The organism is Lacticaseibacillus salsurivasis (assembly GCF_036246225.1).
Lineage (GTDB): Bacteria > Bacillota > Bacilli > Lactobacillales > Lactobacillaceae > Lacticaseibacillus > Lacticaseibacillus salsurivasis.
This window is the reverse complement of the sequence record NZ_BTTP01000004.1, coordinates 1-57,671: the sequence shown is the minus strand read 5'-3', so window position 1 is coordinate 57,671 and position 57,671 is coordinate 1. Positions and strand designations below refer to the sequence as shown.

Sequence of the window (57,671 nt, the reverse complement as noted above, 5' to 3'; positions counted from 1 at the left end):
CCAAAATCGTCGATTCCGTGGTCGTGGATCAGCGCAACAGCTTCATCGCTGGTCAGCTCCGGTTTCAGCTGCAAGGCGGGCCACTGACGGTGGTGACTGACGAAAAATGGCTGCGGTTCATTTTGACCCAGATTATCACCAATGCCATCAAATACACCAAACCAGGCGGCACCATCACGGCCACGCTAGCCGACACACCCACCGAAGCCACCCTCACGCTGACCGACACCGGCATCGGCATTCCTGCTGATGAGCAGCATCGGGTGTTTGAAAAAGGCTTCACCGGCACCAACGGCCGCAACGCCAACCAAAAATCTACGGGTCTGGGCCTTTATCTGGCGGCGCAGCTCAGCCAAAAACTCGGCCATCACCTGACCTTAACTAGCACCGTTGACCAAGGCACCAGCGTGGTGGTGCACTTCCCGCATTTATCCTATTATGGTGAATCAGGCAACACGTTGAGTAAACCGACCGTAGATGAATGAGCCGAAAAAAGGGCGTTAGCTGTTCGCAGCTAACGCCCTTTTGCCACCTCTAGCGGACCAAGTTGGCCCAAATTTTCACTTCGCCGCTCGCCAAACTAGCTGGCACATCAATGATACGCTGGTTGGCACTACCGCGAAACTGCAAGGTCAGATCTTTTTCGGCTTCCAAGAACCGGCCATCAACCAGAATATCCAGCAGGTCGAGCAATTCCAGTTTGTCCGGTGATTCCTGCATCAGCTCATCCCATTTGTAGCCGGTCCAGCTCCAGATATCCTTGGTGTGGCCGAATTCACGCCGCACGCGTCGGCACAGCTGAAGGCAAGTTTGCGTATTCAAAAACGGTTCCCCGCCCAGCAGGGTAAGCCCTTGCACATAGGACTGACTGAGATCTTCAATAATCCGGTCTTCCAGCTCCTGGGTGTACGGCGTGCCATAGTGGAAGTTCTGGGCCACTTTGTTATAACAGCCGGGACAATTGAACTTACAACCAGACACGTAAATACTGCAGCGGACGCCTTCACCGTCAACAAAAGTAAACGGCTTGTAGTCAGCGACATAGCCTTGCGACAAATCAGAAGCCAACCATTCCATCGGTTTAGGGTTATTAGGTAGGGTCTTTTTTGGCAACTTGCTCACTCCATTTCACGCTCCATCGTACCATATCTGGTAGTTCAAAACACCAAAAAAGCGACCACTGCCTGTATCTTGTGGTCGCCTGTTTGTTACAACCCTTTCGCGCCAATATCATCACGCACCGCCAGTGGCCCTTGCAGCGGCGCCATGCGGGCATAAGCCTCGTGCTGCGCTGCGGCTAAATCAGCCCCACTGCCAATCACGGTGAAAATCCGGCCGCCGTGACTCACTAACGTCTCACCTTGCTTGGCCACCCCCGCCGGAATCCAGTAGCCGCACTGGTCAGCGGTTGGTACCACCAGCGGCAAGGCTGGTCCACTTTGCGGATAAGCGGGATTCACTGCCACCACCCCGCAATAGGTTTGGCCATTGAGCGTCAAAGCTGGCGCCTCCCCGGCAAGCAAGTCCTGGGTCAGCTGGTAGAAATCATTGGTCACCTGCGGCAAAAGCACCTGGGTTTCCGGATCCCCAAAGCGCAGGTTGTACTCCAGAATTTTCGGCCCATGCGAGGTGAACATCAGCCCCACATACAATACCCCAGTGCTAGTCAGGCCGTCTGCGACCATCCCGGCCAAAGTTTGATCCACCAGTGCCGCCGCTTGGGCTTGCTGCGCAGTCGAGAACTGCGGGGCGGGACTAATGGCGCCCATGCCCCCAGTGTTCGGGCCAGTGTCGCCGGCAAAACGGCGCTTGTGATCCTGGGCCAGCGGAAACAGCACGCGCTTGGTGCCATTGAACATCGCCAGCACCGATGCTTCCTGACCGCTCAAATATTCTTCGAGCAGCACCGGCGCTTGGGCATCCGCTTCGTAAAGAGTGGCCAGAGTGGCCGTTACGGTTTCGGGACTGGTAGCGATGGTGACGCCTTTGCCGGCAGCGAGCCCATCGACCTTAATCACCAGCGGCAAGCTCATCATCGCAGCGGCAGCAATCGCCTCGCGCTGACTGTGGGCAACTTTCACCGCCGCCGTGGGCAAATGGTGCGCCGCCATGAAGGCTTTGGCGAACTGCTTGCTACTTTCCAACTGGGCTAATTTTTGCGTGGGTCCAAACACCGGGCGGCCCGCGGCCTGAAAGGCATCGACCAACCCAGCGGCAAGCGGCTGCTCAGGGCCGACAAACGTCAAATCCACGTCAGCGGCAAAAGCGACCAGCGCTGCCGTCTGATCTTCCGTAATCGCCACCGGCGTCAGCCCCAGCAGCGGCATCCCCGCGTTACCCGGCGCCACATACACTGCAGTGACTTGCGGCGAGGCCAAAAAGGCTTGCCCCAGCGCACTTTCTCTGGCGCCACTGCCAATAATTAAGACTTTTGCCATGATGCGCCTCCTCTGTCCTAGTGCCGGAAGTGCCGCACGCCGGTGGTGACCATCGCAATGCCGTACTTGTCAGCCATGGCTATTGAATCTTGATCACGAATCGAGCCGCCTGGCTGAATGATGGCCTTGATATCATGTTGCGCGGCATATTCCACACAGTCATCCATCGGGAAGAAGGCATCGGAAGCCATCACGGCACCGGCGAAATTAGCATTTTGCTGGGCCTGCTTCAGCGCAATTTCCACCGAGCCGATGCGGTTCATCTGGCCCGCGCCAATACCGAGGGTTTGGCCCTGCTTGGCAATTACAATGGCATTGCTCTTGACGTGTTTGACCACTTGCTGAGCAAACAGCATGGCGTCGATCTGCTCGCTGGTGGGCTTTGTCTGAGTGACCACCGTCAAATCAGCCGCCGTTTCAATCGCCGTGTCGGTGGTTTGCCGCAGCACCCCACCTAATACCGCGACGGTTTCGACCCGGGGCTTGGTTTGGGCCGGCGCCAAAGTCACCGTCAACAGCCGCAGATTTTTCTTCTTGGCGAGCACCGCATACGCATCGTCATCAAAGCTCGGCGCCATGATGATTTCTAGGAACAGTTTGTGCATTTTCTCGGCGGTGGCCAAATCCACTGGCCGATTCAGGGCGATGATGCCGCCAAAAATCGACATCGGATCGGCCGCATAGGCCTTATCCCACGCTTCCTCAATGGTGGCGCCTTGGCCAATGCCGCAGGGGTTCATGTGCTTCACTGCCACGACTGTTGGCTGCTGGTACTCATTCACCATGGCCAGCGTAGCATCGGCATCGCGAATATTGTTGAAGGACAAGGCCTTGCCATGGAGCTGCTGGGCGTGGGCTAACGATTCCGCTGGCGCATCTGGCGCCACATAAAACGCGGCGTCTTGGTGGCTGTTTTCGCCATAGCGTAGGCTTTGCTGCTTGGTGAAAGTCGGCGTGAAAGTGGCAGGGAAAGGCTCTGGATCAAGATAAGCGGCGATTTGCGCATCATAAGCCGCGGTAGTTTGGAATACCTTCGCCGCTAGCCGCTGGCGCAGCGCTGCATCGTCGTCATCTAAGCCGGTCAGCACCTGGGTATAATCGGCTGGGTCCACCACGGCCCACACGGCAGCAGCATTTTTCGCTGCGGCGCGCAAGGCACTGGGGCCACCAATATCGATTTGCTCGATGGCTTCGGCCCGGGTGGTGTCAGGTTTGGCAATGGTGGCCGCGAAAGGATATAAGTTCACCACCACCACATCAATCGGGGTGATGTCATGGTCTGCCAAAGCCGCCATGTGCGACGCCACCTCACGCTTGGCCAAGATGCCAGCATGGATTTTGGGATGCAGGGTCTTGACTCGCCCATCCAGCATTTCCGGAAAACCCGTTACTGTTTCCACCCCAGTCACCGGCAACCCAGCCGCCTCCAAGGCCCGCTTAGTGCCACCAGTCGACACCAGTTCAAAATCGCGGGCGATTAGCCCTTGCGCCAATTCCACCAAGCCAGTTTTATCGAACACACTAAGCAATGCACGTTTCACGTTAAATCGCTCCTTCTTTGATGAGAGTGTCAATGGTTTGCGGCAGCAGGCGGTGTTCCACCTCATGAATCGCAGTTTCCACTTGCGCTAACGGCTCACCAGGCGCAATGCGCACCGGCTCTTGGGCAATGATCTGCCCGGAATCAATGCCCGCGTCGACATAATGCACCGTGACGCCGGTGACTTTCACCCCATAGGCATAGGCATCTTCAATGCCAGTACGGCCAGGAAAACTCGGCAGCAGCGCGGGATGTAAGTTGATGATGCGATTGGGGAAAGCCGTCAGTAGCGTCTTGCCAATAATGCGCATGTACCCCGCCAGCACCAACAAATCTGCTGGCGGTAGTTGGGCAATCACCGCTTGTTCAACGGCTGCTTTCGGGCTCTGGCCGTATGCGGCCATGATGACCGGAATCTGCCAGCGCGCCGCCCGCGCGAGCACCGCGGCCTGGGGCTGGTCACACACCACTGCCACTATCTGAGCCAGCTCGGAATGGGCAAAATGCGCCGCTAAGGCTTCAAAGTTGGTCCCACTGCCAGAGGCAAAAACAATCAGGCGTTTCATAATGCCTCCCATTCCACGGCGCAGGTGGTGCGAGGCACCACTTGGCCGATCACTTTGGCATGCGGTACGGCTTCCAGCACTGCCGCGCGATGCTCAGGCGCCACGGCCAACACCATGCCAATGCCAAGGTTGAAGGTTTGCTGCATGACGGCATCGGTTAAGGCGCCTGCCTGCTGAATGCGGCTGAAGAGCTCCGGCCAAGGCCAAGGGGTCAGCCGCGCGGCCAAATCATTCGGTAGCATCCGCGGCACGTTATCCGTGAACCCGCCGCCGGTGATATGCGCGGCCCCATGGATCAAGTTGGCCTCAATTAACGGCCAGACGGTATCGACGTAAATGCGGGTCGGCGTTAATAGCGCCGTGCGCATCTCGGTGCCATCACTCAGCGGCATGGTGCCAAGATTAGTTTCGGCCAAGAGCTTACGCACTAGCGAAAAGCCGTTGCTGTGGACGCCGCTGCTCGGCAGGCCAATCAACACATCCCCGGCCGCCACGTGCTGGGGCAGCAGGCGCTGGCGGCTGGCCAGCCCCACCGCAAACCCGGCCAAGTCGTAATGGTGCTGCGGATACATGCCCGGCATCTCGGCGGTTTCGCCGCCAATCAGGGCCATGTGAGCGAGGCTGCAGCCATAGGCGATGCCTTTGATCACCGTTTCGGCACGGTCGACTTGCAACTCATCGGTCGCCATGTAATCGAGGAAAAACAACGGTTTGGCGCCATCGGCAATTAAGTCATTCGCCACCATGGCCACCAAGTCGATGCCAATGGTGTCATGTTGATCACACTGCAACGCCAGCAGCAATTTGGTGCCGACGCCATCCGTGGCAGCAACCAGCACGGGATCCGGCACTTGTGGCAAGGCGTAAGCAGCCGCAAAACTGCCAAGCCCGGTGAGCACATTGGCATTCTGAGTCGCCGCCACTACTGTTTTGATGTTGGTCACCAAGGCGTTGCCCGCCTCAATATCAACGCCGGCGGCTTTATAATCCATGCCCATTACGCATTCACCTCACTTAGATCCATTGACAAACACGCCAGCTCGTCATGCAGATTGGCCGCATAATCATCCAGCGGCGTTGGGTACTGGCCGGTGAAGTATGCCACGCACAAACCGCGATGAGGCGCTGTCGTTTGCAGACCCACGCTGTCTTCTAAGCCCTGCACCGACAAGAAACCCAAACTGTCCACGCCGAGAATACGTTTCATCTCCGCCACACTGTGATTGGCGGCGAATAATTCTTTGGTGGTCTGAATATCGATGCCGTAAAAGCATGGGAAGCGTAGCGGCGGGCTGGCAATCCGCAGGTGGACACTTTTCGCGCCAGCCTCCTTCAGCAGTTGCACGATTTGCTTCGCCGTGGTGCCACGGACAATGGAATCGTCCACCAGCACCACGCGCTTACCGGCCACCGTGGCTTTCAACACGCTGAGTTTCATGCGGACACTGCGCTCCCGCAGCGCCTGGGTGGGCTGAATGAACGTGCGCGCCACGTACTGGCTTTTGACTAACCCCAGCTCATAAGGAATGCCACTGGCTTGCGCATAGCCTAACGCCGCCGATAATGAAGAATTCGGCACACCCACCACAATATCAGCTTTCGCTGGCTGTTCCTTAGCCAGCTGCCGGCCCATGGCCACGCGGGCCTGGTGCACATTGACCCCGTGAATTTCGGAATCCGGCCGGGCGAAATATACAAACTCCATGGCGCACACCGCTAGCTGGGTCTGGTCCGTATAGGCCTGACTTTCGAGGCCTTGGTCGGTGATGCTGATGAGTTCCCCTGGCGCGATGTCTTTGATCAGCTCGGCGCCGACTGCGGTTAGCGCCGCCGTTTCGCTGCACACCACATAACCGCCACTAGGCAACTGTCCCACCACCAGCGGCCGAAAGCCTTGGGGATCGCAGGCCGCGTACAAACCTTGTTCCGTGAGCAAGGCAAAGGCAAAGCCGCCATGCACCTGGGTCAAAGCGTCTTTCAACTGCTCCACAAAGGTCGGCTTAGGGCTGCGGCGGAGCAGGTGCATCAAGACTTCGGTGTCACTCGTGGATTGAAAAATCGCCCCACTGGCTTCAAGCTTGGCCCGCAAACTCATGGCATTGGTCAGGTTGCCATTATGAGCCAAGGCGACGGCCCCATCGGCAAACCGAAACAGCAACGGCTGGATGTTTTCCAAAATCCGCCCTCCAGCTGTGGAATAACGCACATGCCCCAGCGCGGCTGGGCCACGCAAGGCTTGCAGGTCTTCAGGATGGGCAAAGACCTGTGACACCAACCCGAAGCCATAATGTCGCCGTAGCCCCGCTGGCGTGCGGCCGACAATGCCGGCACCTTCCTGCCCGCGATGTTGCAAGGTGTGCAAACCCAAATGGGTCAGCTCGACGGCATGGGGATCCCCCCAGACGCCAAACACACCGCATTCCTCATTGAGACTCTTTATTTCAGCTGCCATGCCAGGGCCTCCTTGTTAAGTTGCTTCAGACTCGCGACATTGGCGGCCATCGCCTGCCCGGCGGCCTGCACTGTCAGTTCGCCTGGCTGCGTGCGGCCGAGGCGCGTGGCTAAAGGCCCAGCCAAGGCTTCAAAGGCGGCGATGTTGGCTGCCGGCACGCTGACGATAAAGCGGCTCTGGCTTTCACTGAACCACAGCGCCGGCGCCCAGTCTGCGGCCACTGCTGCGCCAATATTGCGGCCAAAACTCATTTCCGCTAACGCCGTCAGCAAGCCCCCATCGCTCACATCATGCGCCGCGGACACGAGATGCTGACGAATCGCTTGCAACACCAAGGCCTGATTTTCTTGCTCCTGGTCCAGGTCCAGCGGCCGCAAACGCCCACTCACCTCGCCCTGCGTCATTTGCTGAAGCAGGCTGCCATTGAAATCGGCCTGGGTTTGGCCAATCACATAGACGGCCTCGCCGGCGGCTTTGAAGCTTGGACTCATGATGGCAGTTAAATCTTCAATCAAACCCACCATGCCAATCATCGGTGACGGCGCAATCGCTTCGCCGTCGGTTTCGTTGTACAGCGACACATTGCCTGAAATCACCGGCGTGTTCAGCGCCTTGGTCGCCGCGACAATACCTTTGGCGGATTCCGCCAAACTGTAGAATTGCTCCGGTTTGGTCGGATCGCCGTAATTCAGGCAATCGGTAATGCCCAGCGGCTCCGCGCCAGTGGCGACCAGATTACGCGCTGCTTCCGCCACGGTGATGGCTCCGCCGATTTCGGGGTCCAAGGCGAGGTAGCGACCATTGGAATCAGTGGTCAACGCCAGCGCCCGGTGCGTGCCCCGCACGCGAATCACGGCAGCGTCCCCACCAGGCCCAACGATGGTGTTGGTTTGCACCTGGGCATCATAGCGGCGGAAAATCGCGGTTTTATCGGCGACATTGGGATCTTGCAGCACCGCCTCGAGCGTTTTTTTCAGATCAAGCGCGCCAGGCTCAAAATTAGCCGCAGGTTGCGCCAACCTAGCCGGCTTAACCCCGATTTGGTGATACACCGGCGCATCATCCGTCAGCAGGCTGACCGGCACATCGCAAACCACTTGGCCATGCTGCAACAGCTTGTATTGATGGTCGGCGCTGACGCGGCCAATCACCACCGCGTCGAGGTCATACTGTTTGAACACCTTAATGATTTCGGCTTCATGCCCGGTGCGCACGCACAGCATCATTCGCTCTTGCGACTCCGAAAGCATAATTTCAAACGGGGTCATGTTTGGTTCGCGCTGAGGAATGAGATCCAAGTCCAGGGTCATGCCACTGTTGGCTTTGCCGGCCATTTCTACGGTGGATGACACCAACCCGGCGGCGCCCATGTCCTGCATCCCCACCAAAGCCGCTTGATGGTCGCGGGTCACTTCAAGGCAGGCATCGACCAACAGTTTTTCCATGAAGGGATCCCCGACTTGAACCGCCGAACGATTCGCATCTTCTGCCGTCGAGAAATCACCAGAGGCAAAACTGGCGCCGTTGATGCCATCGCGGCCAGTTTTGGCACCGACGTAAATCAGCGCATTGCCTGCCCCTGCGGCCTTGCCGCGCTGGATGGCGCTTTCGTCCATCACGCCGACACACATCGCATTGACCAGCGGATTATTCTGATAAGTCGGCGCAAAACGGGTTTCGCCGCCTACCGTGGGAATACCGATGGCGTTGCCATAGTCACCGATGCCGGCGACCACCTGATCAATCAGCTGCTTGGTGTGAGCGTCTTTGGGATAGCCAAAGGCCAAGGCATCCAAAATCGCCACCGGCTTGGCCCCAATCGAAAAAATATCGCGAATGATCCCGCCAACCCCAGTCGCAGCCCCTTGATACGGTTCCACCGCGCTGGGATGGTTATGGCTTTCGGCCTTGAACACCACGGCCTTGCCTTCCCCGATGGCAATCACGCCGGCGCCTTCGCCTGGCCCCATCAGTACGCGATCATTTTTGGTCCAAAAGGTTTTCAGCACCGGCTTGCTGTACTTATAGGCGCAGTGCTCGCTCCACATGCCACTGGCGAGGCCAATTTCCGTATAATTCGGCAGGCGCCCGAGTTTCTCAGCAAAGCGGTCATATTCCGATTCCGTCAAGCCCCATTCCAGATACGGCTTGGTCGTTTTGATGGTCGTTGGGGTGGGTTCAGTTTGCATGGATGGCGGCTCCTTTCGTGGCTTGGATCAGGGATTGAAAGACGCCCAACCCGTCGACGCTGCCTAACAGTGCTTCAGCGGCCCGCTCCGGGTGCGGCATCATGCCGAGCACATTGCCTGCTTCATTGGTCAACCCGGCAATGTCATTCAAGCTGCCATTGGGATTGTGTAGATAGCGAAAGACCACTTGGCCATTAGCTTCCAATTGGGCCAAGGTCGCCGGATCGGCATAGTAATTGCCTTCCCCATGCGCGATGGGCAGCGTAATCTGCTGATCTTGGACATAGGCTTGCGAAAAGGCAGTGTGAGGGTTCACCACCAGTAGCGGCTCTGGTTCACAAATGAATTGGAGACTCGTGTTCCACTGCAGCGTCCCTGGCAATAGCCCCGCCTCGGTCAAAATCTGAAACCCATTGCAGATGCCAAGCACATACCCGCCCGCCGCGGCGAACGCCTTGAGCGCTGTCATCACTGGGGCAAACTTGGCGATGGCACCGGAGCGCAGGTAATCGCCGTAAGAAAAGCCGCCTGGCACCAAGACCACATCATAACCGGTTAGGTCGGTGGCTTGATAGGACACTTTCACCGCGGTTTGCCCCAGCACCGTCCCGACGGCGTGCAGTAAATCGTCATCGCAGTTCGAACCGGGAAAACTCAGCACCGCCGCCTTCATTGCACCGCCTCCAGTGCCTTCACCGTGAAGTGGTAAGCTTCCGTGTTGACATTGGCAAGCATCTCGTCGCAGATCCGATCGACTTGCGCCTCGGCAGCCGCTTGATCTGGTGCGGTCAAGGTGAGCTCGAAGTATTTGCCTACCGATACCGTGGCGACATTGTCATCCCCGATGCGGGCCAAGGTGTTTTTGATCACTTCTGCTTTGGGATCCAGGACGGAGGGTTTGTAACTAACATAAATTTCGGCTTTAAACATGAGCGGCTCCTTTCAGGCGATCCAAGACCGTTTGATACACCGGGGTCAGTGGCCCTTGCTCCTTACGAAAGACATCTTTATCCAGCGATTCGCCGGTGGCTTCATCCACCAGCCGCATGTTATCTGGGGAAAGTTCATCGGCTAGCACCAAGGTACCATCAGCCAGCCACCCAAACTCCAACTTAAAGTCCACGAGCTTAATACCGATAGCGCTAAACTGCGCCTGCAGTACCCGGTTGACCTGATCGGAAAGCCCGTGGATGGCCTTTAGTGTGGCGGTCTTGGCCCACCCGAGCGCAATGATTTGCTCGTCATTGGCAAAGGGATCGTCTAAGGCATCGGATTTGTAGTAGAACTCGTGGACAGCCGGCTGCAGCGGCAGCAAGGGCGTCGTTTGGAACTTGCGCTGAAAGCTACCAGAAGCGAAATTACGCACCACTGCTTCTAGCGGGATCATTTCGCACCGTTTGCACAGCATGGTTTGGTCATCTGGGGTGCTCAGGTAATGCGTCGGTATGCCGGCCGCTGCCACGGCCTTGAATAATAGCGTCGAGATCTGCAAGTTCAGCGCCCCTTTGCCGCTGATTTGCACTTTCCTTTTACCATTCAAGGCGGTGGCTTGGTCCTTATACGTGACCCACAGCACGGCCGAGTCATCGGTGGCAAAGACGTCTTTGGCTTTACCGCTGTACAGCAATTCAGTTTTCTTCAAGATGCTCCTCCTCCAAAACGACAGATGCCAAACGTTCTTCCAAGGTGCCCCCTAACACGGTTAAGTGGCCCATTTTGCGGCCAGGGCGACCTTCGGCCTTACCGTAATCATGCAGATGCCACTCAGGATGCTGCGGCCACAACCGGCGCGCGGTGGCCAAGTCGTCACCCAGTAAATTCCGCATGACTGCTGGGGCAGTTAAGGTGATCGGTGGGATGGCCAAGCCGCAAATGCTCAGGATATGAGCCTGAAACTGAGAAAAATTCGTGGCCTCGATCGAGTAATGGCCAGAATTATGCGGCCTGGGCGCCAGTTCGTTGACGAGAATCTCGGTTTCACTTTCAAACATTTCGACCCCCAGCACCCCGCGTAAATCTAGGGCAGTCGCAATTTTAGTGGCCATTTCCACCACGCGGTGCTCCTCTAACCGACTCAAATGTGGCGCCGGGGCCAAGGTCGTATGCAGGATATGATCCTGATGGTGATTTTCTACAATCGGGAAACACCGCACCGCATCATTGCCGTCCCGCGTCACCATCACTGCCAGCTCACGCGAAAAGGCCACTCGCGCCTCTAAAATACAAGGCCCTTGCGCGACCAACGCGCGAGCGGCAGGTAAATCCTTTTCATTATTGATGTCTTGCTGACCGTGACCGTCGTAGCCGCCAGTGGTGGTTTTCAAAATCGCCGGCACCCCAATTTCGTGCACAGCCGGAATCAAGGCCGCCTCATCAGGCACCGCCGCAAAATTCGCCGTGGGCACGCCAGTGGTTTTAAGAAAAGTCTTCTCCGTGATGCGGTCGCGCGTGATCGCAAGCAGCCGCGTCCCTTGGGGCAAGGCGGCATATTGCTCAGCTGCTTCAAGCGCGGTTAAATCCACATTCTCGAATTCATAGGTCAACACGTCGCTGCGCTGGGCCAATTCGTCCAGCGCGGCAATATCATCGTAAGCCGCTTGCAGCTGAAAATCTGCCACTTGGCCGGCTGGTGCATGCGGGGTGGGATCCAGCACGCCCACCGTGTAGCCCATGGCTTTGGCCGCCAGCGCCATCATGCGCCCGAGCTGACCGCCACCGACAATACCAATCGTGGCAGGCGGTAAAATCACCTTAGTCATCGAGCCGAGCCTCGCTTTCTTGGGCCGCCAACGTTTGCGCCTGTCGAAAGGCGGTCAGACGTTTAGCCACACTTTGATCACGCACGCTTAAAATCGCCGCCGCGGTCAGCGCCGCATTTTTCGCCCCGGCTTCCCCAATCGCCATAGTAGCCACTGGTACGCCGGCTGGCATCTGCACAATCGACAGCAACGAGTCGACGCCATTCAATGTTCGGGTTTTGATGGGAACGCCAATCACGGGCAAGGTGGTATTTGCCGCCAACATGCCTGGCAAATGCGCTGCGCCACCAGCACCGGCAATGATGACATCAATCCCTGCCCCACGCGCACTTTTGGCAAACGCTCCTAAGGTGTCTGGCATGCGATGTGCTGATATCACGTGTTTTTCAAAGGAGATACCCAACTGGGATAACAACGCCGTGGCCTGCTTCATGGTCGGCCAATCCGAGGTTGATCCCATCACGACTGCAACGGTCAAGATGGTCACCTGCTTTCTTTGATTGGTTTGAGTTTATCATGGTTAATTGAGAATCTCAACGAAAATACAAATTATTTTAATTGTATTTCGATTTATTGTTCGTGTTTTAGTCGGACTGAAGGCACAAAAAAACAGGCATTCAGCGGCCGTTTTCCGCTAAAAGCCTGTCAAGACAGGGTTCTGTTTACTTTTCCGGGTACCGTTGTTCAAAATTGGCCACCGCACCGATCAAGTTCGCCGCTTCCGCGTAATGGCAAATCTTAATCACCGGATGTTGCGACGCAATTTCGATGGCCTTGAACACATTGACCATATGCCGTTCAATCCCTGGCAGGAGCTCCGGATTACGCGACACGCCGCCGCCCAACAGGAACAGTTCGGGATCATAGCTGTATTGCAGGTTAAAAATCACCTGCGCCAGCGACTCGTAGAAACCTTCAACTTCCTCGTGGGCCACGCGGTCGCCATTGGCTGCCCGCTGGAACATTTCCTCGCCGGTGATTTCCTCGCCGGTGCGCTTAGCATACGCTTCAGCGCGGTGAACGACGGTGGCTTGCTCTGACACAGAGCGACCATTTTGCAGCATAAAGCCGAATTCGCCGCCAAGCAAGTGGGCGCCATGTTCGACTTTCCCGTCGGCAATCAAAGCCCCGCCCACGCCAGTGCCTAGCACCAGCATGGCTACGCGGTTTTTGCCCACCGCGGCCCCACTTTTCACTTCGGCCAAGGCTGCACAATTGGCATCATTTTCAAAGGCCATCGGTAGGCCAAAGCGCTGTTCCAATTCGGGTTGAATCGGGAAATTGTGAATATAAGGCAATGCACTGGCGCCTTCAATCACGCCTGTGGCCTGATTGACCGCCCCTGGCGAGGAAATCGCCACCCCTTTGAGGTCGTGGCCTACTTTCATCTTGGCCACGGCTTCAGTCAAGCAATCATAAAAGCCGGCTAAGTCCTTCGGCGTCGGCTCCGCGAAGCGGTCCTGCAATTGTTCGCCATCCCACCGGGCAAACTTGATTGAGGTGCCACCAATATCGATTACAGCTAGTTCCATCTGCTCCATCTCCCGTTACACATTTGTATATACAAATACAGTCTAGCCGTTGGTGAGAGCGCTGTCAACGAAAGCTAGCCTTCGCCTCAAAAATACGACTCATCCTTGACGTTAAAGCCAAGGGTGAGTCGTATTCGCTGAATTAAGCTTTTTCCCCCACCCCAAAGGCCAGCCGCAGGGTTTGCATCGGATTGACGCCGCTGATCATGTAGTAAGCACTGAGCTCCCGCCATTTAACGGTGTTGCCGCGCCCCGCCGCCGTGGTGTCGATCACAATGGCCCCGCGCTGCGCTAGGGGTAGCGTGTTATTGTGAATAAAATTATCAATGTTTTGCGCCAGCACCTTGGCGTAATCAACCCCGTCAGCAGTTTTGACTGTGACGGCATAATTTCCCTGATGCCAGGTCAACTTGCTTAGGTCGGCTTGCTTCTGCAGATAGGCGGTGATATCATTCGCCAGCACCACCGCAGTCCCCACCAGCGGCTGATAAGCTAACGCCGCATCCGCCTGATCAGCTGCCGCGGTGCTGGTTGGGGTATGCTTTTGTAGAATCAATGGCGCCAGCGCCGCTTTTTGCTCCGTTGTCGTGAAGCTCAGCAGATAGTCACTGACATTGCCACTGGCCTTGACTTGAAGCGTCTCCTCATCAGAAAACGGCGTGAAATGAGGAAACTTCACGCCAGGTAGCTTCTTTTCGGTTTGCCGGGCCAAGGTCTTTACCTGGGTCGGTGAAGTGCCGGGAATCGGTTTTGGTTTGGCCGTTTGGCTGGTGGCAGCAGCTTGCGGCTTAGGCGTCGCGGCACTGGCCTGTTTGCCGCAACCAGCGGCAAACAAGAGCAAGACACAAGCGGCTAGTAATGGTTTTCTCCTCATATTCACACCTCTTTCTAATTGTAGTATAGCGGATGTGATAGCGCTTGCCTACGCTTAGTGAGAAATATTTGTGTTTTAAACGACCGCCTTTGTGCTTGGCACCAGGCGCCTACTCGGCATTAAAGGCTTGCTTTAATTGCCCATAATTCAGGTCAGACGTGTTCGGCACAATGATATCGGCTGCGCGCAGCACCCAATCATCACCAATTCCCACCGCAAACTGGCCGGCCGCCTTGATCGCCGCCACCCCTGCCGGTGCATCCTCAAAGCCAATCACCTCATCCGCGTCCAAACCCAGCAGCGCCTGCGCCGCCTGATAAATGTCCGGCGCCGGTTTGCCCTGCTGCACCTTGGCCGGGTCCGCCACGCCGGCGAAGAAATCGGCAATGCCCAGTTGGTCTAAAATCAATGGTGCATTTTGCGACGAAGAAGCGACTGCCATCATGACCCCATCGCCTTGGGCTGCTTCCAGCAAGTCAACAATCCCAGGGAGTAGCGCTTGTGGCGTCAGGCGTTTCACCAGCACTTGGTAATGGCGATTTTTTTCTGCCATCAAACTCGCTTTTTCTGCCGCACTGAATTGTTCCAACTCATGACCATACTGCAGCAGCAAGTTCAGCGAATCTAGCCGCGACCGGCCGCGCAAATCCGCATCGGCGGCGGCTGGCAAGTCGATGTTCAGCCGCTCGGCCAACTCGCGCCACGCCAGGAGATGATACTGCGCCGTATCCGCCAACACACCATCCAAATCAAACAGTAATCCTTTAAGCATCCGCTTCCTCCTTAACTAAATGTTGCATGACGCCACTCACCATCACGTCCAGCGGCGCCCCTGCCACCAAACGCACCTCGACCGTGGCACCCACTGCCACGGCCAACAGCCGATCGCGGTAATTCAGCTGGAACCGATAACCCTGCCAACCTGGCGGCAAAAACGGGTCGAACCGCAATTGGTCATGGTCATACCGCATTCCTGCGAAGCCTTGGACAATGGTCAGCCAGGCCCCTGTCATCGCCGTGATATGCAGGCCATCATCGGTGTCGGCATTGTAGTTGTCCAAATCCAAGCGCGCCGTGCGCTGGTAAAGTTCAATCGCCTTCGCTGGCCGTCCCAGTTCCGCCGCCAAAATTGCATGCACCGCCGGCGACAAGGAACTTTCATGGACCGTCAGGGGTTCGTAAAAGTCAAAATTGCGTTGCTTTTGAGCAAACGTGAATTGATCATTCAAAAAATACAACCCCTGCAGCACATCCGCCTGTTTGATAAAGGGGCTCCGTAAAATGCGGTCCCAGGACCAGTGTTGATTGATGGGCCGCTCTGCCGCCGGAATCGTACTGGCCGGCCGCAAATCTTTGTCGAGGAAAGTATCGTGTTGCACGAAAATCCCTAGCGCCTCATCTTCTGGATAGTACATCTGGTCAATGATGGCTTGCCACTGAGTTTGCTCGGCCGCCGCCACCTGCAAGCTGGCGGCCACCGCGTGGTCCGCTTGTGGTAGCCGCGCCAAGGTGTACGCGAGCGTCCACGCCGCCATCCGGTTGGTGTACCAATTGTTATTGACATTATTTTCGTATTCATTCGGCCCAGTGACCCCATGAATCATGTATTGCCCGTGGCGCTTGGAAAAATGCACCCGGTCTGCCCAGAAGCGACTAATCCCCACCAACACCGCAATGCCCTTTTGGTTCACATAACTTTCATCGCCGGTGTAGCGCGTATATTGCGCAATGGCAAAGGCAATGGCGGCGTTGCGGTGGATTTCCTCAAAGGTGATTTCCCACTCATTGTGACTCTCCAGGCCATTAAAGGTCACCATCGGATACAACGCGCCTTTTAACCCTTGCTGCTGCGCATTGTGGTATGCCCCAGATAATTGATCATATCGATACTGCAACAGCGCCCGCGCTGCTGCTGGTGGCGCGATGCCAAGGTACATTGGCACCACATAAGCTTCGGTATCCCAGTAAGTTGCCCCGCCATACTTTTCGCCGCTAAAGCCTTTCGGGCCAACATTGAGCCGCGGATCAGTGCCATCGTAGGTCATGAGAAGCTGAGCCAGGTTGAAGCGAATGCCTTGCTGAGCACCGACATCGCCGGTGATTTCAACGTCACATTGCGCCCAGCGGTGGGCCCATAGCTGGGTCTGTGTAGCGAGCGCCGCGGCAAAGCTTTGCTGCTGCAGCTGGGTCATCAACGCTTGCGCTGCCGTTGGTTGTTCGTTCGGGGCCACATCCCGGCTGGTCAGCACGATAACATCTTTTTCCAGTATCGCCTGCTGGCCCGCCGTTAAGCGCAAATGGCCAGTGGCAACCACCTGTCCTGGACTAGCGGCCACCTCAGCCGTCAGCGATTTGCCGTTAAGCCGCAGCGCCTGTTGCAAAAAAACGGTGAACTGCGGCACTTCATAGGGATTGGGTTTCGTCACCATCTGAAGCCAGTTGGCCACGGCGTTTTCCTGCACCGGGACCCAAAACCGTTCGTCATAGTTGCTGTCTTCATTGACCACATTGCCGTCCAGCTTAGCCGCGTAGTCGATTTGAGCTTGGCCCTGCAGCACCTGAATCGCCACTTCGATGAACGCCGCCTGCTTTATCTGGAGCGCTAGGAACCGGCGGCAGGTAAACTGCACCTGAGCCTGACCCACCTCATAGGTGAAGGAGCGCGTCAGCAAGCCTTGGTGCAAATCTAGGCGTAACGAAAAATCGCGATACCGTCCCTTCGCCAAATCCACCCGCTCCCCGTTCACTGTGAACTGCAGGTCAATGAAACTCGGCGCATTGATGGCCTTACCAAAATAAGGCGGGTACCCGTTTTTCCACCACCCGACCCGCGTCTGATCGGGAAACCAGACGCCACCTAGATAAGTGCCGAGCAGCGTGTCACCGGAATAGCCTTCCTCAAAGTTCCCCCGCATCCCCATGTAGCCATTGCCAATCGCCGTCAAACTCTCTTGCAGGCGCTTAGTCGCCGGCGCCAAGGTATGGGTGCTAATTACCCATGGATCAAGGTCAAACAGCCTGTTCATCGCTCCGCCCTCGCTTTCACATCGCTTAACCGTTGCCTTTATAGTTGACCGATGACAAAGCCCTTTGGCGCCAGGATGCCATCCTGGTACCCTTGGCTGAGTCCAGCAGCAGCCGCTACCGCCACTGGCCCGGATGTGGTATTGAAATAACCCACAATTTGCTCTGCGCCTGACCGAGTGACGCGGAGCAAGCCTGGCGCGGTCACCATCAAGCGAACCTCACCTGTACCCAAAGTCCCCGCGTGCTGCCGCCGATAACGCACCACAGCCTGCACCTTTTGCCACCAAGTGCTGCCTAACTGTGGCCAAGCCATTGGCCGCCGATTATCAGGATCTGGCCCACCAGTCATCCCCATTTCCGTGCCGTAATACAGCCCTGGCATACCCGGCTGCAGGAACATAAACACCAGCGCTTGCAGCGCCAAGGCTTGGTCGCCACCAGCCTGACTGAGCAGCCGCGGGGTATCATGCGAATCCAGCAAATTCAGCATGGCTTGATTGATTGGGGTGCGATACCACATACGCTGATCGGCCAGCTGCGCCACCAGCGCCGGCGCATCAAGTTCACCGGTCAAAAAATGGGCCAGGATGGTTTCGGTAGCAGGATAATTCATCACCCCATCAAACTGATCGCCATTGAGCCACGGCTGGCTGGAATGCCAGACCTCCCCCAGAATCAAGCAGTCGGGTTTAACGGCACGCACTGCTGCTCGGAATCGCCGCCAGAAATGATGATCCACCTCATTGGCCACATCCAGCCGCCAGGCATCGATGTCAAACTGTTTGAGCCAATAGGTCGCGACCCCAAGTAGATACGCCTGCACCTCAGGATTGGCGGTGTTCAATTTAGGCATGCTGGCTTCAAAGGCAAAGGTGTCATAGGTCAGCGGATCGGTCTGGTTCGGTGCCAGCGTAGGGCCATGAAGATGAAACCACCCCGCAAACCGCGATTCGCGTCCGTGTTTGACCACATCCTGCCACTGCGGGCTTTGGGCCCCGAGATGATTAAACACCCCATCCAGCATCACCTTCATCCCCCGCTGATGCGCTACGCTCACCACCTGTGCGAACAAGGCCTTATCGCCAAATGCCGGGTCAATCGCATAATGGTCAACCGTGTCGTATTTATGATTAGACGGCGCAGTAAACAAGGGGCAGAAGTAAAGGCCATTGATGCCAAGCGCCTCCAGATCCCCCAGGTGATCAAGCACCCCTTGCAAATCGCCGCCGAAATAGTCCGTGCGCGATGGATGCGTGTCAGGCTCCCAAGCGCGCGCCCCAGCGGGATCATTACTCATATCCCCGTTGGCAAACCGTTCCGGGAAAAGCTCATACCAGACGGTGCCCGCCGCCCAGGCCGGAGGCCGGGCGGCATCGATGGCATGCAAGTAAGGCAGGGGAAAGCGATCACGCTGGCGATTAGCTGGTGTATCAGCCCGCAAACCGCGGTCCGTGGCCAGCAAGATTGTGCCATCTACCCCCACCACTTGAAACAGATACTGCAACCGCCGATAGGGCACCGTGACAGCCACGGTCCAGTGATCATCAGTCGTCCCCGTGGCTGAGCGCACCAGCGCCTGGCTTTGGTAAACCCAACCAGGTCTGCCGCCAGCATCAGCCTCCGTCAGGTACGGGTCGCCATACAACAAGTTCACCTGGGCGACATCGCCTTTGGCCGTGTGAAAACGTACCTCCACCTGGTTAGGCCCTAGCAAATAGCAATCCTCTGAATCTGGTCGATGTTTCAGCGCTGCTGTGTTCATCGCTTCGCCTCCTTGTATGCGCTTTCAGATTACGCAATATTGACGCAAGCGACAAGTAAAACCACTTGGAATCAAAAAAACCACCGCGACTGCTCGCGGTGGTTCTGCAGAACTGATTTACTTATCTTCCGCAGTGAATTCGGCAACGAGCTTTTCGTTGTCTTCATTCGTCGTGGATTCGGTAACGGCACGTTCTGCCAACGTCTGCATGTATTCAGCAGACAGGTGCTTCATCTGGCTGCGCACGCGCAGAACAGACGTTGCTGACATGGAGAACTCGTCGAGCCCCATGCCCATCAAGATTGGCACCATGATTGGGTCGCCAGCGGCTTCCCCACACATGCCAGCCCACTTGCCTTCTTTATGTGCCGAGTCGATGATGTGCTTGACTAAGCGCAAAATGGAAGGGTTGTATGGCTGATACAGGTAGGAAACGCGTTCGTTGCCCCGGTCAGCGGCCATCGTGTACTGGATTAAGTCGTTGGTCCCGATTGAGAAGAAGTCGGCGACCTTGGCAAATTGATCGGCCAAAACCGCTGCAGCAGGAATTTCCATCATCATCCCGGTTTGGATGCTGTCGGAAACCTTGACGCCTTCTTGAACCAACTTGTCCTTTTCTTCCAAGAAAATCTTCTTGGCCGCTTTGAACTCGTTGATGGTCCCAATCATTGGGAACATGATCCGCAGATTACCAAAGGCAGACGCCCGAATGAGCGCGCGCAACTGGGTGCGGAAGATATCCTGCCGGTCCAAACTGATGCGAATCGCACGATAACCCAAGAATGGGTTGTCTTCAGCTGGCAGTGGCAGGTATGGCAGCTTCTTGTCGCCACCAATGTCCATGGTCCGCACAACGACTGGTTTTGGATTCATGGCTTCCAAGACTTGTTTGTAAGCCTGGAATTGGTCTTCTTCGCTAGGCAGCTCAGAAGAATCCATGTACAAGAACTCAGTCCGGTACAAACCGATGGCTTCAGCCCCATTAGCCAGCACGCCATCCAAATCCTTAGGCGTCCCGATGTTGGCCCCAAGTTCAAAGTGCTTACCATCAGCAGTGATGGTCTTAGCTGTCTTCAGCTGAGCCCATTCTGCCTTCTGGGCGGCATAATCCTTAGCGGCTTTTTCGGAAGCAGCGATTTGATCGGCGCTTGGGTCGATGGTGACTTCACCAGTCAAGCCATTAACGGTCAAGGTTTGGCCGTTGGTGACATCCTTGGTCACTTCGTCTGTCCCAACGACAGCTGGAATTTCCAAAGAACGAGCCATGATCGCGCTGTGCGCAGTCCGGCCACCAATATCGGTTACGAACGCCTTGACGAATTTCTTATTCAGCTGAGCGGTATCAGATGGGGTCAAATCATGGGCAACCACAATGACTTCTGAATCAATCAGCGCTGGGTTCGGCAACGAACGACCAAGCAAATGTGCCAACACACGCGTGGACACGTCGCGGATATCCGCTGCGCGTTCTTGCATGTATGGGTTGTCGGTCATAGCCTCGAAGGTCGTGATAAAACCGTCGGAAACGGACTTCAACGCTGATTCAGCGTTAACGCTGTCGTCTTTGATCTGAGTTTCAATGGCCCCGGTGAACTCTGGGTCAGCCAAAATCATCATGTGGGCATCGAAGACTTGCGCCTCTTCTTCCCCTAATGACTCAGCCGCTTTAGCCCGGATGGTCTCCAGTTCCGAATTACTTTGATCGAGGGCGGTGTGCAACCGGTCGATTTCCTTTTGTGCATCATCAATCGTGGACTTTGAAAATGACAAATCGGGTTGCACTAAGAGGTATGCCTTCGCCGTAGCGACGCCATCACTTGCCGCGATCCCTTTAAGTTCTTTTGTCATTAGTTGGACAGGCCTTCCTTTTTCATCGTCTCTTCGATTGCAGCGATGGCTTCTTTTTCATCAGCGCCTTCTGCGGAAATCGTAACGTCGGCACCCTGGCCAACACCCAGGCTCATAACGCCCATGATGGACTTCAAGTTAACGCTCTTGCCCTTGTATTCAAGGTTGATATCTGAGTTGAACTTGCTTGCAGCCTGAACCAGCAAGGTGGCTGGACGGGCGTGGATCCCTGTTTCTGCTACAACATTAAATTCGCGTTTTTCCATGACTAATCTGCTCCTTCGTATTTAAACTTTTGCCGAATAGAATGAGGCATTCTATTTCTTGTAAACCTTACCATTATTCCGTTTTCACGGCAAGTGGTGGCTGTGGTTTTATTCATCCGTTGCGGATTGGTAGTGATAAATAATGATGCCCTCACGCTTAGCTGAGCCAACGATTTCTTTGCGCGCTGGGTAATTGGTCCAGGCGCTACGAAAAGCCAGGAACGTTTCTGGCGTGATCTCGATCTCATCAAGCTTGCCAGCCCGTAAATCGTCCATCATTTGCACGTAATCAGGTGCCATTCGCTTGCCCCCTCTCCGGAGACTATTTTAGACTAGAGGGGGCAGGATGACTAGTCATTCAACCTGCAAAAATGTTGAAGGGCCGCGGGTGCGGTCGAGGCAGCGCCGGGTTGGGTGGTCCGGCTGCGGGGTCGGCTGGAGCCAAACAGCGGTCTCCAGCCTCAACGGGGAGCCGACCATCGCTTCGCTCCGCGTCGTCTCCCCGTTGCCCCCAGTTAGCCCAGGAGCTGCCTGCTCCGCAGTCACCTCGTGGGCTAACTGTTTCGCGGCTGGACCACCCATCCATCTGCCGCCACGACCACAACCGCTAGCAAACGGTAACGACTACGCTTTTGGTTCTCCATGGCTCTATAGATTCCTCCCTATCATTTATATTCGTCAGATGTCGATTGTCGCAAGATAGGATGCGGCCCAGCACAGTCAGCATGTAACTTCTACTGTTCGCGAGCGGGTGGCGCTGGTGGTGGGCGGAGCTTGGTGAGGGTCTGGCAGTGAATCGATTAGCGACAGAAAGACCGGCGCGCTTTTTGCGCTGGGCTTTCCAGAGCTAATCGCGGCAGTTTTGAAGACGCACCGGAGCGAAGCGACTGCGGCTTCAAAACTAGGTCCGAGACCGCACTATGGCTCGGACCGGCCGCACTGCCAGCACCCCCGCCAAGCGGAGCCCACCGCCGGCGCCACCCGCGTCAGCCACCCTCCTCCGAACAAAAAGTAAGAAAGATTAGCACTCTATGGTCGAGAGTGCTTGCATTTTGGTTTGAAGGGTGTAAACTAAAGCCAAGGTCAAAGAAGGTCAAAATTCTTGACCACTCTGCAAAGCGGCAGAGGAAGCGAAGAAGAAAGGTTGTGAACAACGGTGCTCTGTGAAAACTGCCATCAAAACCCGGCCACCATTCACCTGTATACCAGCGTCAATGGTCAGCGCCAGGAAATCAACCTATGCCAAAACTGCTATCAGCAGCTTAAACAACAAGCAGGAGGCAATATGAACCCAACGAATGCAAGTAACGATCCGTTCGGCTTCAACAGCCTTGATGACATCTTCCGCGCCATGGCTAATGGCGCCCAAGGCCAGCCAGACCAAACCCCACCCACCCAAAGCGGGCGCGGCGGCAATGGTAATGGCAACGGCCGCGGGGGCAATGGTCGCGGCGGCCAAGGCGGCAACTCCGTCTTAGGTCAATTCGGCGTGAACCTCACGGCGAAAGCGAAGAATGGCGAAATCGATCCGGTCATCGGCCGTGATGGTGAAATCGCCCGGGTTATCGAGATTTTGAACCGCCGCACGAAGAATAACCCCGTGCTTATCGGGGAAGCTGGGGTGGGTAAAACCGCCGTGGTTGAAGGACTCGCCCTGAAGATTGCCAACGGTGAAGTCCCAACCAAACTACAAGACCGCCAAGTCGTCCAACTCGACGTGGTCTCCCTGGTGCAAGGCACCGGGATCCGCGGTCAGTTCGAGCAGCGGATGCAACAGCTGATTGATGAACTGAAAAAGAACCCGAATATCATCTTATTTATCGACGAAATTCACGAAATTGTTGGCGCTGGTAACGCTGAAGGCGGCATGGACGCCGGCAACGTGCTCAAGCCTGCCCTCGCCCGCGGCGAACTGCAGCTGGTGGGTGCAACGACTTCCAATGAATATCGCCAAATCGAAAAAGACTCTGCCCTCGCCCGGCGGCTGCAGCCGGTCACCGTGGAAGAACCGAGTCCTGAAGAGACCATTGAAATTCTCAAAGGCATCCAGCCGCGCTACGAAGCGTATCACCATGTGAAATACACCGATGATGCCATTGAAGCCGCAGTGAACTTGTCCAATCGCTACATCCAGGATCGCTATTTGCCGGACAAGGCCATCGACCTGCTCGATGAAGCCGGCTCCCGCAAGAATTTGACCATCACGGTGGCTGATCCCAAAGCCATTCAGGCCAAAATCGACGAAGCCGAAAAGCAAAAGCAAGACGCCTTGAAGCAGGAAGACTACGAAAAGGCCGCTTTCTACCGCGATCAAGTGTCTAAGCTGGAGAAAATGCAACAAACAGACACCAAGCAAGCCGCCAGCGATACCCCTTCCGTCACCGAGAAAGACATGGAACAAATCGTTGAACAGATGACGAATATCCCAGTCGGCGAGCTCAAGGAGCAAGAACAGCAGCAGCTGAAGAATTTGGTGCCAGATCTGGAAAGCCACGTCATTGGTCAAAACCAGGCCGTGGAAAAAGTGGCTCGCGCCATTCGCCGCAACCGGATTGGCTTCAACAAGACCGGTCGGCCGATTGGTTCCTTCCTGTTCGTTGGCCCAACTGGCGTGGGTAAAACCGAGCTGGCCAAGCAGCTGGCCAAAGAACTATTTGGTTCCGAGAACGCGATGATCCGGTTTGACATGTCGGAGTACATGGAAAAATTCAGCGTGTCTAAGCTCATCGGTTCGCCTCCTGGCTATGTCGGCTATGAAGAAGCCGGCCAGCTGACCGAGCAAGTGCGGCGCAATCCGTACAGTTTGATCTTGCTGGATGAAATCGAAAAGGCCCACCCTGATGTGATGAACATGTTCTTGCAGATTCTGGACGACGGCCGCCTGACGGATAGCCAAGGCCGCACGGTTTCCTTCAAAGACACCATCATCATCATGACTTCCAACGCCGGCTCCACCGACGCCGAAGCCAATGTCGGGTTTGGTGCTTCGATTAACGGTACTTCCAAGTCCGTGCTCAATCAGCTGGGCAACTACTTCAAACCTGAATTCCTGAACCGCTTCGATGATATTGTCGAATTCAAGGCTTTGGATAAGGCAGATTTGATGAAGATTGTCAGCTTGATGATTGCCGACACCAACGCCAATATCAAAGACCAAGGCTTGACGATTAAAGTCACCGAACCGGTCAAAGAGAAGTTGGTTGAACTGGGCTACGACCCGGCGATGGGTGCCCGCCCGCTGCGCCGCGTCATTCAGGAACAAATTGAAGACCGCGTGGCTGACTACTATCTCGATCACCCACAAGCCAAAGCGCTTGAAGCGCGGATTGAAAAAGGTGATATTGCCATCACCGATAGTGCTACGGCCTAGCGCCTTTGCCGCCAGTTTCGATGCGAAACTGGCGGCTTTTTTGTTATTTTAAATGCTCGTGACTGATTAAAATGATGAGTTATAACAGAATAGTGAGAAAGTTTTGGTTTTTGGTCACCGTTCCCTTATAATGAAGACAGATAATTCGAGACTGGGGGCATACATTATGCGGTTGATCGATAACACCAATAGCTACCCGCATCTGGTGGCACAACAGCTCGCCCATACGGACACGAACTATATCAAGGTCTATTCCCTAGGGAGTACCACAGTGATTTTCACCAGGGCGCAGGGCCACGATGAGTTACTGTTCACCAATGAGCGGCGCAATATCAAAGATCCAGAAATTGCATTTGCGTTGGATAAGCTCTCCAATGTCGCCTTTAAGGATGTCAACGTCATTCGCGGCGATAAGCTCGCCGAAGTGTCCTTGACCACGGAAGAAATCTGATTAAAGGCAAGGCGCCAGCACATGGCGCCTTTTTTGTCTGCTAGGAGGTCACCATGAGTTTTCTTTCAACGCTAAAAGCCCTCTTCACGCGCCCGGCCCGGCGGCAAACCCCAGCTTCAGTGACACGGCCCAAGGGCCAGCCACGGGCCAATCAACAAACCCCGCCAGTCGCACCCAGTCCAACCCCGCGGGTGGCCAACAGCTTGCCGCCTGCCACCGGCCCAACCAGCCGCAATGTGCGCGTCGCTGTCTATTACCGCCAGCGCGGCATGCAAAAAGCACTCTATCCAGCCCAGTATTTTCACGGTCCCACTGGCGCCAAGCTGACCTTCCCGTGGCCAGTGTTACCAGGGTATGAGCTTGTCGAAATCACTGGCTATATTGACCGTTTTCCGCAGACCAACCAGGTCATCTACCTGCTATACGAACCCCATCTGGCCGCCCCGGTCACTGTCTATCACCGCGACGAGCAAGGCCATCTGTTAACGGCGCCCCAGCTACATATTGGCCCCCTCAATGCCAGCTTCACTGCGCACGCGCTGGCAGATTATCCGCTCGCTGCTGGCGAAGCCGCAACGCAGCAAGGGCACTTCACCAAAACCGCCCAAACCTTGCGTTTTCGGTATCGACTCCGCCCAGAGCTCACCCGCGAGGCCGCCCCGGCCACCTATGTGGAACTGCTGGCTGCCAAATCAGCCTATGCGACGCCAAACGCGCCTAGTGCCTACCGCCGCACCTTACCGCTACATTCTTTCTGGCGGGTCTTCAGTATTGCGCAAAGTGCCACTGGCGAGATTTGGCTCGATTTAGGTGGCAGTCTGTGGATCACCGCTGATCTCACCATGCCGCAGGACACCAATCCTTACCTGCCCGCGCCTGCCACCTTACGCCTCCCTGACCCGGCCCGGGCCGTGACCTTCACGCCGATTCAACAGGTCGCCGTCGTCGATACTTTCAGCGCTGTTTCCTTATGGACCGCGCCATACGAAACGGTTAAACCAGACCGCTTGGCTGCTGGTAGCACGGTACAACTGATCCGGCTGGCGGTGGTCAGCGATGGCAGCCAGTGGTATCAGCTCAGCACTGGCGCTTATGTCCAAGGGCTGTATCTTGATTTAACAGAGGCATAATCATTAATGGCCATTGGTGGCGAATCCCCAGATTCCCCACCAATGGCCTTTTTGACTCGTGCATTTTCGCTCCGGCCCCTTGCTCCACTTAGGCACAAAGCAAAACCCCCACTGCCAAAGCAGTGAGGGCAACAAGTGATTAACGGGTGAACAGTGGGTCAACGCCAGCGACAATGGGCGCAGTGTCGTCATCATAACCAACGGCGCTCATCCCCAGCTCAACGTCCGCGAGATATTTCTCGCCGGTTTGACCTAGGGCTTCGGTCAGCGCCGTCATGGCGGCTTCATCGGCCTCCGGGGCATCGACGATCAAAATCAGATGTTCGGTGCCATCGTAGTGCATTAGCCGCAGCCAAGCCCGCTTGACGGATTCGGCCTTGGTTAGCTTAGCTTTCAGTGCCGGCCACAGGTCCTTCGGCAAATCAGTCGGGTCGCTGACGGCCACTTGCACCTCGTCCTTGTCAGCATGGTGCGCACGCGCCTGTTTGGCCAAATCAGCCACCATCGGCCGGTCGAGGAAGATGTTATCAGCGAAAGGATTGATGGCAATGCCATTGACCGAATCGTTATTTTTAATCAGTTCAGACAAATCATAAAAGTTGATTGGCAAAATTGAGGCCCGGTCAACATTCTCATCCAAGCCGGCATTGTGCCAGTTGTCGAACATCATGTTGACTTCCTGCCAGTCGGTGAACAGCGGCTGGATTTGGCGATTGTCCTGCGTGGTCATCAGCGGGAACTTCATGTCAACGTCAGCGTCCATTTGCGCCTTGCCGGCTTCGTCGGTTTTGATTTCCTGATCAGCCAGCACCACCATCAAAAGCGTTGAGTGTTCAATCAGTTCTTCAAGAAAGGCACTCATGTTTTCATCGTTGTCTTCCAGCCGGTAGCTATTCCACTTGGCCAGCAGGCCATCATTCGTGACGCCTTGAACGGCCAAATTGTGCTCGTTTTCTGTCATTTCAAACTCCTCCTCCGCTCGCAGCGGTGCTTACAGTTTCGCAGTTAATTTCACGTCAGGATACTTATCAGCAAACCAGCGCTCGGCGTACTGGTTTTCAAACAGAAACAGCGGCTGGCCTTGCATATCCTTGACCAGTAAATTCCGCGTACTGCTCATCTTTTCATCCAATTGCTCAGGGTCGATCCAGCGTGCCACGCGGCTACCAATCGGGCTCATCACGACTTCCGAATTGTATTCATTTTGCATCCGGAATTTGAAGACTTCAAACTGCAACTGCCCCACCGCCCCGAGAATGTAATCGTTGGTGGTGTACGTGCGATACAGCTGCACAGCGCCTTCTTGCACCAGCTGCTGCATCCCCTTGTGGAAACTCTTTTGCTTCATGACGTTTTTCGGCGTCACGCGCATGAACAACTCAGGCGTAAACTGTGGCAGTTTCTCGTATTCCACCGGCGTCTTGCCGGCATAAATCGTATCGCCGATTTGAAAATTCCCGGTGTCATACAAGCCGACAATATCGCCAGCCACTGCAGTTTGGACTTGTTCCCGGCTATCGGCCATGAATTCGGTCGAATTGTTCAGGCGCAGCTTCTTATCGGTGCGGGTCAAAGTGACATCCATGCCGCGCTCGAACTCGCCGGCGCCGATGCGGACAAAAGCAATCCGGTCGCGATGATTCGGATTCATGTTAGCCTGAATTTTGAATACAAAGCCAGAAAAATCTGGGGCCGTTGGGGACAATTCCGTGCCATCAAGCAGGCGATGCGGACCAGGTTCCGGCGCCATGTTGACGAAATGGTCCAAGAAGGTCTGAACCCCGAAGTTCGTCAGCGCGGAGCCAAAGAATACCGGTGTCTGCTCGCCGCGCATGATTTTTTTCAAATCATACTGATTGCCAGCGTCATTGAGCAGCTCGATATCACCCAACGTGTCGCGATAAATCGACTCATTCGTCAGCGGCTCGCTTGGATCCAGCTCACCGTCTGCGTTCAACGGCAGATACTTGTCCCCAGCTTCATTGTCACGGTATAGCTCAATGCGGTTCGCCACGCGGTCGTACAAGCCAACCAGGCCTTTACCCATGCCAATCGGCCAGTTCATCGCATACCCTTCGATGCCCAGCAAGTCTTCTAGCTCGGCAATCAGATCCAGCGGTTCGCGACCATCGCGGTCCAGCTTGTTCATGAACGTGAAAATCGGAATGCCGCGCTGTTTGACGACCTTGAACAGCTTTTTGGTCTGGGCTTCAATCCCTTTGGCCGAGTCAATGACCATCACTGCGGCGTCCACCGCCATCAAAGTGCGGTAAGTATCTTCGGAGAAATCTTCGTGCCCTGGGGTATCCAAAATGTTGATTTGCTTGCCTTGGTAGCCAAACTGAAGCACCGAACTCGTGACCGAAATCCCGCGCTGCTTTTCAATGGCCATCCAGTCAGACTTAGCAAAGTGGCCAGACTTACGCCCCTTCACCGTTCCGGCTTCGCGAATCACGCCTCCGTACAACAGCAACTGCTCGGTAATCGTCGTTTTCCCGGCATCGGGGTGAGAAATGATCGCAAACGTCCGCCGTTTGGCCACCTCATCCTTTAATTCTTGTGGTTTCATAACTTAAATTCCTTTCAAAATCCCGCCAGCGATCGACAACCGCGCACTCACATTGGCCCAACCTCGCTTCATAAAATAAGCCCCGGCAACAGTCCACCGAGACTAGGTCTTTTTAATATTATAGTGAATACAGGGAACCACCGCAACTAAAGGCGCAAAGCAGGCTGTGAAAGTGGCTGATTTTAGCCTGATGGGTAGCTTAGTTCAGCGCCTTGAAGCCTGCTTTTGGCTTCGAGGTGATGAACGTAGCTAGCCACTCAGGCGTTAGCCACCTGGAGCGCAATTACAGTCTACGAACCAAGGCTTTTCTACGCTTCCCCATCTTCCCGTTTCGGTCCGGCCGCTTGCGGCTGCTTCGGCAAATGCAAATGCACATTAATCAGCCGCGACTTTTCAATCTTGCCGGACGTCAACGTGCCACCGGGAATCGGAATGGTTTCCTTTTTGTGATTGGTCGGAATGGCGCCAAGTTGATTAATCATATAACCAGCGATGGTATCGACATCAGGGGCGGTTAAATGCAGGTCGAATTCGGCATTGAAGTCATTCAACGTCATCCGGCCGTTGACCAGAAAATCATCCTCGTCGAGCTTGGTGTAGTTCACCGTGGCCAAATCCGATTCGTCATCGATATCGCCGACGATTTCCTCAATCAAATCTTCAATCGTGACGATGCCAACCACCCCGCCGTACTCGTCAAGCAGGATGCCCATTTGCTGCTGGCGAATGCGCATTTCTGTCAGCAAATCATCAATGCTGATGGTTTCAGGGACAAATAAAGGATCCGTCATAATGTCTTCCAGCCGCACCTGTTCAAAGCCAACTTTGCGGGCGGCGCGCAGCAAGTTTCGCACATGCACAATGCCCACCACCTGATCCTTGTCACCTTGATAAACTGGGATGCGCGAGTAGATATTGCCAAGAATTTCGTCAATCGCTTCGGAATCTGGCTCGTCGGCATTAACCATGAAGGCATCAATGCGCGGCACCATCACTTCGCGGGCTAACTTGTTGGACAAACTGATGATGCCTTCCAGCATTTCATATTCGTCCTTATCGATCGCGCCGGATTGCTTGCCGCTTTCAATCATGGACACCATTTCCTCACGGGTGACGTGATCGCCTTGCGCCGCAAACTTCAGCGGCGTTAACTTCATCAGCAAGTTCGTGGAAGCCGATAGCAACCACACGAAGGGCCGCAGCGCCACGCTCAGCCAGGAAATCGGCGTCACCGCCGCTTTTGCCACCCGCTCCGTCATTTGGAGCGCCACTTGTTTGGGATAAAGCTCACCGAACACCAGCGAGAAATAGGACAAAATCAGCGTGACCACAATCACAGCCAGCTCATGGCCAAAACTCAAACCACCAAACACCGGCTCCAGGCGGGACGCTATCGTGGTCGCCGCGGAAGCCGAAGCGAAGAAGCCGGCGAAGGTAATGCCGACTTGAATTGTAGCCAAAAAATTGGTCGAGTTGTTCATAATGGTGACCAACTTGGCTGCCTTTTTATCGCCGGCCTTAGCCTGGCCTTCCATTTTCGATCGGGACAACGACACCACTGCGATTTCTGCCGCGGCAAAGCAGGCATTAATCACAGTCAAAATCACAATCAGTAATAATTGGCTCCATAAAGGACCCGCAGAATCACCACTCATCAGAACTTTCCTTTCTTAACTCGCCGGGATGGCGTTAACGTGTTTTCGGTTTTTGCAGCAGGGTTTGCTCGCTTTGCCGCTGCTGCTTGTGGAAGCGATACAGCTCGGCCGCATAGGTGACGATGGTTTTACCTACCGCGTAAGCTGGCACTGCCAAAATCGTGCCGAGAATGCCCCAGAGATTGCCCGCCACCAGCAGCAACACAATGATGGTCAGCGGATAAATATCCAGGCTGCGGCCAATAACATTCGGATAAATCAGGTTGCCGTCGGTTTGCTGGACAATCAGCACCACCACAATGACCAGCACCACCTTACCCCAGCCTTGGGTCAGCGCCACCATCAGCGCCGGCGCAATACCGATATACGGCCCAAGATAAGGAATGATGGTGACCACGCCGGCAATAAAGCCCAGCAAGAATGCGTAAGGCATGCCGATAATCAAATAGCCGATAAAAGTGAACGTCCCCACGAACAAACACTCAATCGCCTGCCCAGCAATGTAATGCGACAGGGTCGAACTCATCCGGGTGAACACCGTGCTGATTTCCGTTTGGTACTTATCTGGGAACACCCGCTGCACCGCCGGCACCAACCGTTCGCCATCTTTCAGCATGTAAAACAGCAAGACGGGGATGGTGATGACGCTGATGACAGTGCCGGCCACCGAGCCAATCAAGCTGGGCACGCCACTGGTGAAGCCACCAAGGATTTTCGGCAAAATGGTCGCCGGTTCGACTTTCAGTTTGGCAATCAGCTTGGCCACGCCGAACTGTTGATACCAGCGATACCGGGATAACTCCGACAGTTCCGTACGCAGGTTTTTCAGTAGTGCCGGCAGGCCGGTGACTAATTGCGTGATCTGGTCAATCAAGTTCGGAATAATCGTGGCAATCAACAGCCCAATCAGGCCGATGACGACGAGAAACACGAAGGTGATGGCGCCGGCGCGAGGAATATGCGCTTTGGTCATGAGATTAATTAACGGATTGAACAGATAGAACAAAAATCCCGCTACCAGAAAAGGAATGAGCAAGGTGGAAAAGAACGTCGCGATCGGCGCAAACAAAAAGCTCAAGTTGGACAGGCAGATGATCAAGATCACAATGATCAGCGCCTCCAGCGACCAATACATCAGCCGCGATTCGCGTAACCGTTCAAACAAAGCCATCCCTCCTCACGAAATGATTACTAACTTTAGTATATCGGATTATACCACCTTTGTAATGTAGATAACCGGTTGCCGCCGCTGCTCTTTTCATTTTAGATGGTGATGCTATAATAAGTCATCTCAAAAACAGGGAGCCACGGCGTTATGGAATTTAAAATTACTACTGATCTTGCTTCACAAACTTATCAAGATGCCTTAAAGATTCGCACCACCGTCTTTGTGGACGAACAACACGTCCCTGCCGACCTCGAAGTCGACGCAGACGAGGCCAAGGCCATATATTTTGTCGCCTATGATAGCGGCCTGCCGGTGGCCACCGCTCGCCTGCTACCAGAAGACGGCGGCTACCACGTGCAGCGCGTGGCGGTGATGAAAGCTTACCGCCACCATGGGGTTGGCCAAGTGTTGCTTGAAGAGCTCACAGCATACGCCAAAGCGCACGCCATCAAAACGATGCGCCTCGGCGCGCAAGTGCAGGCGGTGGGCTTCTATAAAGCCCTCGGTTACCAGCTCACAGACCGGCCAGAATTTCTGGACGCCGGCATCCGGCACCGCGAAATGCAATTAACCCTTTAGAATCAGAAACGGTCGGCAAACGCCGACCGTTTTCTGATTCTAGCTACGGTGAACATGGTGCTCAATCCGCTTTTCCGGCTGGGCCCACAGTGCTAACAACGCCACGTCCACAATGATGGTCAAAGGCGGCCAGAGAAACGCCAGCAAAATCGCGATCACATTGCCACTGATAGTCACCAGCGGCTTGTAATAGCCTTCACCCAGCAACCCGACCAGCGCCGTGTTGTGGCGGTCGGCGTGAATCAGCAACCTGATCAATAACCAAAAAGTCACATCCATCAGCAGCATCACGACGCCGTAAGTCATCTCCGGCACATAGCTGTCTAAGTGCTGAGCGCCGACCCAGGACGTGGCAAACGGCATCAAGGACGCCGCAAACAAAAACGCCAAATTGGCCCACAGGACGCGACCGTTTATTTTTTTAATCAGCAAAAATAAATGATGATGATTGTTCCAATACACCGCCATGGTGAAAAAGGAAATCAGATAAATCAAAAAGACGCTGCGCATCCCCCACAACGCCGCGAAGCTACCCGCTTCTGGGGCGTGCAGGTCCAAAACCATAATGGTAATGATAATGGCGATCACGCCATCAGTGAACGCTTCAAGGCGACTTTTGGGCATGGCTACTCCTCCTATTTGACGGCGGCGTCGTACTCGGCTTTGGCCTGCACCCAGCGGTCGTGATCCGCGGCAGTCAGCGCCCGCAGCACATGGGCCGGATTGCCCACTGCAATCACTGCATCAGGTAAATCCTTCGTCACCACACTCCCCGCGCCAACAATCGTGTTATCACCAATCGTCACGCCAGGCAGGACGGTCACGTCGCCGCCGAGCCAGACATTGTTGCCAATCGTGATGGGCTGCGCGTATTCAACTCCAGAGTTGCGAATGTCCGCATCCAGCGGGTGCCCTGGTGTCAGCAAGCTGACCCGCGGACCAAACAGCACGTTATCGCCAATCGTGATAGGCGCCACGTCCAGCATGATGGGATCGTAGTTGGCGTAGAAATTCTGGCCAATGTGGGTGTTGATACCGTAATCCACCCGCAGATTTGGTTCAATGTAGCCGCCTGTCCCAATCGCGCCAAATAGCTGGTGAAGCAGGTCCGTCCGCTTCGTTTCTTCGGTGGTGGCGAGGGCGTTAAACTGCGCCATCAGCTGCCGCGCCTTGCGCCTTTGTGAGGCAAGGTCCGCGGCATCGGCGCGGTAGAGCTGTCCTGCCACCATGCGGTCATGATCAATCGAACTCATCATAGCCCTCCAGTTGATTTTCATTGATGTACAGCAGATAGTCAACGCTGGCCACTTCACCAGCCTTGACCGGATATGATTCGATGTAATATGGATTGTCGGTTTGGCCAATATGCGCCGGAATCGGGAAGCCGGCTTTTTCGAGCACTTCCAGACCCTTAGCGAAAGTGGTTTGCACCGGCAGTTGATTCAAAATCCCATTCGCCGGCTTGCTGGCCTTACCCACCGTGGCGGCTGGCAGCTTCACGCCTTCCAGCCCTGCTGGCACCGGCGTATCAGCTTCGGCCAAGCTGCCGATCCAGTACTGGAAATTATCGTAAGGCGAGAAAATCACCAGGTACGCGCGATTTGGCGTCGGCACCACGGCATCCAACGCCTCAAAGTACCCGGCCGCCTCGAATTCCTGCCAGCAGGTAAAAAACGTCCCCATTTGATCCGAATCGGTGGCGGTATACACCTTGCCGATAAATTGACTCGCAGGCTGATTTAGTAATGCTGTCATTGATTTTCCTCTTTTCCATAAAATAAAAACGCGAGGTTCCCCTCGCGCCTAACCGCAACCGCGCGGCTTCGGGTCTACACCCGGTGAGACAACTGCAAGTACCGGTTGTACCACAGATCAACATAGGCCTGTGAAAATGGGCCTTTACCATGGTTAATCCAATCGACCAACACCCGCACGTTCGCTTTCAAAATGCGATCCGTGGTGGCCGGGTATTGCCATTTTCGACTGTGCGCTTCGTATTCATCCACATCAAGGAGCCGCTTTTCGCCATCAGGGAAAACCTTAACATCCAAGTCGTAGTCAATATACTTCAGCGCTTCCTGATCCAACGTCACAGGACTGGCCAAGTTGCAGTAATACGACACGCCGCCTTCGCGGATCATCGCGATTACATTGAACCAGTAATGTTTATGAAAATACACGATCGCCGGCTCGCGGGTCAGCCACCGTCTGCCATCGGATTCGGTCACAAGGGTGTGATCGTTACAACCAATAATTGCATCTTCGCTGGTTTTTAAAACCATCGTGTCTCGCCATGTGCGGTGCAGGCTCCCATCGTGCTTGTAGCTCTGAATGGCGATCGAGTCGCCTTCCTTAGGGATCCGCATAGTATGTCCAGCTTTCAGCAATTATCTTTTGTCAAAGCAAGTATACCAGAAAGCCCGAAAGCAAGAAAGGCAGGCTGTGGAGGACGGCCGCATTTAGCCGGATGGGTAGCCTAGCGACGAGCATTGAAGCGTTTTTGGCTTCGATGCTCGTCGCGTAGCTAGCCACTCCGGCGTTGGCCGTCCGCAACGCAACTAGGGGAAATGATGAAATCAGGCCGGGCTGGAACGCCTCCGCAGGCAGGGGCTGGAACGTGGTGGCCAGCGCTTTGAGCCTCTGCGAGTCTCAAAGTCGCGGCTTGTTCTAAGCCAACAAGTTGGCTAAGAACAATTTCACCACTGAGCCCCTGCCTGCTCCAGCGGTCCTGCCCTACGGTGGTGAGTCTACGGTTCAATCCAGCTGACGCAACAGTTTCTCCAGTTGTCATCTCCCAATCAGTCCGAGGATTTTGCAGTAAAGTGAAAAACGACCATTGCTGATTTTTCGTCACACTCTGGTCTTCCCCTTTGCCGTTCACGGCTAGCCGATTATCCTACCGCAATCCGCGCCAGCCCCCACTAAAAAACCGACACTGATAGCGCAGTGTCGGCAGGAAAACTTAGATTGTTTCGTCAATATGCGCCGCGACTTCATCGTGGACATGGACACCAGCGGATTCGAGCTCGGCGATTTTCTTGGCGAATTGGGGTAAGTGCTGCTTGTTGGCCACCAGCATTTCATCCAAGAGATCCTTGGCCTTTTGACCAGAGCGGATCATCGGGTTCATGGTGAACGCCTGGAGGGCCAGACCATAGTCGCCAGTGACCGCGGCTTCGTCGATCACCAGCTCCATGTTTTTCATCAACTGCAGCCAGCCGCGTTCCGCTGGTTCAAAATGGCCAAAGGTCAGCGGAATCGCGCCAGCTGCTCCTACTTGCGCCGAGACTTCCACCACATGGTCCGTTGGCAAGTCTGGCACGGCGCCGCGGTTGAGCGTGGAGACCACCATGTGGGTGCGTTTGTCAGCATAAATCGAGGCGATGGCTTCGCAGGCGGCATCGGAATAATGCGCCCCACCGCGTTCGGCCAGTTGCTTCGGCTTGTAATCCAGATTTGGATCCTTGTACAAGTCAAAGAGTTCCTTTTCAATTCGCATCACCTGCTGAGCGCGAGTGCCTTCGCCGTTGAATTCTTCCAAACTGTGGTCCAGCATTTCTTGTTCCCGGTAGTAGTAACGGTGGTAGCCGCAAGGAATCATTTTCATCTGTTCCAGCTGTTCCCGGAAGAACTGGACGTTGAAGATGTTCTTCGGCAGTCCGGCATCTCCTTCGTACATCTTCGCCACAATGTCCATGGTCACTTCACGGCCGGTATTATCAAAGACCCGGTGCCAGTGAAAATGATCAATGCCGGCAAACTTGTACGTCAGGTCCTTGAGCTGTTTGCCAATCAATTCCGGCTCGGTCATCATCGCCATCACCGGTACATTGCACAGCCCAATCACTTTGTCCCACTTGCCGTAGGTCTGAATGGCTTCGGTAATCATGCCGCTCGGGTTGGTGAAATTGATCAGCCAGGCATCGGGACAACACTCCTTCATATCTTTGACAATGTCCAAAATCACCGGCACCGTGCGAAAGGCTTTGAAAATGCCGCCGGCGCCATTAGTTTCTTGCCCCAAGAAGCCGTATGAGCCAGGAATGCGTTCATCTTTGATCCGGGCCTGCATCAGACCCACCCGGAACTGGGTCGAGACAAAATCAGCATCCTGCAACGCTTCACGGCGGTTCAAGGTGAGATGCACTTCCCAATCGAGACCAGCGGCTTTGACCATGCGTTTGGCCATATTGCCGACAATATTGAGTTTCTCTTCACCAGCTGGAATATCCACCAACCAAATTTCTTTGATTGGCAGTTGGTCTTTGCGTTTGATGTAGCCCTCAATCAACTCAGGGGTGTAACTCGAACCCCCACCAATGGTTACCATTTTCAATGCGTCACGACTCATGAGCAGGACCTCCATTTGTGAATGATTTTACTTACGCTTTCACCCTACCGCGTGGGATTGATCCCACGTCAAGCCATCGCCATCAAAAAAACCGAATCTTTTGCGATTCGGCTTGGCCTTAACAACTCTCTCGCCGCACGATAACTGGTGTGATGGGGGTAATGGGGAGCTGCTGCTTATGCAACTGATTGTACAGATAAGCAAAAGCGTTTTGCGCTTGCTGGCCCAGCTTGGGGTCAATGGTCGTCAGGCCCATGACACGACCAAAGGCGGAATTATCGAAGCCGAACACCTGGCAGTCGCGCGGGACAGTTTTGCCGGCTTGGCGCAAGGTCGCGATAAAATCGGCCGCGACATAATCCGAGTAGATGATTACCGCTGGCGGCCGCTGGTCATCGGCGAGCCACTGCTGAGCCGCTTTGATGCCAGCGCCGGCTTGAACTGGGCTAAACACCTGCCAGCTTTGATCAATGGTCGGTTGGGCTTGGGCAAAAGTCTGAATCGCCCGCAGCCGGGCCTTAGTATTCGTGCTGCTAGGCGCGCTCAACACATGACCAATGCGCGTGAAGTGCTTGGCCGCCAGATAGGCTAAAATTTCCAGATACACGGGGTAGTGATCCACGTATGACGAATAGATCACCGGTGAATCCAGGCGGCGCCAGGTCGCGATTGGTCCGAACTGGGCATATTGTTCGATCACCGGCCAGTCATTGAACTGCGTCATCAAATACACCGCATCCAGCAAATGCGTTTCCAGATTGGCCAGCACCGCCCGTTCTTCCTCGGCATTGCGGGTGACATACACGTTAACGTGATAGCCGTACTGCTGCGCAGATTGGGCGAATTCATTCAGAAAATCGCCCAGCGTGGGAAAGTAACCGGCCGTCAGCAGGCCAATGGTATGGGATTTTTGGGCCCGCATTTGTCGCGCCAAAGAATTCGGGACATAGCCGAGTTGCTTAATCGCGGCCAGCACCTTGGCTTTCGCAGCTGGACTAACATGCGGATTGCCACTGATGACCCGCGAAACGGTCGACCGGGAAGTACCCGCCAGTCGCGCCACGGCTTGAATGTTGGCCATCAGTCGTCCTCCTGCGCTAACCGGTGCAGCACTTCATCAATCGCATCATTCTGGAACCCTTTGCGCAGCAGCGCCAAGCGCACCCGCTGCGTCCGCTCATACCCCTCGTATTTGCGTTTAAGGCGCCACTGCTTGGCCGCTTCTCGCTCCAGCAGGCCTGCCTCAGCCTCGTCATCACGATCAAGGGCTAAGCTCGCCAGCGCGGCAGTCGTCTGGTCAGTGGTGAAACCTTTTTGCATCAAGGCCAAGCGGATTTTATTCTGCTGATCATTAAAGGCCCGGCGCGTGGTGCGGCGAGCGGTTTTTTGGGCCACCCGCAGCGCCACTTCGGCCCATTGCGCCGGGGTCACTTGGGCGACGGCCGCAGCCGCCAGCCGTTCATGAATGCCTTTGGTGCGCAGGCGTTGTTCGACTTGGCGCGGCCCCCGTTCTCCCATGGCGAGATTATCGCGCACAAGCGTATCGGCGTATAAACTATCGTCAAGTAGGTGTAGAGTTTTCAGCTGGTCGGTGGTTTGCGTAATCACATCCTCTGGCACTTCGTCTTCACGCAAACGCTGACGCACTTCATGCACGGTGCGCATTTGATGGCTTATATAATTCAGTGCCGTCGCCTTGGCCACCGCAGCCACTTCCTCGTTCTTGATGGCCGCCATCTGCGCCGGCTCCAGCTCCAGCCCTTTGGCTAAGCGGAATTTGATCAGCGTACTTTCGCTCACCGGGAAGGCATATTTGTCGTCTAAGAAGATGTTGTAGCGGCCGCGGCGTTTTTGGGCCGTAATTTTTGTGATCGTTTGCATGCGTTCAACCTCGTCTTGTTCACAAAATAATTAATTCGCTATGGTATACTGAGTAAAAGACTTAAATCTAATCGTGAGGGGGCGGACCGGATGTTTGAAGCTTATTTCTATGACAAACACACCCAGACGAATTACCATGTTTTTCGGCTGCTCAAGGCTCGCCAACACGAAAGCTTCACCATTAACCGCTTGAGTCTGGAAGCTAAGTTAAGCTACTCACAAGCCTACAATGCCTTCCAAGATATCATGACGGCGTTGCAAGCGAAAAACGCCCATGGCTCCGGTCCGCTGAACGAAACCGAATATGCCCGGCTCAGCGCCGATGTCACTGTGGATGACTATCGGTATTTTCTGCTGAGCGATTCGATGGCCTTTCGCTTCTTTGACTATGCCTTTCGCCAGAGCACCCCAGATGTCCATCAATTTTGCAACGATTGGGGTCTCAGTATTTCTACCTTACGCCGCCGGATTGCCCCTTTCAAGCGCTACTTAACCAGCAAAGGCCTGCGACTTAATACCAGCACCTGGGCGCTAGAAGGTGATGAGCTCAAAGCGCGGATGCTGATTCTGACGTTCTACAAGATGGCTTACCGCGGGGTTGGCTGGCCGTTTAGCGAACGCGCTTTTCAAGCTGCTAACCAGCGCTACCTCTACTTAACCCAAGGCCAAGACCAGCTATTTGGCCCGCCTACCACGTCAATGAAGCAAGATCTACTGCTCCTGGCAGTGCAGGCCATGCGCATTGAGCAAGGTCACATTCTGGCGGTGCCGGAACGCATTCCCGATTTATTCGCCGAGTTCCGGGCCCCAGGCACTGATTTCCCAGCTGAAGGCTTACCGCCACTAACAGCTATGCAGCGCCAATGTGAACGCAACTTCTACGACTTCACCCGCTGGCACTTCATTTCGCTCAGCCACACCGTCAGTGCACGCGATCAAGCCGTGATGCGCGTGTTGGATAAACCTGACACCTGCGCCCATCATTTCGCCCATGGCCTCATCAGCTATCTGCAGGCCCAATGCCCGCCGGCTGACCGGCAAGAAGAAAGCCAACTGGCGATGCTCAACGTCAATCTCCACCGCATGGCGGACACTTATCTGACGCTGCAAGGTGATTTTGCCAAGCGGCTGGACTTTATGGATCTCAATCGCGACCTCGCCGAAAGTGGTCGCCTGCCGTCTTTGATCAAAACCTACTTCGACCATCTCGACCGCAGCCAGGTTGGGGCTTTGGCAGACTATTACACCTCCATGTATCAAGTGCTGTATATTCTGCTCGCCCCGGCCTTTCCGGGCCTCAACGCCGATCATCAGCTTAAAGTGGCGGTGATCGTCGATGCCGGCACTTTCATGAGTCGGGATTTGCACAGTTTCTTGAACGCCCTCACCTTCATCGACCTGGTATCACCGGCGCACAATGTCTTGCCCGATGTGATCATCACCAGTTTGTCCGTGCCGCAAGTGCTCAAGGACTATTACAGCCCTGAGCGGCTCAAGCAGGTCACGGTGATTCATTGGCAGCCTGAAGTCGCGGATGACGACTTCTTCAACCTGCTCAGCCGCTTATCCCAAATCAAACCCCGCATCGTTCATCAGTAAAAAACAGACGCCGCGTTTTATCTGCGACGTCTGTTTTAGCGTGGTCTGGTCAGCACTTTAGCGATGATTAAGGCGACGACCGCCACAAATAATAGCAGAAGCACCACGACGTTTTTCAGCAGATAGCCGGCGATGCCAAAGGCCAGCAACACCAACAAAATCACCAAAAACGCATTGCCATTCAGCCACTTCATCGGCTAGCCTCGGTGCACAGGATGTGCTTGGTAACCGTTGAAGTAATTGAACGCTTCAAAAATCACCAGCCCAACAATCACCACGATGGTTAAAATGGTGTTGGAAATGTTCTTGAGGTACCACAGCCCCACCAAAATCACGACCAACGCCGCCAAATAGGCATACAGCAGCACCCGGTTTTGCGTAATTTCGAATTCCGCATCGGTGGATTGATAGTCAATCGTGTGCTCCGCCGACAAGCGGCCCACTTTGTAGGTCACTTGCTCACCGCGCTTCACCTTGAGTTCCAGCGTTTGGCCCGGTTCCAGTTCATGCAGCTCGCCGTTGTGGGTAATGAAGGCTTTGATTTTGCCTTGATTATTATTGTTAAAGTAGATTTTCACCGGTCATCCCCCCTGCAGGTGATTATACCCGACATGGAGAAAGCGTGCCAATTTCTGTATACTGAACGCAAAGGAAGTGCAGCATGGAAAATACGGTTCAAGTCGGTCAGCGGTTCCCGTTGACCATTAAGCGCCTCGACATCAACGGCCGCGGCATTGGCTATTACAAACGTAAAATCACCTTTGTCACCGGCGCCTTGCCGCAGGAAGTGGTGGTTGCCGAAGTCACTGCGGTGCATGAACGCTATCTGGAAGCCACCACGCATCGCATCAAACAAGCCTCCCCGGATCGGGTCACCCCCAGCGAGCCCTTGTTCGGCCAAATTGGCGGCGTCGAGCTCAATCACCTGGCCTACCCGGCGCAGCTGAATTTCAAGCGTGATGTGGTGGCCCAAAGCCTGGCGAAATACAAACCCAGCGACTGGCAGCACTACGACCTGCGCCCCACCATTGGCGCCGCGCACCCGCTGCATTATCGCAATAAGGCGCAATTTCCGGTGCGCATCATTGACGGTCACGTCCGCGCCGGTCTGTATGCCCCGAACTCCCACCGACTGATTCCGCTCACCACTTTTGCCACCCAGCGGCCGCTGACGATGCAAGTCATCACCGCCTTGTGCGGCATGCTTGAGGATTTGCAGGTGCCGATTTACGACGAAGCGCACCACAGCGGCATCGTCAAAACCTTGGTGGTCCGTGAATCCGTGGCTACCGGCGAGGTGCAAGTCACCTTCATCACCAACTCAGCCAAACTCCCACATCACTCGCAGCTGCTGGAGCGCATCGCTAAGGAACTGCCGATGGTGGTGTCTATTTCGCAGAACCTCAACCCCGGCACCACCTCTTTAATTTGGGGAGCCAAAACCACCTTGCTGGCGGGTCAGCCTTACATCACTGAACGGCTGCTAGGCCGCGACTTCGCGGTGTCGCCGCAGGCCTTTTTACAGCTGAATCCAGAGCAAACTGAAATTCTTTACCAAGAGGCGCTGAAAGCTCTCGCCTTAACGCCGCAAGCCACCTTGGTAGACGCTTACGCCGGCATTGGCACAATTGGGCTGAGTTTGGCGGATCAAGCCAAAACCGTGCGCGGCATGGAAATCATCCCTGAAGCAGTGACAGCGGCCAATTACAACGCCAAGCAAAATGGCATCACGAACGCGCACTACGAAGTCGGCACGGCTGAGGCCCTGTTCCCACAATGGCTGGCGCAAGGCTTCAAGCCCGATGCGTTGATTGTCGATCCGCCCCGGGGTGGGCTGGAGCCGGTCTTCATTCAGGCCTTGCTCAAAGCCGCCCCCAAGCAATTCGTCTACATCTCTTGTAACCCGTCGACGCTAGCGCGCGATTTGGTGGCCTTAACCAAGCGCTATCAGGTCGATTACATTCAATCCGTTGACATGTTCCCGCAAACCGCCCGCTGCGAAGCGGTGGTGAAGTTCACCCGCCGTTAGGAGGCCCCTTGATGAAGATCTATTTTGCCAATGCCCTGTTCAGTCAAGCCGACTTTGACTTCAACGCTCAGGTGGTGGCCCAGCTGCGCCAGGCCGCGCCGAGCTTGGACATTTATCTGCCGCAGGAAAACGCGGCCATCAATGACAAAAATGCCTATGCTGATGCCAAAATGATTGCCCAAGCCGACACGGAGCAGGTGCTCGCCGCCGATTTAATGATTGCCATTCTTGATGGCCCCACCATTGACGTGGGCGTTGCCTCGGAAATCGGCGTCGCCTACGCCAAGCACATTCCGATTCTGGGCCTGTACACCGACTCCCGGCGCCTTGGCGCGACCAATCAACAGAAATTGGCCGCGCTGCAAACCGTGGCCGAAAACCAGTTCCACTACCTCAACCTGTACACGGTTGGCCTCATCAAACTCAACGGCGGAATTTACACCACCGTTGAGGAACTGGTGAAGGCGACCCTCGCGTATCAAGCTTAATTGTTTGGCCCTCATCACAGCATGAGGGCCTTTTGCTTGGTTCAACGCAAAAAAGCACTGCCAACGGAGAAGTCGGCAGTGCTTGATCAAGCTTCAATTACTTTTCTTCGTCTTCCAGAATCTGACGGAACGGAATGAGGCTTTCGGCATGATACTTCTTAACGAAGGCGTCAACGGCCGCTGGATCCTGGGTCTTCTTGTCCAGTACCAGTTGTTCAACTGGCAGGGGCCGCAAGTCGGAAATCTTCACGTCGATGACCACTGGCCCTTTGGCGTCCTTGGCCTTGGCAAAGGCGTCCTTCAATTCGGCCAAGGTGTGCACCTCAAAGCCGGTAGCGCCAAGCGCTGCTGAAGCGGACGCATAGTCGGCGTCGATCAAATCAACCCCTGAGTGTGGCTGCTGGGTGTCGTCTTGCTCCGCTTCGATGAAGCCCAAAGACTCGTTGGTCAAAATGACATTGATGATTGGCATCTGGTACTTCACTTGGGTGAGCACATCTTGCATCACCATGGCGAAACCACCGTCCCCTGAAATCGACCAGACTTGGCGATTGGGAAACTCGGTTTGGGCGCCAATCGCTGCTGGCAAAGCGTAGCCCATGGTGGCGTACCAGCCACTGGTGGTGAACTGCTGACGCTGATCCGCCTTCAGGTAGCGCATGCCGTTGATGGTGACGTTGCCGACATCCACTTGGAAAATCGCGTCGTCAGTGGCCATGTCATTGATTTGCTTGAAAACAGGTTCTACGCGCAGTGGCGTTTCGTCATCGTCTTCAAATGAGACCATCCAGTCAACCCAGTTTTTCTTGTTCTTAAGGGCTGCCCGGTACCAGCCAGTTTCTGGCTGCTGGTCGATGGCATTGATCAAAGCCTGAGCGGTCTTCTTGGCATCAGCTAAAATCGCGACATCCACATAGTGACGGCGACCGAACTTGGCGCCATCAATATCGACTTGGATGTACTTGGCATTCGGCTGAATGAAGTAAGCCTGGAACGGCATGTCGGAGCCGAGGAACAGCACGGCGTCAGCTTGGCCGGCCACTTCAACGCCAGGCTTGCTGGCAACACGGCCGGCCGAGCCCATATTCGCCTTGTAAGAATCTGGCACCACGCCTTTGCCCAAAGCAGAAGTCATGATTGGGGCATGCAACTTTTCAGACAAAGCGATCACTTCGTCCCGGGCCCCGCGCGCACCAGTCCCGATGTAAATCAGAGGATGCTTAGCATCAGTTAACAACTTAGCGGCTTCGGCAATCTTATCTGCCGGTGGTTCTGGCAAAATCGGCTTCTGGAAGTTGCCGGCGCGAGAAACATAGTTGTCCTCGATTTCTTGCCAGCCGAGGTCCTTAGGAATCGTGACCACCGCAACCCCGTTTTTGGCATAGGCTTGCGCAATCGCATCATCGATCACGGCCGGGAGCTGTTCTGCGGTCATGACGGTGCGGTTATATACGGAAACGTCCGCGAACATGGGGTTTTCGTTCATTTCTTGGAAGTAGTTGGTGTTCATGGCACTGGTTGGCACCTGACCGACCAAGGCCAAAACTGGCACATGATCCCACTGGGCATCATAAAGGCCGTTCAGCAGGTGCACGGCACCAGGACCAGCGGAGCCAAAGGTAACCCCGATTTTACCGGTGACCTTAGCTTCACCCACGGCGGCTAAAGCGCCGACTTCTTCGTGGCGCACTTGAATGTACTTGATGGTATCTTTGCGGTTGTGCAGTGCATTCATGGTCGAGTCGAACGAACCGCCCGGCAGACCATAAATGTTATGCACCCCCCAACTTTCGATGACCTTTAAACCTGCGTCTGCTGCATTAATCTTTGTCATACGCTCGCCTCCAGCATTTTTACTTACTTTTTAAAAGTTCTAACAACATCAGTATACCCGACTACTTACAAAAAACAAGTGGCTATTTCATTTTCCTAACTAATTCCAATGTAGCACAAGCCTTATGATGACGCCTAACAAAGCGCTCCCACGCAAAAAGCCTCGCCGCAGCGAGACTTGGTTAAGCGTTCGGATTCAATTGATACTGCCGTTCTTGTCCCTGCACGCCAGTCAGCACGAATGGGCCGGCATAGTAGGCAGGATTGCTTTGGTAATCAGCCTTGGCGTATGGCACGGCGTCATTAAACACCGCCTCATACTCGGTAATCGACAGCTGCCGGCGCTCATCAAGCAGTTCAGCATGCGCAGCGGGCCTTAGAGCCTGCTCATAGCCTGGCACCAACTCGGCAGAGAAGAACTCGCCCACTGCGCCGGAGCCGTAGGAGAAGAGTCCCAGCCGACTGCCAGCCGGTAAATGATCCAGCTCGAGCAGCGACAACAGCCCCAGGTACAGCGAGCCGGTATAGATATTGCCAATCCGCCGACTGTACTGAATGCTCTGGTCAAAATGCTTCAGTAGCGCCGCCTGCTTGGTCGCATCGACACTTGGCAACACTTGCCGCAGGGCTTTGAGGCCCATTTTCGTGTAAGGCAAGTGGAAAGTCAGCGCGGTGAAATCGTTCAGCGTCAGGCCGGTTTCAGCCTGGTACTGTTGCCAAACGAGGTCAAAAAAGCGCAGATATTGCTCAGTGGAGTACTTTCCGCGGGCCAGCGCCTGGTCCGTGTACACCGGCCGCCAGAAATCGCCGATATCTTCGGCATGCACGACGGAATCGTCATTGATCACCAGAATCCGGGGATCAGCCTTGACCAGCATCGCCACCGCTCCGGCACCTTGGGTTACTTCACCGGCTGTGCCCAGCCCGTAGCGCGCCACGTCCGCCGCTATCACCAGCGCCTGCTTCTTCGGATGCGCAGCGACATAATCGCGCGCCATCATCAACCCAGCGGTACCACCGTAGCAGGCTTCCTTAATTTCAAGCGCCCGCACATGTGCCGGCAGGCCAAGCAAGCGAATAATCTGCAACGCGCCCGCCTTGCTGGCATCCACGCCGCTTTCAGTGCCCAGCACCACTAGACCTAACTGCTCGCGGTCAATTGCGCCAAGCAAGCTTTGAGCGGCAGCAGCGCCCATGGTCACCGCATCTTGGCTGCTTGGGGCGACAGCTTGCTGGTCCTGGCCGATGCCGATGGTGAACTTGTCAGGGTCCACGCTGCGCGCGGTGGCCAGTTCGCGTAAGTCGATAAAAAAGTCCGGCGTGTCCAGGCCGATTTGGTCGATGCCAATTTTCACTGGTTTTTCCCCGCTTTCGTTCTTAGCTGTGTCAGTAGCTGCTTGGCCGCCGCCAGTTCTTTGCGCTTGCCTTGAAGGGCCGCAGCCACCTGCGTAATTTCCTCGCCTTGCGCGCCAGCCGCCATCGCCAACGCGTTGGCCTGCAGCGCCATGTGACCGGCTTGAATGCCAGGCCCAGCCAAAGCCCGCAGCGCGGCCAGGTTCTGAACCAGGCCCAACGCCGCCAAGGCTTCTTGCAGCGTGGCCACCGTCTGGAACCCACCCAGCCGCAGTGTGACCGCCGCCAACGGCAAGGCGCTAATGGCGCCGCCTACCACGCCAACCGGGAGCGGCAGGCTAATTTGCCCCTGTAATTGGCCGTCGACCAACCTCCAGGTGCTAAGCGGCCGGCCTTGACTGTAAGCACTCACCGCTGCGGCCACGGCGCGGGTGTCGTTGCCAGTCGCCAGCACCGCCGCTTCAATGCCATTCATGATGCCTTTGTTATGCGTCGCGGCCCGCTCAGGATCCACCTGCGCCAGGTCGCTTAACGCGGCAATGCGGCGGGCAATCACGGCGCCAGCCTCGTGCTTGGTGGCTAGGGTCGCCGGAGCCAGCGTCACGGTCGCCGTGGTCAGCTGGGCACTGGCGTTGGTCAAAATCGCCACCAATGATGGCTGATCCAGCCACGCGCCGGCCGCGGCCGCCACTGCTTCAGCAATGGTGTTGCTGATATTGGCGCCCATCGCCTGGCTCGGATCGATTACCAGGCGCAGTTTCAAAAATCGGTCCACCACCGTGGTCGTGACCTGCTTCAGACCGCCGCCGCGCTTCACAATGGACGGGTGTGCCGCCTCCGCCACTTGAAAAAGCTCCGCTTCATGCGCCTTGAGCACACCCTGGGCCGCAGTTAAATCTGAGAGGTCAGCGAAGACCACTTCCGCCACCACGCGATGCGGCGCGGCAGTGGCTTTGACGCCGCCATTTAGGCCGGCAAGGCGGGCGCCGTTGCTGGCAGCGGCGACCACTGACGGTTCTTCAGTAGCCATCGCCACCTGACGCATGATCCCGTTGACTGGCAAATCGCGCACCAGCCCCAGGGGCAAGCTAAATTGCCCAATTTGATTTTCGCTCAGATGACTGGCCACGTCATCAGGTAGCGCCGTGGCTTGTTGCAGCAGGGCAGCGTCTTCAGGACTCAAACTGCCTTCTGCTACCAGTTGTTGCAGGCGCTCGCCGGTTGTCAGTTCATAGAACTTGGTCATGGCCGGCTCACCTGCATGGCCACGCCGATGCCGCCGCCAACGCACAGCGCCGCGATCCCGGTTTGGGCTTCACGCGCGCGCAACGCGTACAGCAAAGTCGTCAGCACCCGGGCCCCAGACGCCCCAAGCGGATGGCCTAACGCAATCGCCCCGCCGTTGACGTTCAGTTTGCTTTGATCAAGCTCTAGTTCCTTAGCCACCGCGATGCTTTGGGCGGCAAATGCCTCGTTGATTTCAATCAGGTCAATGCCGTTCATTGCGGTTGCTGTCCGCTTCAGCAGCTTTTCAATCACGCGTTTCGGGGCGTAGCCCATGAAGTTCGGATCGATGCCGCCTTCGTTGTAGCCATCAATCACGGCCAAATACGGTAGCCCTTGCGCATCTGCCAAATCCTTGCGCATCAAAATCAAGGCCGCGGCGCCATCATTGATCCCACTCGCATTCCCTGCCGTTACCGTACCTTCAGGTTTAAAGGCTGGCTTCAGCTTACCAAGTTTGGTCAGGTCGGTATCTGGCCGCAGACCTTCATCCGCCGCCACCACAATATCCCCTTTACGCGTAGTCACCGTGACCGGTGTAATTTCAGCATCAAAAGCACCGGCTTGCTGCGCTGACACCGCTTTTTGGTGCGACGCCAAGGCAAACCGGTCCTGCTGCTCGCGGGTGACGCTGAATTGCTCCGCCACGTTCTCGGCGGTGACGCCCATCGGCAGGCCCGTGAAGGCATCAGAAAGACCGTCTCGGGCCAAACCATCCACGAAGGTCACATCCCCGAACTTATGGCCAAAGCGCTGCTGCGGGGCATAAAATGGCGCCTGGCTCATGTTCTCGGTCCCGCCTACCAACACGGCATCGGCGTCCCCTAGCAAAATTGCGCTCTGCCCCAGACGCACCGCCTTGAGCCCTGAGCCACACACTTCATTGATGGTCATCGCAGTGCTATCCGTGGTCAGGCCCGCCTTGAGGGCGATTTGCCGGGCCACGTTCTGCCCTGAATTGGCTTGCAATACATTACCAAAAATCGCCTGGTCGAGCCGCTCTGGGGCAATGCCGGCGCGCTGAATGGCCGCTTTGGCCGCAATGGCGCCCAGTTCCACTGCCGACACCCCGGCCAACGCCCCGCCGAATTTGCCGATGGGGGTGCGGGCGGCACTGAGAATGACAACTTCCGTCATGGTTTCCCTCCTGCTGAAAACAGCGCCACGCGCTGTCTAATCTTGGACATTATTATACCGTGTTGGCGCCGCCGGAAGCTTTGCCCTTAAGAAATCTTACAATTTAGCACCTATCAGGTATGATAGAGCTAGAAAGAAGGTGGCCACATGCGCGTGATTGATTTACTCGCCTTGATGCAAGACTACAACCGCAAAACTAATGTCCAGCTCCGCACTGCCGCCGGCAACGCCACCGTGGCCAAAATCCACACTGCTGAACACCAAGAACAGCCGCAACTGATTTTGGTGCCAGGCCCAGGCAGGGCCCTCCAGCTGTGGGAGTTTGCCGTACTGCTGGACCAAAAAGACCGTCGGCTGCGTTATCTCTATATCCAAGATGACGCCGCTTTGCGGCCTGTGTTTGGTTTTCAAGAAGTCGCCGGGGTGCTAGTAGTTAACTGAGCCGCTGCGCCACCTGCTTGAGGTAGGTGTGGCTCGCTAGCATTTCGCGGCAGTCTGTTTGATCGCTTAAATTGATTTCGTAAATACTGCTGGCGCTCGGATTCAGGACTGGTAATACCCGAGCCCAATCAACACGGCCGGTCCCCAGGGGCAGACTATCATGCGTCTGACCCATGGAATCCACCAGATGGTAATGGCGAATCAGCGGCGCCAGGCGCTTCAGACTCGCTACCAAGGCGTCATTGTTCCCATGCAAATAAATGAAGGCATGGCTGATATCATACGCCAGCGGCAAGCGTAGCGCCAGCAATTGGGCTTCCATCGCCGCATCCCCGAAGGCGCAAATCGGGCTGATGCTATTTTCAAACACCACATGCCCTGCCGCCTCGGCATTCAGCTCACACATCCGCCCCAGCACCACGGCTTGGGCTTGAGCTAAGCTCGGCCAATCGCCGATGAAATCATAGCCTTTTTGATTATAGCCACCATGCACTAGCGTCAGGCCGTCAACCTGCTTGCTCAACGCAATGAGCCGCCTGGCCGTGGTCATCACAAAGGCATACTGCTCAGGGTGCAGCGCCTGATTGACGCATAGTTCATTGCGCTTATCCTGATACCGCATCGGGTGATGGAACACGATGCGCGCCCCGCTGGCTTGCACCCGCGCCACTTGCACTTCCAGATTGGCCCACCCGGCAGCGGTGAAGTCTTCCGGCGTCAGGAAAAATTCAAACACTTGCGGCTGGTGTTGCAGCCGGTCCGTCACCTGCTGCGCCGTCGTGCCGGCTTTTAAGCCTAAAATCGGTGAGAACACACGCTTACTTCCTTTCGCTTAGCTTGGTAGCCGCCGCATCAATCGCTTCAAACGCGGCCGGTCAATTAAGGTCACGCCTAGCTGCTCGGCCAGTTCCTTGGCGGCATCGGTGAATTCCGAATTTGTCAGCACCATCGCCTCATCGAGCTTGTAGAAAGCTTGACCGCTCCAAGCCTCTTGCACCGCCTTGTTGCCGACTTGACCGGTGTAGCGCTTGCACTGGAACCCCACCTGCTTTTTCTTTTTGACGCCGATAATGTCGATGCCTTGGTCGCCTGAGGCCTTGGTGGTTTGCAAATGCTTGAAGCCATTGCGCTTAAGCAGGTAGACGCAAAATTGTTCGAATTCCTCGCCTTCCATGGCATCCACATTCTCCAACTGGAGATCCCTGAAGTGAAAATGCCGCCGGTAAATCAAGGCCGCATTAATCGCGGCCCAGGCCACAATGGCGGCAAAAGCCACCAAGTCGAGCTGCTGCTGCCAAGTATGCAAATAGCCCCGCCCGAAGAAGGCGTAGACCAGCGCCAACCCAAACAGCACGGTCAGCCACCAGTACAGCCGCCTCATGAACCCCTGCAGTTTTTCCTTCAGTACTTTCAACCAATCACCTTTTCCTCTTAGTCCTATCTATCCTACCAAACCCGCGCCGCGCAGGACACCGCGCGGGCCGGATTTTCATTGAATCTTAGGCTTCGGTTCGGTACGATTGAAGCGGATATGGAAGGAAGCGCTCACAGTGAAAATTACCTCAAAAGTCTTTTACCGCGTTAACGACGAAAAAATTATGCAGTATTCGCTGCAAAATGATCATGACATGACCCTGAACTTCATTACCTTCGGTGCCCGGGTGCAGCAAGTGCGCCTGCCCAATCGCGCTGGGATGAATCCCAACCTGACCATTGGCTTCATCACTTTTCAGGATTACGCCGAAGACAGTGAACTCTTCGGCGCCACCATCGGCCCGATTGCCGGCGCAAACGGCGACCAGCCGCTAAATTCTGGCCGCACCGGCTGGCAAAACTGGAACTGGGACGCCGAAACCGAAGAAGCCGAAGACCATGTGAGCGTCAAATTCTCCCTTCAGCTCGGAGATGGTCAAGACGGCCTGCCCGGCAGCCGCGCCGTGGCCTTGGTCCACACGCTGGACAATCGCAACCGCTGGACCATTGATTGGCACATCGAAACGGACACCAAAGTGCAGCTGCGGCCCAAACTCAACGTCGCCTATGCTTTAACCGGTGATCCAGCCCAAAGCGTCATGGATCAGCGCCTTCGCCTCGACGCCGAGCCGGTGCCCCTGCCGGCCAAAACCCTCAGCACCGAAGCGACCATGGCAACCTTGACCGCGAATGATTGGGCACTCAGTATCAACACCGAAGGCCCTGGTCTGGTAGTGGACACCTTCGCGCATCTGAATGAGCAGAACTATTTCAATGGCATCACCGGCGCCCCGCACACCGCCGTTGCCATTCGGCCAGTCACGCCGCTGTTCACCTTGATGCCAGGCGCCCCGTTTGAACGGCGCACCACCGTGACCTTGCACGCCTTGGCGTAGGAGGTTAGCGGATGAGTGTGATGATGCAAGCAGGACTGGCGTTAGTGGCAGTGGTGGTGCTGACGGCGATTGTGTGGCGAGTAGTGCCGAAAGGACGGCTTAGGACGGGGCTGGGGCTGATTTCGGCAGTGATGGTGGTGGTGCTGATTGCGGTGCTGATAAAGCCATCCTGAAATAGGCAGAAATGAAAAAACGCTGAGCTGATCAGATTTGACCAGCTCAGCGTTTATGATTCAGTGGGATTTAGTAAAGAAGATAACGCGGATTGCTGTCGCTATTCCAGTTGAATCCATTTTGTGCATTAAGCGCATTTTCCTTGGTGTTGTAGTTGTCCAGTGTCGTACTCGACAACCCAAGCTCACCACGGGCCAGATTGGAGACCCGCTGCAACTCAGCAGTTGACGGAACTTGGTAAGAAGCCGCGTTGATGGTGGCGCCAAGACCCATCAGTCTGTCAGTCTTCACTGTCTTAAATGAGGAGCGATAGCTATTGGCAATGCGTACCAACTCATCAAAACTCAGATTGGTTTTAAGATTTGCGGACATCGACGCCATCAGATCTGAGTAGTTGCTTAAACTCTTCGCCGATAGAGCCTGTTTCGCAATTGAAGCAATGATTTCCTGCTGCCTCTGCTGTCGACCATAGTCACCTTGTGGATCTTGATGCCGCATTCGAGCATAGGCCAAGGCTTGCTGCCCGTTCAGATGAGCAGGACCCTTCGTAAAACTGCCGTGAGCGGATGCATCCGACCATGAGAACTTGACATTAACATCAACCCCGCCGACCGCATTCACAATCTGCTCCAATCCGCTCATGTTCACCAAGGCATAGTAGTTGATTGGAACGTTAACGAGGGTGGTAACAGCGTCGACCGCACCTTTGACATCGTTGTAAGTATACTGAGCATTAATTTTAGTTGAGCCAGTATAGATTTCACTTTCAACGTGGCTTAGTGTATCGCGCGGGATACTAATCATTGTGGTTCGCTTTACCTTCGGATTAACAGTGACAAGAATCATTGTATCCGTCCTGCCCTTTTCACTGCGTCCAAGCGCTCCTGTATCAGTGCCAAGAAGAAGGGCAGTGAAAGGTTTACGTTCTGCTAAGTTGACATATTTTTTCTTGACGACTTTATTGTCATAGGTTTTATGGGCAGCCATCTTCGTTTGTGAAAATAACCGAACACCATAGCTACCAGCAAGAAACAACAAAGTCAAAAAAAGCAAGAAAATGACTTTCAACAGCGGGTGAATTTTTCTTTGTGGCCTCTGTCTCATGACTACCCCTCAACCTTCATACCTGATAACTGAAGTTTACTCGATAACGAGCCAAAAACGAATAGGTTAATACAAATATTAATTTTCTCTGACATCACCAATATGAAAAAAGTCCGCTCCAAGTAGAGTGGACTGTGAGAAATTCAAAAATATGAGTGGGGACTATTAAAAATCTGACTGAAGAGGAACAAAGATTATTTATGCTTTTTATCAGTGGAATCGGCCTTAATACGCTCTGCAAGGTTGAGAATATAGCTTCGCAGTTTGTCCTTCACTTCAGGATGCGTCAACCCATACTCAATGGTTGTTTCGACAAACCCAAACTTATTTCCGACATCAAAGCGCTGTCCTGTAAACTCATGAGCAAAAACACGCTGGGTTCGGTTTAGGGTATCGATTGCATCGGTCAACTGAACTTCGTTTCCTTTGCCAGGTTTTTGATGGTCCAAAATATCAAAAATTTCCGGAGTTAGCAGATACCTACCAATGATGGCAAGATCGCTGGGAGCATCTTTGATAGCCGGCTTTTCGACAAATTTTTTGACATTGTATAATCCAGGCCGGATTTCTGATTCAGGATCGATGACCCCATATTCAGAGACTTGTTCGTGAGGAACTCGCTTAACTGCCAGAATGGAGGAATGGGTGTGCTCGTATTCCTCAATCAGTTGCTTGGTTAGTGGCTCTGCATCCATCATTAAATCATCACCAAGCATAACAACAAAAGGCTCATCATTAATGAAAGACTTGGCCAACCTCACCGCATCTCCAAGACCGTTAGGATAAGGCTGACGCACAAAAAACAAATTGACGCCAATATTCGTCGTGGAAGTAACTAAATTGAGCATCTCCGTTTTACCCTTTGCTTCGAGGTTCTGCTCTAACTCGGGAGCAGAGTCGAAATGATCCTCAATCGACCGTTTATTCTTTCCTTCAATGATGAGAACGTCTTCAATGCCGCTAGCTTTAGCTTCCTCAACGATGAATTGTATCGTTGGCTTGTCGACAATCGGAAGCATTTCTTTCGCCAACGCCTTTGTGGCCGGTAAAAATCGAGTCCCCAAACCCGCTGCCGGAATAACTGCCTTTCTAACTTTCATTTTGCTTGTCTCCTCTTCACTATTCTTGTCTACCATCGTATTATACTCGGCCCTGGCACTTCAATAAAATCAGAATTTAATAACTAATGTCCCTCGAATGACCAAAGAGTATACCGGAATCACCATGCATCACAAACCTTAAAAATTCCACACAAGCTAAGCAACCGGGCAAAATAGGTTATAATGGAATCAAAACAACGCGTCTTTTACTCAGGAGGTATATCACGTGAATATTGCAGTCATTATTGCTGGCGGTTCAGGGCATCGAATGGGCCAGGAAATTCCTAAACAGTTTATCAATGTGTATGATAAACCGGTTCTTGTCTACACCCTGGAAAGCTTTCAAAAACATCCTCAAATTGACGCCATCGAAGTCGTATGTATCGATGGTTGGCAGAATGTTGTCGAAGCCTACGCACGGCAATTTAACATCACAAAACTTAAGTGGATTGTTACAGGCGGAGAGAGTGGCCAGGAGTCTATTCGAAATGGTGTTTACAACTTGGAAGACAAAGCGGCTGATGATGATACCATCATCATTCACGATGGCGTCCGTCCCCTTGTCGACGCAGATGTCTTAACAGATGTTATCGTGAAAGCTCAGAAATATGGTAATGCGGTCACATCAATGCCTTATAATGAGCAAATATTCGTGATTGATGATGAAATTTCAACAACAAAATACATCCCACGGGAGACACTTCGCCGGGTTTCCACGCCTCAGGCCTATAAATTCAAAAAACTTGATTGGGCATACCATGAAGCCTTCAAAAAAGGCATCGGTATTCACGGCTCTTCTTACACAAACACCATGATGGTTGAGCTCGGTGAAAGATTGTACTTCGCGGCCGGATCAGATATGAATATCAAACTAACAACCAAAGAGAATCTTGAAATGTTTAAAGCCTATCTGGGACTTGACAAAGATAGCTGGCTTAAATAATTGACTGAAAAAAGGCTTAGGAATGCGATATTTCTACCGGAATGCCTCCGACGAGAGATACGAACACATCGCTATTAAGTGCCTTCAAACCAGAAAATCCTGAGTCAATTGACTCAGGATTTTTTGAGATATGCTCGCTATTCGGTTACCGTCTTGAGGGCTTCATCAGTCACCTGCGTCTGAACAACCACACTTCCGTCAGGATTGAGCAAACGTACTTGGAATTGAACGCCCGGCTCTTGCTTGCGGGCTTGCTCAACCGCAGGTGCGACACCCTTCACCAGTACGGTCTTCAAAACGCCGAGATCGACATCCGCCATTTTCTCCTTTAGAGTCATGGTCACAACCAGAGTATTAGGTGACATAACAGTCACAATCCCTTTGGCATAGGTATCACCGGCGTTGGCCCGCCACGTGTCAATGGCTGCTTGCGTCGCGGGAACTAGCTTACTCAGGGCACTGGAAGATGCGGCCTGCGCGGTTGAAGATTGATCAGTGGCCTTGCTGCTGCTCTTGCTGCTTTGCGTGCCACTTTTGGCGTTACTTTTTTGGGGTTCACTACTGGTCTGCTTTGCGCTTTGCGTTCTGGTCCCAGAGTGTCCAATACCACAACCAGCCAGCGTCAAGACCATTAACCCACTTAAAATGCCCATAAACCACTTATGCTTTTTCATGTTACCTCCTGTTACGATCCGATGTACATGTCACCATAGTAGACAACTGCAGCCGAAGCTCCCTTGTTCCGGTTGCCTGCTAACCAGGAAAGTTTTCCCCAGATTTCAGAGACCTTGTGTCGACCACTAAAAATCAGGCCATTCCAAGGATCACTGACATTGGTGTAACCGCCAGCGGAGTATCCCGACAAGACAACGATATGCCGCACGCTGCTCCCGACGTTTAAACACACAGTGGCGGGATAGCCCATTGCAAGGCACTTGGACAGCTCCCCTGCGGAGCCCATCACATGCCAGTTGATGCCAAAGTGCTCTGCAACCATTGTCATATCAGATTCAAGCGAGCCGGGACCACCCTTGTCGAAGGTACCATGGGCGTACGAGTAATCTGCAGCCATCGTTGGCGTCACCGCAGTTCCAAAACCCGAGATAATCATCGCGATTGATGCCTGACCACAACCGGTGGGACCAAATTTATAACCCCCATAACTCTTACTAGACCATTGCTTATCAAGTTGACTGTAATACTTGAGGGAAAATGTCTTAGTATATTTTTTACTTTCGATATCATAGTACTTCAACTGGCCATTAACTGAGCGCCAACCCGAAGTTTTCTTAATGAAACTATTCGCAGTCGAACCCGGCGCAGCCGCCCCTTTAGGGACTAGTTTCACCCGAATTGCTTCCAGTCTGAGCTCTAACCCTGTAGTGCCTGCGTATTGACCGTTTTTTGTCCAGCCCATCCAACCTTTATTTTGGACAAATGCTTGGTACCAGACGTTGAAGTACTTACTGATAGCCCCCGTTCCCGATACAGCGAACGCTTCCTGGCGAAGGCCAAGACCAGTAGTCCCGGCCTGTTCACCCTCCGACACTGAAGGCATCCAGCCCTTGAATTGAACGTGGGCTTGGTAACTCAAGCCACCGGTTAAGCCTTCTCCCAATTCACTGGCAGAAATCTTCATGGCTTCCATCTGCAGCGAACGCCCCATGGTTCCAGCTACCTGCCCCGCCGCCTGGGCAGCTCCCCAGCCAATATTTTTGGTGTGAGCCTGATATGAAAGGGTTGGCATATTTAGTACCTTAAACGCAACCGAGTCGGCCGCAGTTGGCGCGAGCTGGCCATGCTTGACCAGGACGACTTCAATGGCTTCCATGCGCCAGTTCATCCCGATGCTGCCTGCGATTTCATTGTCCTTCGCATATGCTGTCCAACCAATATTCTGAGTGTGCACGCGGTAATAAATTGAGTAGTCGTCGGCCAGCTGTCCCGTGAGATGAATGCGGATTGCCTCCATCTGTAAACTTTTGCCAACCGTTCCTGCAGTGGCAGCATTACCAACCTCGCTTTGCCAACCAACATTGTGGACATGAGCGCTATATGCAATACCACCAGTCATCCCCTCGGGCAACTGTCCAACCGAGAGCCTAATTGCCTCCATCCGGAGATTCTGCCCAGTGGTTCCGGACATGGCCCCGTCTACCACGGTCGGCAACCAACCCTTATTCTGAACTTGCGTCGTGTAACGCACAACCGGTTCTGGTTCTGCTGGAACCTCGTTGTTCTGAGTCGATGCGGGCACTTCTGTTTGCTTAGTTTTAGCCACGCTTGAGGTACTGCTTTCACTCGTCACTCCCGCCCTAGAATGACTCTGTGCTGAAGTATCAGCCCCTGACGGCTGAGGCGACGTGGTACTATCGGCTTTCGTTGTCGAGGGCGCGGCCATTGCCGGTATTCCCATACCCAACACCAAAGCAACGCTAGCCAGTACAAGTATTTTTTTCCTCATAGTCTCCCCCATACCTAACCAATTGATAGACAATTTAAACAGAATTTTACACCATGAATTTGATTAAAAAAAGAGAACTAATCCCTCAAATTTTCCTTTGTTAGGTCTCTTGGGCCCTTTTTCACGATCTCGCTGCTAGATTTACATGTCATCGCATTAAAATATTTACAAATTCAAATATTTAAAATTCACCACTAACAGCCAGATAGAAATCATGTACCAAGCCTACACGTCTCATCCCGTCAAGCCAAAATAGCTAAACTCGTGTTCTGATGTTTTACCGCTGTTAGAAGGCAGTTATTTGCCGATGTAGACGACTGCAGCTGAAGCTCCCTTGTTTCGATTGTCCGCTTTCCAAGAGAGCTTGTGCCACACTTCCGCCACCGTATGCCGACCGCTAAACAACAACCCGCTCCATGGATCACTGACATTGGTATAGCCGCCAGCAGCATAGCCAGACAAAACAACAATATGGCGAACGCCGCCACCGAGATCCAGGCACACCGTCGCGGGGTATCCCATTGCCAGATACTTGGAAAGCTCGCCTGCGGAACCCATCACGTGCCAGTTCACCCCGTAGTGATCAGCGACCATCGTCAGATCTGACTCTGCGGAACCGACCTCCCCATGGTTGTCAAAGGACCCATATTTGTGAGAATAATCCGCCGCCATGTTCGGGGTGACACGCTTTCCAAAGCCTGAAATGATCATCGCAATCGAAGCCTGACCACAACCGGTCTTACCAAAGTTATAGCTACCGTACTGCTTACCAGCCCAACGCTTGTCCAGCTGACTGTAGTACGAGACTTTAAAAGTCTTCCTCAATTTTCAAGTCAAGTGCAACGATGATAACGAATTCTTGATAGTGGTCTAGGCTGTTACGCCATGCATCGGTAGTAATCGCATGGGCGAAGATAGTTCAGAATACGTCTGGGACGATGGTTCA

Annotated in this window: 56 protein-coding genes (1 of these 56 running past the window's edge); 12 read left to right on the top strand and 44 right to left on the bottom strand. The window is 54.5% G+C overall.

Annotation, left to right across the window (positions count from 1 at the left end):
- A protein-coding gene (locus AAA927_RS04770) for a sensor histidine kinase (protein ID WP_338216216.1) crosses the window boundary here: on the top strand, window positions 1–485 show its 3' end. It extends 577 nt beyond the left edge of the window; 485 of the gene's 1,062 nt are visible here — the last part of the coding sequence; its start codon lies beyond the left edge, outside the window; its stop codon occupies window positions 483–485.
- 49 nt (window positions 486–534) lie between these two features.
- Here the strand turns inward: AAA927_RS04770 and nrdG are convergent, their stop codons facing one another.
- The 20 genes from nrdG to ykzS all read right to left on the bottom strand — a co-directional run bounded on the left by nrdG (window position 535) and on the right by ykzS (window position 21,553).
- The gene (nrdG, locus tag AAA927_RS04765; protein ID WP_435891510.1) at window positions 535–1,077 is read right to left on the bottom strand and encodes an anaerobic ribonucleoside-triphosphate reductase activating protein; all 543 of its coding nucleotides are present in this window, start codon (window positions 1,075–1,077) and stop codon (window positions 535–537) included.
- Between the two features lie 131 nt (window positions 1,078–1,208).
- Window positions 1,209–2,438: a phosphoribosylamine--glycine ligase gene (gene purD, locus AAA927_RS04760; RefSeq protein WP_338216213.1), complete on the bottom strand. Its 1,230-nt coding sequence runs from the start codon at window positions 2,436–2,438 to the stop codon at window positions 1,209–1,211.
- Between the two features lie 17 nt (window positions 2,439–2,455).
- Window positions 2,456–3,979, bottom strand: a complete 1,524-nt coding sequence (purH, locus tag AAA927_RS04755) for a bifunctional phosphoribosylaminoimidazolecarboxamide formyltransferase/IMP cyclohydrolase (RefSeq protein WP_338216212.1) — start codon at window positions 3,977–3,979, stop codon at window positions 2,456–2,458.
- 1 nt (window position 3,980) lies between these two features.
- Entirely contained in the window at window positions 3,981–4,544 is a 564-nt protein-coding gene (purN, locus tag AAA927_RS04750) for a phosphoribosylglycinamide formyltransferase (RefSeq protein ID WP_338216211.1), read from the bottom strand.
- On the bottom strand, window positions 4,541–5,542 hold the full coding sequence (gene purM / locus AAA927_RS04745; RefSeq protein WP_338216209.1) for a phosphoribosylformylglycinamidine cyclo-ligase: 1,002 nt from the start codon (window positions 5,540–5,542) through the stop codon (window positions 4,541–4,543). The genes purN and purM overlap by 4 nt, the downstream gene beginning before the upstream one ends.
- On the bottom strand, window positions 5,542–6,996 hold the full coding sequence (purF, locus tag AAA927_RS04740; protein ID WP_338216207.1) for an amidophosphoribosyltransferase: 1,455 nt from the start codon (window positions 6,994–6,996) through the stop codon (window positions 5,542–5,544). The genes purM and purF overlap by 1 nt, the downstream gene beginning before the upstream one ends.
- Window positions 6,981–9,185 carry a phosphoribosylformylglycinamidine synthase subunit PurL gene (gene purL, locus AAA927_RS04735; RefSeq protein ID WP_338216205.1) on the bottom strand — a complete coding sequence of 735 codons (2,205 nt, stop codon included), beginning with the start codon at window positions 9,183–9,185 and terminating at the stop codon, window positions 6,981–6,983. The genes purF and purL overlap by 16 nt, the downstream gene beginning before the upstream one ends.
- On the bottom strand, window positions 9,175–9,858 hold the full coding sequence (purQ, locus tag AAA927_RS04730) for a phosphoribosylformylglycinamidine synthase subunit PurQ (RefSeq protein WP_338216203.1): 684 nt from the start codon (window positions 9,856–9,858) through the stop codon (window positions 9,175–9,177). The genes purL and purQ overlap by 11 nt, the downstream gene beginning before the upstream one ends.
- The gene (gene purS, locus AAA927_RS04725; protein WP_338216201.1) at window positions 9,855–10,115 is read right to left on the bottom strand and encodes a phosphoribosylformylglycinamidine synthase subunit PurS; all 261 of its coding nucleotides are present in this window, start codon (window positions 10,113–10,115) and stop codon (window positions 9,855–9,857) included. The genes purQ and purS overlap by 4 nt, the downstream gene beginning before the upstream one ends.
- A complete protein-coding gene (purC, locus tag AAA927_RS04720) occupies window positions 10,108–10,830 on the bottom strand; it encodes a phosphoribosylaminoimidazolesuccinocarboxamide synthase (RefSeq protein WP_338216409.1) in 723 nt (240 codons plus the stop codon). Before purC ends, purS begins: the two co-directional genes overlap by 8 nt.
- Complete coding sequence (gene purK / locus AAA927_RS04715) at window positions 10,814–11,944, bottom strand: 5-(carboxyamino)imidazole ribonucleotide synthase (protein WP_338216199.1); 1,131 nt, start codon at window positions 11,942–11,944, stop codon at window positions 10,814–10,816. The genes purC and purK overlap by 17 nt, the downstream gene beginning before the upstream one ends.
- Window positions 11,937–12,425, bottom strand: coding sequence for a 5-(carboxyamino)imidazole ribonucleotide mutase (gene purE, locus AAA927_RS04710; RefSeq protein ID WP_204118176.1), 489 nt, complete (start codon window positions 12,423–12,425; stop codon window positions 11,937–11,939). Before purE ends, purK begins: the two co-directional genes overlap by 8 nt.
- A 181-nt stretch (window positions 12,426–12,606) precedes the next feature.
- Window positions 12,607–13,476: an ROK family protein gene (locus tag AAA927_RS04705; protein WP_338216197.1), complete on the bottom strand. Its 870-nt coding sequence runs from the start codon at window positions 13,474–13,476 to the stop codon at window positions 12,607–12,609.
- 142 nt (window positions 13,477–13,618) lie between these two features.
- On the bottom strand, window positions 13,619–14,350 hold the full coding sequence (locus AAA927_RS04700; RefSeq protein WP_338216195.1) for a hypothetical protein: 732 nt from the start codon (window positions 14,348–14,350) through the stop codon (window positions 13,619–13,621).
- A gap of 109 nt (window positions 14,351–14,459) precedes the next feature.
- Window positions 14,460–15,122, bottom strand: a complete 663-nt coding sequence (pgmB, locus tag AAA927_RS04695; RefSeq protein WP_338216194.1) for a beta-phosphoglucomutase — start codon at window positions 15,120–15,122, stop codon at window positions 14,460–14,462.
- The gene (locus tag AAA927_RS04690; RefSeq protein WP_338216192.1) at window positions 15,115–17,376 is read right to left on the bottom strand and encodes a family 65 glycosyl hydrolase domain-containing protein; all 2,262 of its coding nucleotides are present in this window, start codon (window positions 17,374–17,376) and stop codon (window positions 15,115–15,117) included. Before AAA927_RS04690 ends, pgmB begins: the two co-directional genes overlap by 8 nt.
- Before the next feature lie 38 nt (window positions 17,377–17,414).
- Window positions 17,415–19,139: a glycoside hydrolase family 13 protein gene (locus tag AAA927_RS04685; protein ID WP_338216190.1), complete on the bottom strand. Its 1,725-nt coding sequence runs from the start codon at window positions 19,137–19,139 to the stop codon at window positions 17,415–17,417.
- Window positions 19,140–19,256: 117 nt separating this feature from the next.
- Window positions 19,257–20,987, bottom strand: coding sequence for a phosphoenolpyruvate--protein phosphotransferase (gene ptsP, locus AAA927_RS04680; protein WP_338216188.1), 1,731 nt, complete (start codon window positions 20,985–20,987; stop codon window positions 19,257–19,259).
- A complete protein-coding gene (locus tag AAA927_RS04675; RefSeq protein ID WP_054665507.1) occupies window positions 20,987–21,253 on the bottom strand; it encodes a phosphocarrier protein HPr in 267 nt (88 codons plus the stop codon). The genes ptsP and AAA927_RS04675 overlap by 1 nt, the downstream gene beginning before the upstream one ends.
- Window positions 21,254–21,361: 108 nt before the next feature.
- Entirely contained in the window at window positions 21,362–21,553 is a 192-nt protein-coding gene (gene ykzS, locus AAA927_RS04670) for a protein YkzS (protein ID WP_125581832.1), read from the bottom strand.
- Between the two features lie 856 nt (window positions 21,554–22,409).
- Between ykzS and AAA927_RS04665 the strand changes: the two genes are divergently transcribed.
- The 3 genes from AAA927_RS04665 (at window position 22,410) to AAA927_RS04655 (ending at window position 26,204) form a co-directional block, all read left to right on the top strand.
- Window positions 22,410–24,623 carry an ATP-dependent Clp protease ATP-binding subunit gene (locus AAA927_RS04665; protein ID WP_204118136.1) on the top strand — a complete coding sequence of 738 codons (2,214 nt, stop codon included), beginning with the start codon at window positions 22,410–22,412 and terminating at the stop codon, window positions 24,621–24,623.
- 166 nt (window positions 24,624–24,789) lie between these two features.
- Window positions 24,790–25,074, top strand: a complete 285-nt coding sequence (locus AAA927_RS04660; protein ID WP_125581828.1) for a DUF1827 family protein — start codon at window positions 24,790–24,792, stop codon at window positions 25,072–25,074.
- A 53-nt stretch (window positions 25,075–25,127) separates the two neighbouring features.
- Complete coding sequence (locus AAA927_RS04655; protein WP_338216184.1) at window positions 25,128–26,204, top strand: MucBP domain-containing protein; 1,077 nt, start codon at window positions 25,128–25,130, stop codon at window positions 26,202–26,204.
- 139 nt (window positions 26,205–26,343) lie between these two features.
- Here the strand turns inward: AAA927_RS04655 and AAA927_RS04650 are convergent, their stop codons facing one another.
- The 4 genes from AAA927_RS04650 to AAA927_RS04635 form a co-directional block, all read right to left on the bottom strand.
- The gene (locus AAA927_RS04650) at window positions 26,344–27,165 is read right to left on the bottom strand and encodes an enhanced serine sensitivity protein SseB C-terminal domain-containing protein (protein WP_338216182.1); all 822 of its coding nucleotides are present in this window, start codon (window positions 27,163–27,165) and stop codon (window positions 26,344–26,346) included.
- Window positions 27,166–27,195: 30 nt separating this feature from the next.
- Entirely contained in the window at window positions 27,196–28,773 is a 1,578-nt protein-coding gene (locus AAA927_RS04645; protein WP_338216180.1) for a peptide chain release factor 3, read from the bottom strand.
- Window positions 28,774–29,081: 308 nt separating this feature from the next.
- A complete protein-coding gene (locus AAA927_RS04640) occupies window positions 29,082–30,428 on the bottom strand; it encodes a hemolysin family protein (RefSeq protein ID WP_338216178.1) in 1,347 nt (448 codons plus the stop codon).
- Window positions 30,429–30,462: 34 nt separating this feature from the next.
- Window positions 30,463–31,593 carry an AI-2E family transporter gene (locus tag AAA927_RS04635; RefSeq protein ID WP_338216176.1) on the bottom strand — a complete coding sequence of 377 codons (1,131 nt, stop codon included), beginning with the start codon at window positions 31,591–31,593 and terminating at the stop codon, window positions 30,463–30,465.
- Window positions 31,594–31,743: 150 nt separating this feature from the next.
- Between AAA927_RS04635 and AAA927_RS04630 the strand changes: the two genes are divergently transcribed.
- On the top strand, window positions 31,744–32,175 hold the full coding sequence (locus tag AAA927_RS04630) for a GNAT family N-acetyltransferase (RefSeq protein WP_338216174.1): 432 nt from the start codon (window positions 31,744–31,746) through the stop codon (window positions 32,173–32,175).
- 39 nt (window positions 32,176–32,214) lie between these two features.
- On the opposite strand, the gene AAA927_RS04625 is transcribed toward AAA927_RS04630, so the two are convergent.
- From AAA927_RS04625 to recX, 7 genes are all read right to left on the bottom strand, one after another.
- A complete protein-coding gene (locus AAA927_RS04625) occupies window positions 32,215–32,799 on the bottom strand; it encodes a TMEM175 family protein (protein WP_338216172.1) in 585 nt (194 codons plus the stop codon).
- A gap of 11 nt (window positions 32,800–32,810) precedes the next feature.
- Window positions 32,811–33,428: a sugar O-acetyltransferase gene (locus tag AAA927_RS04620; protein WP_338216171.1), complete on the bottom strand. Its 618-nt coding sequence runs from the start codon at window positions 33,426–33,428 to the stop codon at window positions 32,811–32,813.
- Window positions 33,415–33,930 carry a hypothetical protein gene (locus AAA927_RS04615; protein WP_338216169.1) on the bottom strand — a complete coding sequence of 172 codons (516 nt, stop codon included), beginning with the start codon at window positions 33,928–33,930 and terminating at the stop codon, window positions 33,415–33,417. Before AAA927_RS04615 ends, AAA927_RS04620 begins: the two co-directional genes overlap by 14 nt.
- Window positions 33,931–34,004: 74 nt before the next feature.
- Window positions 34,005–34,541 carry a nucleoside tri-diphosphate phosphatase gene (gene ntdP, locus AAA927_RS04610; protein WP_125581808.1) on the bottom strand — a complete coding sequence of 179 codons (537 nt, stop codon included), beginning with the start codon at window positions 34,539–34,541 and terminating at the stop codon, window positions 34,005–34,007.
- 596 nt (window positions 34,542–35,137) lie between these two features.
- On the bottom strand, window positions 35,138–36,526 hold the full coding sequence (locus AAA927_RS04605) for a 6-phospho-beta-glucosidase (RefSeq protein WP_338216167.1): 1,389 nt from the start codon (window positions 36,524–36,526) through the stop codon (window positions 35,138–35,140).
- A 118-nt stretch (window positions 36,527–36,644) separates the two neighbouring features.
- The gene (locus AAA927_RS04600) at window positions 36,645–37,607 is read right to left on the bottom strand and encodes a LacI family DNA-binding transcriptional regulator (protein WP_338216164.1); all 963 of its coding nucleotides are present in this window, start codon (window positions 37,605–37,607) and stop codon (window positions 36,645–36,647) included.
- A complete protein-coding gene (recX, locus tag AAA927_RS04595; protein WP_338216162.1) occupies window positions 37,607–38,407 on the bottom strand; it encodes a recombination regulator RecX in 801 nt (266 codons plus the stop codon). Before recX ends, AAA927_RS04600 begins: the two co-directional genes overlap by 1 nt.
- Window positions 38,408–38,497: 90 nt before the next feature.
- Here recX and AAA927_RS04590 point away from each other — a divergent pair, with 90 nt between their 5' ends.
- Window positions 38,498–40,006: a helix-turn-helix domain-containing protein gene (locus tag AAA927_RS04590; protein WP_338216160.1), complete on the top strand. Its 1,509-nt coding sequence runs from the start codon at window positions 38,498–38,500 to the stop codon at window positions 40,004–40,006.
- 35 nt (window positions 40,007–40,041) lie between these two features.
- Here AAA927_RS04590 and AAA927_RS04585 read toward each other — a convergent pair whose 3' ends face one another.
- A complete protein-coding gene (locus tag AAA927_RS04585) occupies window positions 40,042–40,200 on the bottom strand; it encodes a hypothetical protein (RefSeq protein ID WP_204118150.1) in 159 nt (52 codons plus the stop codon).
- A 3-nt stretch (window positions 40,201–40,203) separates the two neighbouring features.
- Window positions 40,204–40,584, bottom strand: a complete 381-nt coding sequence (locus AAA927_RS04580; RefSeq protein ID WP_338216157.1) for a hypothetical protein — start codon at window positions 40,582–40,584, stop codon at window positions 40,204–40,206.
- An 83-nt stretch (window positions 40,585–40,667) separates the two neighbouring features.
- Here AAA927_RS04580 and rlmD point away from each other — a divergent pair, with 83 nt between their 5' ends.
- Both rlmD and AAA927_RS04570 read left to right on the top strand, forming a co-directional pair.
- On the top strand, window positions 40,668–42,035 hold the full coding sequence (gene rlmD, locus AAA927_RS04575; protein WP_338216156.1) for a 23S rRNA (uracil(1939)-C(5))-methyltransferase RlmD: 1,368 nt from the start codon (window positions 40,668–40,670) through the stop codon (window positions 42,033–42,035).
- 11 nt (window positions 42,036–42,046) lie between these two features.
- A complete protein-coding gene (locus tag AAA927_RS04570) occupies window positions 42,047–42,523 on the top strand; it encodes a nucleoside 2-deoxyribosyltransferase (protein WP_338216155.1) in 477 nt (158 codons plus the stop codon).
- Between the two features lie 97 nt (window positions 42,524–42,620).
- On the opposite strand, the gene spxB is transcribed toward AAA927_RS04570, so the two are convergent.
- From spxB to AAA927_RS04550, 4 genes are all read right to left on the bottom strand, one after another.
- Complete coding sequence (spxB, locus tag AAA927_RS04565) at window positions 42,621–44,357, bottom strand: pyruvate oxidase (protein ID WP_338216154.1); 1,737 nt, start codon at window positions 44,355–44,357, stop codon at window positions 42,621–42,623.
- 181 nt (window positions 44,358–44,538) lie between these two features.
- On the bottom strand, window positions 44,539–45,711 hold the full coding sequence (locus AAA927_RS04560; protein WP_338216153.1) for a hydroxymethylglutaryl-CoA synthase: 1,173 nt from the start codon (window positions 45,709–45,711) through the stop codon (window positions 44,539–44,541).
- Window positions 45,708–46,955 (bottom strand): hydroxymethylglutaryl-coenzyme A reductase family protein, encoded by a 1,248-nt coding sequence (locus tag AAA927_RS04555; protein ID WP_338216152.1) that lies wholly within the window; start codon window positions 46,953–46,955, stop codon window positions 45,708–45,710. The genes AAA927_RS04560 and AAA927_RS04555 overlap by 4 nt, the downstream gene beginning before the upstream one ends.
- Window positions 46,952–48,130: an acetyl-CoA C-acetyltransferase gene (locus AAA927_RS04550; RefSeq protein ID WP_338216151.1), complete on the bottom strand. Its 1,179-nt coding sequence runs from the start codon at window positions 48,128–48,130 to the stop codon at window positions 46,952–46,954. Before AAA927_RS04550 ends, AAA927_RS04555 begins: the two co-directional genes overlap by 4 nt.
- Before the next feature lie 147 nt (window positions 48,131–48,277).
- Between AAA927_RS04550 and AAA927_RS04545 the strand changes: the two genes are divergently transcribed.
- On the top strand, window positions 48,278–48,571 hold the full coding sequence (locus tag AAA927_RS04545) for a hypothetical protein (protein ID WP_338216150.1): 294 nt from the start codon (window positions 48,278–48,280) through the stop codon (window positions 48,569–48,571).
- Here AAA927_RS04545 and AAA927_RS04540 read toward each other — a convergent pair.
- Complete coding sequence (locus AAA927_RS04540) at window positions 48,564–49,385, bottom strand: sugar phosphate isomerase/epimerase family protein (RefSeq protein ID WP_338216149.1); 822 nt, start codon at window positions 49,383–49,385, stop codon at window positions 48,564–48,566. The two genes, AAA927_RS04545 and AAA927_RS04540, sit on opposite strands and share 8 nt — an antisense overlap.
- Window positions 49,386–49,403: 18 nt before the next feature.
- The gene (locus AAA927_RS04535; RefSeq protein ID WP_338216406.1) at window positions 49,404–49,964 is read right to left on the bottom strand and encodes a restriction endonuclease; all 561 of its coding nucleotides are present in this window, start codon (window positions 49,962–49,964) and stop codon (window positions 49,404–49,406) included.
- 157 nt (window positions 49,965–50,121) lie between these two features.
- Here AAA927_RS04535 and AAA927_RS04530 point away from each other — a divergent pair, with 157 nt between their 5' ends.
- Together AAA927_RS04530 and AAA927_RS04525 are read left to right on the top strand one after the other, a co-directional pair.
- Window positions 50,122–50,940 (top strand): aldose epimerase family protein, encoded by an 819-nt coding sequence (locus AAA927_RS04530; protein WP_338216148.1) that lies wholly within the window; start codon window positions 50,122–50,124, stop codon window positions 50,938–50,940.
- A gap of 11 nt (window positions 50,941–50,951) precedes the next feature.
- On the top strand, window positions 50,952–51,113 hold the full coding sequence (locus AAA927_RS04525) for a hypothetical protein (RefSeq protein WP_338216147.1): 162 nt from the start codon (window positions 50,952–50,954) through the stop codon (window positions 51,111–51,113).
- A 70-nt stretch (window positions 51,114–51,183) separates the two neighbouring features.
- On the opposite strand, the gene AAA927_RS04520 is transcribed toward AAA927_RS04525, so the two are convergent.
- The gene (locus AAA927_RS04520; RefSeq protein WP_338216146.1) at window positions 51,184–52,218 is read right to left on the bottom strand and encodes an LCP family protein; all 1,035 of its coding nucleotides are present in this window, start codon (window positions 52,216–52,218) and stop codon (window positions 51,184–51,186) included.
- Between the two features lie 194 nt (window positions 52,219–52,412).
- The gene (gene galU / locus AAA927_RS04515; protein ID WP_338216145.1) at window positions 52,413–53,318 is read right to left on the bottom strand and encodes a UTP--glucose-1-phosphate uridylyltransferase GalU; all 906 of its coding nucleotides are present in this window, start codon (window positions 53,316–53,318) and stop codon (window positions 52,413–52,415) included.
- Between the two features lie 226 nt (window positions 53,319–53,544).
- Between galU and AAA927_RS04510 the strand changes: the two genes are divergently transcribed.
- On the top strand, window positions 53,545–54,261 hold the full coding sequence (locus AAA927_RS04510; RefSeq protein WP_338216144.1) for an IspD/TarI family cytidylyltransferase: 717 nt from the start codon (window positions 53,545–53,547) through the stop codon (window positions 54,259–54,261).
- 137 nt (window positions 54,262–54,398) lie between these two features.
- On the opposite strand, the gene AAA927_RS04505 is transcribed toward AAA927_RS04510, so the two are convergent.
- The 3 genes from AAA927_RS04505 to AAA927_RS04495 form a co-directional block, all read right to left on the bottom strand.
- Window positions 54,399–54,935 carry a hypothetical protein gene (locus tag AAA927_RS04505; protein ID WP_338216142.1) on the bottom strand — a complete coding sequence of 179 codons (537 nt, stop codon included), beginning with the start codon at window positions 54,933–54,935 and terminating at the stop codon, window positions 54,399–54,401.
- A gap of 11 nt (window positions 54,936–54,946) precedes the next feature.
- Window positions 54,947–56,542 carry a C39 family peptidase gene (locus AAA927_RS04500; protein ID WP_338216141.1) on the bottom strand — a complete coding sequence of 532 codons (1,596 nt, stop codon included), beginning with the start codon at window positions 56,540–56,542 and terminating at the stop codon, window positions 54,947–54,949.
- 480 nt (window positions 56,543–57,022) lie between these two features.
- The gene (locus AAA927_RS04495) at window positions 57,023–57,550 is read right to left on the bottom strand and encodes a C39 family peptidase (protein ID WP_338216139.1); all 528 of its coding nucleotides are present in this window, start codon (window positions 57,548–57,550) and stop codon (window positions 57,023–57,025) included.
- Window positions 57,551–57,671 lie beyond the last annotated feature (121 nt).

Bases quoted from the DNA above. Each gene is read 5' to 3' on its own strand.
- nrdG (WP_435891510.1), bottom strand. From the start codon at position 1,077: ATGGAATGGTTGGCTTCTGATTTGTCGCAAGGCTATGTCGCTGACTAC.
- purD (WP_338216213.1), bottom strand. From the start codon at position 2,438: ATGGCAAAAGTCTTAATTATTGGCAGTGGCGCCAGAGAAAGTGCGCTG.
- purN (WP_338216211.1), bottom strand. From the start codon at position 4,544: ATGAAACGCCTGATTGTTTTTGCCTCTGGCAGTGGGACCAACTTTGAA.
- purM (WP_338216209.1), bottom strand. From the start codon at position 5,542: ATGGGCATGGATTATAAAGCCGCCGGCGTTGATATTGAGGCGGGCAAC.
- purF (WP_338216207.1), bottom strand. From the start codon at position 6,996: ATGGCAGCTGAAATAAAGAGTCTCAATGAGGAATGCGGTGTGTTTGGC.
- purL (WP_338216205.1), bottom strand. From the start codon at position 9,185: ATGCAAACTGAACCCACCCCAACGACCATCAAAACGACCAAGCCGTAT.
- purQ (WP_338216203.1), bottom strand. From the start codon at position 9,858: ATGAAGGCGGCGGTGCTGAGTTTTCCCGGTTCGAACTGCGATGACGAT.
- purS (WP_338216201.1), bottom strand. From the start codon at position 10,115: ATGTTTAAAGCCGAAATTTATGTTAGTTACAAACCCTCCGTCCTGGAT.
- purK (WP_338216199.1), bottom strand. From the start codon at position 11,944: ATGACTAAGGTGATTTTACCGCCTGCCACGATTGGTATTGTCGGTGGC.
- AAA927_RS04705 (WP_338216197.1), bottom strand. From the start codon at position 13,476: ATGGAACTAGCTGTAATCGATATTGGTGGCACCTCAATCAAGTTTGCC.
- AAA927_RS04700 (WP_338216195.1), bottom strand. From the start codon at position 14,350: ATGAGGAGAAAACCATTACTAGCCGCTTGTGTCTTGCTCTTGTTTGCC.
- pgmB (WP_338216194.1), bottom strand. From the start codon at position 15,122: ATGCTTAAAGGATTACTGTTTGATTTGGATGGTGTGTTGGCGGATACG.
- AAA927_RS04690 (WP_338216192.1), bottom strand. From the start codon at position 17,376: ATGAACAGGCTGTTTGACCTTGATCCATGGGTAATTAGCACCCATACC.
- AAA927_RS04685 (WP_338216190.1), bottom strand. From the start codon at position 19,139: ATGAACACAGCAGCGCTGAAACATCGACCAGATTCAGAGGATTGCTAT.
- ptsP (WP_338216188.1), bottom strand. From the start codon at position 20,987: ATGACAAAAGAACTTAAAGGGATCGCGGCAAGTGATGGCGTCGCTACG.
- AAA927_RS04675 (WP_054665507.1), bottom strand. From the start codon at position 21,253: ATGGAAAAACGCGAATTTAATGTTGTAGCAGAAACAGGGATCCACGCC.
- ykzS (WP_125581832.1), bottom strand. From the start codon at position 21,553: ATGGCACCTGATTACGTGCAAATGATGGACGATTTACGGGCTGGCAAG.
- AAA927_RS04660 (WP_125581828.1), top strand. From the start codon at position 24,790: ATGCGGTTGATCGATAACACCAATAGCTACCCGCATCTGGTGGCACAA.
- AAA927_RS04655 (WP_338216184.1), top strand. From the start codon at position 25,128: ATGAGTTTTCTTTCAACGCTAAAAGCCCTCTTCACGCGCCCGGCCCGG.
- AAA927_RS04650 (WP_338216182.1), bottom strand. From the start codon at position 27,165: ATGACAGAAAACGAGCACAATTTGGCCGTTCAAGGCGTCACGAATGAT.
- AAA927_RS04645 (WP_338216180.1), bottom strand. From the start codon at position 28,773: ATGAAACCACAAGAATTAAAGGATGAGGTGGCCAAACGGCGGACGTTT.
- AAA927_RS04640 (WP_338216178.1), bottom strand. From the start codon at position 30,428: ATGAGTGGTGATTCTGCGGGTCCTTTATGGAGCCAATTATTACTGATT.
- AAA927_RS04630 (WP_338216174.1), top strand. From the start codon at position 31,744: ATGGAATTTAAAATTACTACTGATCTTGCTTCACAAACTTATCAAGAT.
- AAA927_RS04625 (WP_338216172.1), bottom strand. From the start codon at position 32,799: ATGCCCAAAAGTCGCCTTGAAGCGTTCACTGATGGCGTGATCGCCATT.
- AAA927_RS04620 (WP_338216171.1), bottom strand. From the start codon at position 33,428: ATGAGTTCGATTGATCATGACCGCATGGTGGCAGGACAGCTCTACCGC.
- AAA927_RS04615 (WP_338216169.1), bottom strand. From the start codon at position 33,930: ATGACAGCATTACTAAATCAGCCTGCGAGTCAATTTATCGGCAAGGTG.
- ntdP (WP_125581808.1), bottom strand. From the start codon at position 34,541: ATGCGGATCCCTAAGGAAGGCGACTCGATCGCCATTCAGAGCTACAAG.
- AAA927_RS04605 (WP_338216167.1), bottom strand. From the start codon at position 36,526: ATGAGTCGTGACGCATTGAAAATGGTAACCATTGGTGGGGGTTCGAGT.
- AAA927_RS04600 (WP_338216164.1), bottom strand. From the start codon at position 37,607: ATGGCCAACATTCAAGCCGTGGCGCGACTGGCGGGTACTTCCCGGTCG.
- recX (WP_338216162.1), bottom strand. From the start codon at position 38,407: ATGCAAACGATCACAAAAATTACGGCCCAAAAACGCCGCGGCCGCTAC.
- AAA927_RS04590 (WP_338216160.1), top strand. From the start codon at position 38,498: ATGTTTGAAGCTTATTTCTATGACAAACACACCCAGACGAATTACCAT.
- AAA927_RS04585 (WP_204118150.1), bottom strand. From the start codon at position 40,200: ATGAAGTGGCTGAATGGCAATGCGTTTTTGGTGATTTTGTTGGTGTTG.
- rlmD (WP_338216156.1), top strand. From the start codon at position 40,668: ATGGAAAATACGGTTCAAGTCGGTCAGCGGTTCCCGTTGACCATTAAG.
- AAA927_RS04570 (WP_338216155.1), top strand. From the start codon at position 42,047: ATGAAGATCTATTTTGCCAATGCCCTGTTCAGTCAAGCCGACTTTGAC.
- spxB (WP_338216154.1), bottom strand. From the start codon at position 44,357: ATGACAAAGATTAATGCAGCAGACGCAGGTTTAAAGGTCATCGAAAGT.
- AAA927_RS04555 (WP_338216152.1), bottom strand. From the start codon at position 46,955: ATGACCAAGTTCTATGAACTGACAACCGGCGAGCGCCTGCAACAACTG.
- AAA927_RS04550 (WP_338216151.1), bottom strand. From the start codon at position 48,130: ATGACGGAAGTTGTCATTCTCAGTGCCGCCCGCACCCCCATCGGCAAA.
- AAA927_RS04545 (WP_338216150.1), top strand. From the start codon at position 48,278: ATGCGCGTGATTGATTTACTCGCCTTGATGCAAGACTACAACCGCAAA.
- AAA927_RS04525 (WP_338216147.1), top strand. From the start codon at position 50,952: ATGAGTGTGATGATGCAAGCAGGACTGGCGTTAGTGGCAGTGGTGGTG.
- AAA927_RS04520 (WP_338216146.1), bottom strand. From the start codon at position 52,218: ATGAGACAGAGGCCACAAAGAAAAATTCACCCGCTGTTGAAAGTCATT.
- galU (WP_338216145.1), bottom strand. From the start codon at position 53,318: ATGAAAGTTAGAAAGGCAGTTATTCCGGCAGCGGGTTTGGGGACTCGA.
- AAA927_RS04505 (WP_338216142.1), bottom strand. From the start codon at position 54,935: ATGAAAAAGCATAAGTGGTTTATGGGCATTTTAAGTGGGTTAATGGTC.